44 protein-coding genes and 1 pseudogene are annotated in these 44,723 nt (G+C 64.4%); 16 read left to right on the top strand and 29 right to left on the bottom strand.

Translation table 11 applies throughout. From position 1 onward, the window contains the following. The 9 genes from hspQ to ACRCSW_RS21005 all read left to right on the top strand — a co-directional run. On the top strand, positions 1-159 hold a 159-nt coding region (gene hspQ / locus ACRCSW_RS21045; RefSeq protein ID WP_438707611.1), incomplete at its 5' end, for a heat shock protein HspQ. A gap of 63 nt (positions 160-222) precedes the next feature. Continuing rightward, positions 223-564 (top strand): STAS domain-containing protein, encoded by a 342-nt coding sequence (locus ACRCSW_RS21040; RefSeq protein ID WP_438707610.1) that lies wholly within the window; start codon positions 223-225, stop codon positions 562-564. Further along, complete coding sequence (locus ACRCSW_RS21035; RefSeq protein WP_438707609.1) at positions 548-1,012, top strand: ATP-binding protein; 465 nt, start codon at positions 548-550, stop codon at positions 1,010-1,012. Before ACRCSW_RS21040 ends, ACRCSW_RS21035 begins: the two co-directional genes overlap by 17 nt. 215 nt (positions 1,013-1,227) lie before the next feature. After that, positions 1,228-2,802, top strand: a complete 1,575-nt coding sequence (locus ACRCSW_RS21030) for a gamma-glutamyltransferase family protein (RefSeq protein ID WP_438707608.1) — start codon at positions 1,228-1,230, stop codon at positions 2,800-2,802. Continuing rightward, positions 2,792-3,256: a GAF domain-containing protein gene (locus ACRCSW_RS21025; protein ID WP_438707607.1), complete on the top strand. Its 465-nt coding sequence runs from the start codon at positions 2,792-2,794 to the stop codon at positions 3,254-3,256. Before ACRCSW_RS21030 ends, ACRCSW_RS21025 begins: the two co-directional genes overlap by 11 nt. A 1-nt stretch (position 3,257) precedes the next feature. Beyond that, positions 3,258-4,925, top strand: a complete 1,668-nt coding sequence (locus ACRCSW_RS21020) for a hypothetical protein (protein ID WP_438707606.1) — start codon at positions 3,258-3,260, stop codon at positions 4,923-4,925. 54 nt (positions 4,926-4,979) lie between these two features. Then, positions 4,980-5,873, top strand: coding sequence for a homocysteine S-methyltransferase family protein (locus ACRCSW_RS21015; protein WP_438707605.1), 894 nt, complete (start codon positions 4,980-4,982; stop codon positions 5,871-5,873). Next, the gene (locus ACRCSW_RS21010; protein WP_438707604.1) at positions 5,866-6,531 is read left to right on the top strand and encodes an RluA family pseudouridine synthase; all 666 of its coding nucleotides are present in this window, start codon (positions 5,866-5,868) and stop codon (positions 6,529-6,531) included. Before ACRCSW_RS21015 ends, ACRCSW_RS21010 begins: the two co-directional genes overlap by 8 nt. Before the next feature lie 63 nt (positions 6,532-6,594). Continuing rightward, positions 6,595-8,217 (top strand): FMN-binding glutamate synthase family protein, encoded by a 1,623-nt coding sequence (locus ACRCSW_RS21005; protein ID WP_438707603.1) that lies wholly within the window; start codon positions 6,595-6,597, stop codon positions 8,215-8,217. Positions 8,218-8,343: 126 nt separating this feature from the next. On the opposite strand, the gene ACRCSW_RS21000 is transcribed toward ACRCSW_RS21005, so the two are convergent. The 8 genes from ACRCSW_RS21000 to ACRCSW_RS20965 form a co-directional block, all read right to left on the bottom strand. After that, positions 8,344-9,255, bottom strand: coding sequence for a PhzF family phenazine biosynthesis protein (locus tag ACRCSW_RS21000; RefSeq protein ID WP_438707602.1), 912 nt, complete (start codon positions 9,253-9,255; stop codon positions 8,344-8,346). Between the two features lie 96 nt (positions 9,256-9,351). Next, positions 9,352-10,089, bottom strand: coding sequence for a transcriptional regulator FnrL (fnrL, locus tag ACRCSW_RS20995; protein WP_438707601.1), 738 nt, complete (start codon positions 10,087-10,089; stop codon positions 9,352-9,354). A 103-nt stretch (positions 10,090-10,192) separates the two neighbouring features. Next, positions 10,193-11,416, bottom strand: a complete 1,224-nt coding sequence (locus ACRCSW_RS20990; protein ID WP_438707600.1) for a glycosyltransferase — start codon at positions 11,414-11,416, stop codon at positions 10,193-10,195. Positions 11,417-11,418: 2 nt separating this feature from the next. Further along, entirely contained in the window at positions 11,419-13,107 is a 1,689-nt protein-coding gene (locus ACRCSW_RS20985) for an ABC transporter ATP-binding protein (protein WP_438707599.1), read from the bottom strand. 10 nt (positions 13,108-13,117) lie between these two features. After that, positions 13,118-14,227 (bottom strand): ABC transporter permease, encoded by a 1,110-nt coding sequence (locus ACRCSW_RS20980; protein ID WP_438707598.1) that lies wholly within the window; start codon positions 14,225-14,227, stop codon positions 13,118-13,120. Next, positions 14,227-15,372, bottom strand: a complete 1,146-nt coding sequence (locus tag ACRCSW_RS20975) for a microcin C ABC transporter permease YejB (protein ID WP_438707597.1) — start codon at positions 15,370-15,372, stop codon at positions 14,227-14,229. Before ACRCSW_RS20975 ends, ACRCSW_RS20980 begins: the two co-directional genes overlap by 1 nt. Before the next feature lie 18 nt (positions 15,373-15,390). Continuing rightward, positions 15,391-17,307 (bottom strand): extracellular solute-binding protein, encoded by a 1,917-nt coding sequence (locus ACRCSW_RS20970; protein ID WP_438707596.1) that lies wholly within the window; start codon positions 17,305-17,307, stop codon positions 15,391-15,393. A gap of 154 nt (positions 17,308-17,461) precedes the next feature. Then, positions 17,462-17,998 (bottom strand): c-type cytochrome, encoded by a 537-nt coding sequence (locus ACRCSW_RS20965; protein ID WP_438707595.1) that lies wholly within the window; start codon positions 17,996-17,998, stop codon positions 17,462-17,464. 122 nt (positions 17,999-18,120) lie between these two features. On the opposite strand from ACRCSW_RS20965, the gene ACRCSW_RS20960 reads away from it, so the two are divergent. Beyond that, on the top strand, positions 18,121-18,954 hold the full coding sequence (locus ACRCSW_RS20960) for a prephenate dehydratase (RefSeq protein ID WP_438707594.1): 834 nt from the start codon (positions 18,121-18,123) through the stop codon (positions 18,952-18,954). A 2-nt stretch (positions 18,955-18,956) separates the two neighbouring features. On the opposite strand, the gene ACRCSW_RS20955 is transcribed toward ACRCSW_RS20960, so the two are convergent. Both ACRCSW_RS20955 and nudC read right to left on the bottom strand, forming a co-directional pair. Continuing rightward, positions 18,957-19,427: a hypothetical protein gene (locus ACRCSW_RS20955; RefSeq protein WP_438707593.1), complete on the bottom strand. Its 471-nt coding sequence runs from the start codon at positions 19,425-19,427 to the stop codon at positions 18,957-18,959. Positions 19,428-19,483: 56 nt separating this feature from the next. Then, complete coding sequence (gene nudC, locus ACRCSW_RS20950; protein ID WP_438707592.1) at positions 19,484-20,434, bottom strand: NAD(+) diphosphatase; 951 nt, start codon at positions 20,432-20,434, stop codon at positions 19,484-19,486. Positions 20,435-20,667: 233 nt separating this feature from the next. Here nudC and ACRCSW_RS20945 point away from each other — a divergent pair, with 233 nt between their 5' ends. Together ACRCSW_RS20945 and ACRCSW_RS20940 are read left to right on the top strand one after the other, a co-directional pair. Then, positions 20,668-22,626, top strand: coding sequence for a bifunctional 2',3'-cyclic-nucleotide 2'-phosphodiesterase/3'-nucleotidase (locus tag ACRCSW_RS20945; protein WP_438707591.1), 1,959 nt, complete (start codon positions 20,668-20,670; stop codon positions 22,624-22,626). A gap of 34 nt (positions 22,627-22,660) precedes the next feature. After that, positions 22,661-23,287 (top strand): HAD family hydrolase, encoded by a 627-nt coding sequence (locus ACRCSW_RS20940; RefSeq protein ID WP_438707590.1) that lies wholly within the window; start codon positions 22,661-22,663, stop codon positions 23,285-23,287. Between the two features lie 25 nt (positions 23,288-23,312). On the opposite strand, the gene ACRCSW_RS20935 is transcribed toward ACRCSW_RS20940, so the two are convergent. The 8 genes from ACRCSW_RS20935 to leuD form a co-directional block, all read right to left on the bottom strand. Continuing rightward, positions 23,313-24,038, bottom strand: coding sequence for a class I SAM-dependent methyltransferase (locus ACRCSW_RS20935; protein ID WP_438707589.1), 726 nt, complete (start codon positions 24,036-24,038; stop codon positions 23,313-23,315). A 75-nt stretch (positions 24,039-24,113) separates the two neighbouring features. Then, the gene (locus ACRCSW_RS20930) at positions 24,114-24,479 is read right to left on the bottom strand and encodes a 4a-hydroxytetrahydrobiopterin dehydratase (protein WP_438707588.1); all 366 of its coding nucleotides are present in this window, start codon (positions 24,477-24,479) and stop codon (positions 24,114-24,116) included. Beyond that, positions 24,476-25,087 (bottom strand): glutathione S-transferase family protein, encoded by a 612-nt coding sequence (locus ACRCSW_RS20925; protein ID WP_438707587.1) that lies wholly within the window; start codon positions 25,085-25,087, stop codon positions 24,476-24,478. Before ACRCSW_RS20925 ends, ACRCSW_RS20930 begins: the two co-directional genes overlap by 4 nt. Positions 25,088-25,112: 25 nt before the next feature. After that, positions 25,113-26,270, bottom strand: coding sequence for a GNAT family N-acetyltransferase (locus tag ACRCSW_RS20920; protein ID WP_438707586.1), 1,158 nt, complete (start codon positions 26,268-26,270; stop codon positions 25,113-25,115). A 99-nt stretch (positions 26,271-26,369) separates the two neighbouring features. Beyond that, complete coding sequence (locus tag ACRCSW_RS20915; protein ID WP_438707585.1) at positions 26,370-27,143, bottom strand: glycerophosphodiester phosphodiesterase family protein; 774 nt, start codon at positions 27,141-27,143, stop codon at positions 26,370-26,372. After that, the gene (locus tag ACRCSW_RS20910) at positions 27,140-27,601 is read right to left on the bottom strand and encodes a RidA family protein (protein WP_438707584.1); all 462 of its coding nucleotides are present in this window, start codon (positions 27,599-27,601) and stop codon (positions 27,140-27,142) included. The genes ACRCSW_RS20915 and ACRCSW_RS20910 overlap by 4 nt, the downstream gene beginning before the upstream one ends. A 241-nt stretch (positions 27,602-27,842) precedes the next feature. After that, positions 27,843-28,925 carry a LysM peptidoglycan-binding domain-containing protein gene (locus tag ACRCSW_RS20905; protein ID WP_438707583.1) on the bottom strand — a complete coding sequence of 361 codons (1,083 nt, stop codon included), beginning with the start codon at positions 28,923-28,925 and terminating at the stop codon, positions 27,843-27,845. A gap of 473 nt (positions 28,926-29,398) precedes the next feature. Continuing rightward, positions 29,399-30,004: a 3-isopropylmalate dehydratase small subunit gene (gene leuD / locus ACRCSW_RS20900; RefSeq protein ID WP_438707582.1), complete on the bottom strand. Its 606-nt coding sequence runs from the start codon at positions 30,002-30,004 to the stop codon at positions 29,399-29,401. A gap of 134 nt (positions 30,005-30,138) precedes the next feature. Between leuD and ACRCSW_RS20895 the strand changes: the two genes are divergently transcribed. Then, positions 30,139-31,425 (top strand): glycosyltransferase family 4 protein, encoded by a 1,287-nt coding sequence (locus ACRCSW_RS20895; RefSeq protein WP_438707581.1) that lies wholly within the window; start codon positions 30,139-30,141, stop codon positions 31,423-31,425. A gap of 35 nt (positions 31,426-31,460) precedes the next feature. On the opposite strand, the gene leuC is transcribed toward ACRCSW_RS20895, so the two are convergent. Then, positions 31,461-32,879 carry a 3-isopropylmalate dehydratase large subunit gene (leuC, locus tag ACRCSW_RS20890; RefSeq protein WP_438707580.1) on the bottom strand — a complete coding sequence of 473 codons (1,419 nt, stop codon included), beginning with the start codon at positions 32,877-32,879 and terminating at the stop codon, positions 31,461-31,463. 228 nt (positions 32,880-33,107) lie between these two features. Here leuC and ACRCSW_RS20885 point away from each other — a divergent pair, with 228 nt between their 5' ends. The 3 genes from ACRCSW_RS20885 (at position 33,108) to ACRCSW_RS20875 (ending at position 35,236) form a co-directional block, all read left to right on the top strand. Next, on the top strand, positions 33,108-33,692 hold the full coding sequence (locus ACRCSW_RS20885; protein ID WP_438707579.1) for an SOUL family heme-binding protein: 585 nt from the start codon (positions 33,108-33,110) through the stop codon (positions 33,690-33,692). Between the two features lie 3 nt (positions 33,693-33,695). Further along, on the top strand, positions 33,696-34,073 hold the full coding sequence (locus ACRCSW_RS20880; RefSeq protein ID WP_438707578.1) for a VOC family protein: 378 nt from the start codon (positions 33,696-33,698) through the stop codon (positions 34,071-34,073). 80 nt (positions 34,074-34,153) lie between these two features. Further along, the gene (locus ACRCSW_RS20875; protein WP_438707577.1) at positions 34,154-35,236 is read left to right on the top strand and encodes a Gfo/Idh/MocA family protein; all 1,083 of its coding nucleotides are present in this window, start codon (positions 34,154-34,156) and stop codon (positions 35,234-35,236) included. On the opposite strand, the gene ACRCSW_RS20870 is transcribed toward ACRCSW_RS20875, so the two are convergent. From ACRCSW_RS20870 to ACRCSW_RS20825, 10 genes and pseudogenes are all read right to left on the bottom strand, one after another. Next, positions 35,233-36,210, bottom strand: coding sequence for an ABC transporter permease (locus ACRCSW_RS20870; protein ID WP_438707576.1), 978 nt, complete (start codon positions 36,208-36,210; stop codon positions 35,233-35,235). The genes ACRCSW_RS20875 and ACRCSW_RS20870 overlap by 4 nt on opposite strands. Next, a complete protein-coding gene (locus tag ACRCSW_RS20865) occupies positions 36,203-37,180 on the bottom strand; it encodes an ABC transporter permease (protein WP_438707575.1) in 978 nt (325 codons plus the stop codon). The genes ACRCSW_RS20870 and ACRCSW_RS20865 overlap by 8 nt, the downstream gene beginning before the upstream one ends. Continuing rightward, positions 37,177-38,676, bottom strand: a complete 1,500-nt coding sequence (locus ACRCSW_RS20860) for a sugar ABC transporter ATP-binding protein (protein ID WP_438707574.1) — start codon at positions 38,674-38,676, stop codon at positions 37,177-37,179. Before ACRCSW_RS20860 ends, ACRCSW_RS20865 begins: the two co-directional genes overlap by 4 nt. A gap of 81 nt (positions 38,677-38,757) precedes the next feature. After that, positions 38,758-39,789 carry an ABC transporter substrate-binding protein gene (locus ACRCSW_RS20855; RefSeq protein WP_438707573.1) on the bottom strand — a complete coding sequence of 344 codons (1,032 nt, stop codon included), beginning with the start codon at positions 39,787-39,789 and terminating at the stop codon, positions 38,758-38,760. A gap of 45 nt (positions 39,790-39,834) precedes the next feature. Further along, positions 39,835-40,749, bottom strand: a complete 915-nt coding sequence (locus tag ACRCSW_RS20850) for a sugar phosphate isomerase/epimerase family protein (RefSeq protein ID WP_438707572.1) — start codon at positions 40,747-40,749, stop codon at positions 39,835-39,837. 9 nt (positions 40,750-40,758) lie between these two features. Further along, a complete protein-coding gene (locus ACRCSW_RS20845; RefSeq protein ID WP_438707571.1) occupies positions 40,759-41,910 on the bottom strand; it encodes a Gfo/Idh/MocA family protein in 1,152 nt (383 codons plus the stop codon). Further along, positions 41,903-42,628 (bottom strand): SDR family NAD(P)-dependent oxidoreductase, encoded by a 726-nt coding sequence (locus ACRCSW_RS20840; RefSeq protein ID WP_438707570.1) that lies wholly within the window; start codon positions 42,626-42,628, stop codon positions 41,903-41,905. The genes ACRCSW_RS20845 and ACRCSW_RS20840 overlap by 8 nt, the downstream gene beginning before the upstream one ends. A 69-nt stretch (positions 42,629-42,697) precedes the next feature. Further along, positions 42,698-43,549, bottom strand: a complete 852-nt coding sequence (locus ACRCSW_RS20835; RefSeq protein ID WP_438707569.1) for a MurR/RpiR family transcriptional regulator — start codon at positions 43,547-43,549, stop codon at positions 42,698-42,700. 3 nt (positions 43,550-43,552) lie between these two features. After that, positions 43,553-44,323 carry an oxidoreductase gene (locus ACRCSW_RS20830; protein ID WP_438707568.1) on the bottom strand — a complete coding sequence of 257 codons (771 nt, stop codon included), beginning with the start codon at positions 44,321-44,323 and terminating at the stop codon, positions 43,553-43,555. Positions 44,324-44,412: 89 nt separating this feature from the next. After that, positions 44,413-44,723 (bottom strand): annotated as a pseudogene (locus ACRCSW_RS20825) (LacI family DNA-binding transcriptional regulator); the annotation flags it as partial.

Raw genomic sequence — 44,723 nt, 5'->3', positions numbered from 1 at the left:
CTGCTCGCCGAAAACGGCCAAAGCTACTATGTGGCCTATGTGTCCGAGCAGAACCTGGTTCCCGACGAAACCGGCGAGCCTGTCGATCACCCCGACCTTGGCGATCTTTTCGGCGATTTCGAAGATGGCCGCTATCCGGTGACCTTTCAGCTCAATTGACGCTTACCAGTTGCTAACCCTTTGCCCCTTACCTTGCAGGCAACTCAAGCCAAGGGGTGCCACATGCAATTGCACACACAGACCAGAACCAACCTGATCTCGGTCCAGGTGATCGAAGACCGGATCGACGCCGCCACCGCCATCCAGTTCAAGGAAAAGATGCGCGATGCGACTGAAGGCGGGCCGGGCCGCGTGGTGCTTGACCTTGCGCGGGTACAGTTCCTCGATTCATCGGGCCTCGGCGCTATCGTTGCGGTCAAGAAGCTTCTGGGCCCCGATCGGGTGCTGGAACTTGCAGGCCTGACCCTGACGGTCGAAAAGGTCTTCCGCCTTACCCGGATGGACACCATCTTCATCATCCATCCATCGCTCGACGTGGCCGTTGCACATGCAGCCAGCGCCTGACCCGAAGCTTCTGGCAAACGATCTGCATCTGGTCTTCCCGGCCGATCCGGTTTCGGTCCGGACGGGCCTCGCGCGGCTTCTGTCGCTGCCACCGCTCGCGGACCTTCCGGCCGAAGATCGCGGCACGGCCGAGCTTGTTCTGGCCGAGGTTCTGAACAACGTCGCCGAACATGCCTACGCCCAAAGCACGGGTGCGGTAGAAGTCTCGCTTTCGCCCTGGACAGACGGTCTGGCATGCCTTGTCCTGGACCACGGGGTGGAAATGCCCGGTGGCATGCTACCGCAAGGCGGCCTGCCCGGCGGGCCCGACACAGCGCTTGAGGACTTGCCAGAAGGTGGCTTCGGCTGGCACCTGATCCGGACGCTGACCCGCGAGCTCACCTATGCGCGGGCGGGCGGGTGCAACCGGCTTAGCTTCATCCTGCCCACCGGTAGACAGGATCTCTAAAGTTCTTCGGTCCTGCCGCAAGAGCACCATCTTCACGCACCGCCGCTGCCCGAAAGCCGGGCGATCTTCGCTCCCGCGGCACATTGCTGCACCCTGGCGTCCGGATCCTCAGTCCGACCTCTCCCGGATGTCGGGGTCCCTGCCTCTTGGCTTCGCGCCCCGCGCGGCCTAGCCTGCCCCCAGTGATCCCACCCAGGCGATCGCAAGGGGACAATATGCGCGACCTTCACCTTCCCGGCCGCTCGGCGGTCTATGCCCGGAACGGCATCTGCGCCACATCGCATCCGATTGCCGCGCAAGTGGCGATCGACATCCTGAAATCCGGCGGCAACGCAGCGGATGCCGCCATCGCCGGGGCGCTGGTCCTTGGGATCGCAGAACCGCAGATGACCGGGATCGGCGGGGATTGCTTTGCCCTCGTGAAACCCGCGGGGACGGAGGAGATTCTGGCCCTGAACGGCTCGGGCCGCGCGCCAAAGGGCCTCGACCCCGCAGCGCTTCGCGCCCAAGGCCTGACCGCGATCCCGATCCAGGGGATCGAGGCCGTCACCCTCCCCGGCGCCATCGATGCCTTCTGTCGCCTGAACGAAGACTACGGCCTCAAATCGCTGGCCGACATCCTCGCCCCCGCGATCCGCTACGCCGAGGAAGGCATTCCCGTCGCCCCCCGCGTGGCGTTCGACTGGGCCGAAGACGTCGCCTGCCTGAAAGGCGCCGCCCGGGCGTTCTACAGCATCGGCGGCCAGGCCCCGGCGACAGGCCAGATCTTCCGCGCCCCCGGCCAGGCCGAAGTCTTCCGCCACATCGCGCAAAAGGGGCGCGCGGGGTTCTACGAAGGCGAAGTGGCCGAGGACATGATCGCCTCGCTCCAGGCCCTCGGCGGCAGCCATACGCTCGACGACCTGAACGCCACCCGCAGCGACTGGACCATCCCGGTCGCCGGGACCTACCACGGCATCGACCTCATCGAGCATCCGCCAAACGGCCAGGGTGCCACGGCGATCCTGATGCTCAACATCCTGAAACACTTCGACCTCGCCGCGATGGCCCCCTTCGGCACCCAGCGCGCGCATATCGAGGCCGAAGCGGCAAAGCTCGCCTACGACGCCCGCAACCGCTTCATCGCCGACCCCGCGCACACTACGCGCCTCGACCACATGCTCAAACCCGAAACAGCCGCGAAACTCGCCGCCCTGATCGACCCCAAACGCGCCATCCCCGCAGCGGCCCCTCTGGCCGAAGCCGTCCACAAAGACACGATCTACATCACCGTAGTCGACCGCGACCGCATGGCGGTGTCACTGATCTACTCGGTCTACTGGGGCTTCGGCTCCGGCTTCGCTTCCACCAAATTCGGCATCAACTTCCAGAACCGCGGCGCGGGCTTCACCCTTCAGGAAGGCCACCCGAACGAGGCCGGCCCCGGCAAACGCCCGATGCACACGATCATCCCCGCCATGCTCCGCCGCAACAACCGCGTGATCATGCCCTTCGGCGTCATGGGCGGCGCCTACCAACCCTGCGGCCACGCCCGCTTCGTCACCAACCTCACGGACTACGGCATGGACCCGCAGCAGGCCATCGATGCCCCCCGCTCCTTCTCCGGCCCCGAGGGGATGCAGGTCGAACGCGGCTACCCCGACCAAGTCCGCGCCGAACTGGCCGCGATGGGCCACCAGGTCACCATCCCCGACACACCCCTTGGCGGCGCGCAGGCGATCCTGATCGACGGCGACATCCTGATCGGCGCCTCCGACCCCAGAAAGGACGGCTGCGCCCTTGGCTACTAAGATCGACCGCCCCGCCATAACCGCCACCATCCGCGCCCTGACCCATGGCGAGACGGACACCGTCGCCCTCATGGCCACCGTTGTCTGCGAGATCCACCACGCCCACCCCTTCGCCGACTGGACCGGCTTCTACCGCGTCGTAGCACCCGAGCTCCTGAAGATCGGCCCCTACCAAGGCGGCCATGGCTGCCTCGTGATCCCCTTCAGCCGGGGAGTCTGCGGCGCCGCCGCCCGCACCGGCCAGATCCAGAACGTCCCCGATGTCGAGGCCTTCCCCGGCCACATCGCCTGCTCCTCCAGTACCCGGTCGGAACTCGTCCTCCCGGTCTGGAACGGGCGCGGAGACCTCCTCGGAGTCCTAGACCTTGATAGCGACACCCCCGCCGCCTTTATCAAGGAGGATGAGGACTGGCTCACCCCCCTCCTCGCCGAAGTCTTCAAGGACGCCACCTGACATGCACCGCCTCCTCTGCGCCCTCACCCTCGCCCTGGCTCCCATGGCCGCCCAAGCCGAAACCGGCCCGCCGACGGCTGAGGAGGTCGCAACCGCCAAAGCGGCCTGCGCGGTAGAGGTGAGGCAGGACTGCCTCTTCGCACTGGCGGTCGATGCGGCGCTGGCAGAGACTCGCACCGCCCAGATCCCTTATCACTTGAACCAGGTCGCCATAGTGCAGGCCCGGACCGGCGATGTGGTGGGCGCAGACCGCACATTATCTCTCACTGAGCCCGAAGAAGGCGCACTCCTTTCACTCGGTCGCTGGGATGAGGCTTACGAAGTCGCAAAACTCCAGTTCCCGAACATGATCGTCGAACAAGGAACTCCCGAAGGCTCCACCAAGAACGGAATGGTGCGGGCCATGCTGAAAGCGGGTGAGGAAGAACTGGCACTGTCCACCGCGCTTTCAATTCCCGAAGGTGGGTACCGCGAACGCGACGAGGCCCTTCGTGTGATCTTGGACCACCATCTTTCGGAGCAGGACTTTATTGCCGCGCGGGCGGTTTTCGACCGAATGCAAGAGCGGTTCACTCGCGACCAAGCACTTCTTTCGTTGGTCGAGGCACAGACTGCGGCCGGGCTCACGGCAGAGGCGACCGCAATGCTGAACCAGACAGAAGACCCAAGGACCCAAGCCCAGGCGCGACTGGTGTTGGCGAGGGCGCTGGAAGAAATGGGCTCAACCGAAGCCGCCAAGGCGCAGTTCGACCTGATTTTCGCCAGTGCGAACGGGAAGGACGGGCTACAGGATTGGGGCCTTTCAGTACTGATCGACGCGGCTGATCTTGCCCTTTCGCTTGGCGAGACCGCCGTCGCCCGGCAGCATGCGGAAGCGGCATTTGCAGTTATTGATCAAGATAGGAAAAGTTCTAGACCTGCGCACATCCGCAATGCTTCGAACCCGATCAACCTGATCCGTGTCGCAACCGTGCTTCAGCTTGCCGGTTCCTTTGACAAGGCCGCTACACTCTTTGCCGAAGCGGCCTTGCCACCGCGCCAACCCGAAGATCGTGATCGGAAGGTGGCGAGACTGGCAGAACTTCTGCTCTCACACCTCCGCTTGCAAGACCGAGAAGCTGCCGATGCGACCCTTCAAGAGTTGCTGTTGATTGGCGACGGAGCGGCTGCATGGGCAGCGAACGAGCGCCTCCGCGAAGTCGGCCTTGCCCTTGTTGATTACGGGTTTCCTCTGGATGCGCAACGGATTGCCGAGCAGCTTGAGACACTTCCGTATGCTGGCGGCAAGTCCTACGCGATTTACGCCGCGCTTCTCGCCAAAGACCCGGCACTTGCTCCGTCGCTGCTTCCCGGCATCCGCAGCAGCTATCTGCACATAGAGGTCTCCATTGGCTTCGCGCAATGGCTCCATGCTTCAGGCCAAGACGCGAAGGCGCAACAGATGTTGCAGTCTTTGGTCATCGATCACGCAGGGCGCAGCAAGGACGATTATCCACTTCCCTCTGATCGGACCCGGGCGCTGTCAGAAATAGCCAAAGCGCAGGCCAATCTGGGCTTCGCTGACGATGCCGCAGCCACTCGGCTGCGGGGCCTGGCCTTTGCCGACATGAACATGATCCCCGGCCTCCGCGTCACGGCCCTCCTCTCCCTCGCCGACAGCTTTCCGTGATCCTGTGCCACTCATCATCTTGATCTCTCACCCCGCCGGAGGCAGGTAGACAACATGACCACCATCACCCTCCTCGACGGCGGCATGGGCCAGGAACTCCTCGCCCGCTCGGGCGATGAGCCCACACCCCTCTGGGCCACCCGCGTGATGCTCGACCACCCCGGCCTCGTCCGTGACATCCATGCCGACTACTTTGCGGCCGGGGCCACCATCGCCACCACCAACACCTATGCCATCCACCACGACCGCCTGTCCCGCGTCGGCCTCGACCCCATGTTCCACGCCCTCCACCTCCGCGCCCTGGCCGAGGCGCATGAGGCCCGCGCCGCCCACCCACACACCCGCGTCGCCGGTTCCCTCGGCCCCCTCCAGGCCAGCTACCGCCCCGACCTGACCGAGCCCGTCACTGAGGCCGCCCCGAAATACGCCGAGATCGCCCGCATCCTTGGCCCTCATGTCGACCTGATCCTGATCGAAACCGCCGCCTCCATCGAGGCCGCCGAGGGTGCAGTCATCGGCGCACAAGCCGCCCACAAACCCGTCTGGCTCTCCATCTCCGTCGACGACCGCGACGGCACCAAACTCCGCTCCGGCGAGCCCGTCGCCGACCTCCAACGCCTCCTAAAACACCCCATCGAAGCCCTCCTCGCCAACTGCTCCGTCCCCGAAGCCATGGCCGACGCCCTCTCCGCCCTGAAACCCCTAGGCAAACCCTTCGGCGCATACGCCAACGGCTTCACCCACATCTCCGGCAACTTCCTGAAAGACGCCCCCACGGTCAAAGAACTCACCCACCGCCACGACCTAACCCCCGAGAAATACGCCGACTTCGCCCTCCAATGGGTCGCCCAGGGCGCCACCATCGTCGGTGGCTGCTGCGAGGTTGGCCCCGCCCACATCCGCCACCTCCGCGACCGCCTGACAGCCGAGGGCCACACGATTGTCTAAACCCTCCCTCATCCCCGATTTCGACTACTTCCCCCCGGACACGCCCCTGCAGTTCCTGCACGAAGACCCCCAGGTCCTTGTCCTCGACAAACCCGCGGGCCTCCTCTCCGTCCCCGGCAAACTCGCCAACCGCGAGGATTGCCTGATCACCCGCCTGCAAGCCGCCCGCTGGGACGCGCTCCTCGTCCACCGGCTGGACTGCGACACCTCCGGAGTCATCATCTTCGCCCGCACCAAGCAGGCGCAAGGCTTCCTCGGCCAGGAATTCGAACACCGCCGCGCCAAGAAGACCTACATCGCCCGCCTCCACGGCCAGGTGGCCGAAGACCAAGGCACCATCGACCTCCCCCTCGCCAGCGATTGGGACTACCGCCCCCGCCAGAAGGTCGACCCTACAGGCCGCCCCGCGCAGACCGACTGGCAGGTCATCGACCGCACCGATACCGAGACCCGCGTCCGCCTGACCCCCCACACCGGCCGTAGCCACCAGCTCCGCGTCCACATGCTCGCCCTCGGCCACCCGATCCTCGGCGACCAGATCTACGCGCCCGAAACCACCCGCGCCCATCCCCGCTTGATGCTTCATGCCGAAACACTCGCGCTTCACCATCCTGCGACGAAAAACTGGATCGCGTTCACAGCCCCGATCCCATTCTGAAATCCTTTAACTGACTTTCAAGTTCCGTGCTTAACTCTGGCCCGAACAAACCCGGGGGCCGGAATGCTGTCCACCATCTTCACCCTGCGCTACGCGCTTATCACCTGGCCCGCGATCCTTGTCGTCGCACTCGGCCTCCTCATGGCCATCTTCCCCGGCCAGATCTGGTGGCTCCTCCCCGTAGCGCTCCTCTGTGCAGGCTCTGTCGCGCTTGGCTTTCACGACCTGCACCAGACCCGCCATGCGGTCCTGCGCAACTACCCGGTCATGGCCCACCTGCGCTTCATTCTCGAATCCATCCGCCCCGAGATGCGGCAGTACTTCTTCGAAGGCGACAAGGACGGCGCGCCCTTCCCCCGCGACAAGCGCGCCATCGTCTACCAGCGCGCCAAGCGCGACCTCGACAAGCGGCCCTTCGGCACTCAGTACGATGTGTATGAAGAGCAGTACGAATGGCTCCACCATTCCATCGCCCCGAAACCCGCGCTGGACCACGCAAGCCTGCGCACCGTCGTCGGAGCCACGACCAAACAGCCCTATTCCGCCAGCCTTCTGAACATTTCCGCCATGAGCTACGGCTCGCTTTCCGGCAATGCGATCCGTGCGCTGAACAAGGGGGCGAAGGCAGGCGGCTTCTTCCATGACACGGGTGAGGGCGGCGTCTCCCCCTACCACCGCGAATTCGGCGGCGATCTGGTCTGGGAACTGGGCTCCGGCTACTTCTGTGCCCGCGCTGCGGATGGCAGCTTCGACCCCGGGAAGTTCGCCGAAGTGGCCTCGGACCCGCAGATCAAGATGGTGGAACTGAAGCTCTCCCAAGGCGCGAAACCCGGCCACGGCGGTGTGCTTCCAGCGGCCAAGATCACCGAGGAAATCTCCCGCATCCGCGGTGTTCCGATGGGCGTGGACTGCATCTCTCCGGCCAGCCATTCGGTCTTCTCGACGCCGGTTGGCCTCTTGGAGTTCATCGCGAAAATGCGTGACCTATCCGGCGGCAAACCCGCAGGGTTCAAGCTCTGTATCGGCCATCCGTGGGAGTTCATGGCGATCTGCAAGGCCATGGTGGCGACCGGCATCACCCCCGATTTCATCGTCGTCGACGGGAAAGAAGGCGGCACCGGTGCAGCACCCCTGGAGTTCATGGACCACGTCGGCATGCCTTTGCGTGACGGCCTCAGCTTCGTCCACAACGCGCTTGTCGGCATCGGCGTCCGCGACCGGGTGCGCATCGGCGCCTCCGGCAAGATCACGTCGGCGTTCGACATGGCCCGGGTCCTGGCACTGGGGGCCGACTGGTGCAATGCCGCGCGCGGCTTCATGTTCGCGGTCGGTTGCATCCAGGCCCAATCGTGCCACACCGGCGAATGCCCGACAGGTGTGGCCACGCAAGACCCACTCCGTCAACGCGCCATCGTGGTGCCCGACAAGGCCGAACGGGTGGCGAGCTTCCACCGCAACACGCTCCATGCGCTGGCCGAGCTTGTTGCGGCCGCCGGTCTTTCCCACCCTTCCGAACTGATGCCCCACCACTTCCTGCGCCGGGCCTCGTCGGACAAGGTGATCTCGCTCGCCGAGCAGTACGAACAGTTGGCCCGTGGCCAGCTGACGGCAGATCCCGCCTCCTCGCCCAGGTTCGCCGAGGCCTGGGCGCTGTCCACCGCCGACAGTTTCGCAAGGGCGGGCTAAATGGCCCAGACCCACCCTCCTCGTTCGACTTCGTCTCCTCGTCGGAACGCGTGCGAGGAGTGCACGAAGTGCATCGACGAGCGGTCGCACAAGACCCGCTTGCGCCTTGGCCTCTCATAAAGGTCGTCAGCCGGGCGGGGTGATCCGGCCCTCCGACACCGGCACGGCACTGCCTGCAATGCGGACCTCGGTCAGCCTGCCCCCGACCACCTTTGCGGTCATGCCGATCTGGCTTGCCCGGCCCATTTCCACGCCCTGATGCAGCGACAGGCGCGTCTCGCCTTCGGGCAGAGCACCCGAAGCCAGCAGCTGCGCCGCGAGGATCGCGCTTGCCGATCCGGTCGCGGGGTCTTCCGGGATGCCAGCAGTCGGCGAAAACATCCGGGTGCGGAAGTCGCAGTCCTGACCCTTGGCATAGAGAAAGATGCTGTCCACCCCTGCCGCGCTGATCACTTCAGACCATGCGGGCTCGGTCGGTCTGGCGCGGGCCAGCGCCACCAGCGATCCGACCGGAGCATAAAGGAACCGCGGCCCGCCTTGCCAAACGCCGGGACGATGCGCGCCAAAGCCGATCTCGTCGGGCTTCAGCCCAAGGGCCGCTGCCATCCGGTCTGCTCTGGCGACCTCTGCGCCGGTCACTCCGTGCGGGACGACCGGGGCGATGAACTCAGCCCGCGTCACGTCGCCCCGCCGCCAGACGCGGACGGGGACAAGGCCCGCCTCCTCTTCCAGCAGGACATCCCTGGCGAAGTCACCTGGGCCTTCTGCGGCAGTCGCAAGATATATGGCGCAGCCGATGGTCGGATGGCCCGCAAAGGGGATCTCGGCGGTGGGAAAGAAGATGCGGACCCGGGCGGTATGGGCGGGGTTCGCGGGGCGCTGAACAAAGATCGTCTCGGACAGGTTGAAGTCCCGCGCGATGGTCTGCATCCGGGCGGGTGTCAGGTCGTCGGCGTCAAGGACGATGGCCAGCGGATTGCCCGCATAGGCGCTATCGGTAAAGACATCATAGGTGTAGAAATTCAGCACTCCGGGCATCCCTGGCTTCGTGCGAGATTCTTGCCAATGCGTTAACGGCAACGCATGAAATACATATAGATCAATATCTTGCCTGAAGTGGGCACCGTGCCCATCCTAGACCAGCATCCCCCCGTCGCTGTCATCCCCCGCCTCTTCCAAAAGCCGGTCGAGGTCCGGGATCGAAACATGCCGGTTTCCTTCCAGGCTGATGACCCCATCCTTCTTCAGCGCACTGATCTGCCGGCTGACAGTCTCCAGCGTCAGCCCCAGATAGTCCGCCATCTCCTCCCGCGTCAGCGGAAGGTCGACCGACAGCATCCCCTTCGCCCGCCGCAGATGCAGCGCCGCATCCCGCCGCGCGATGATCGAGATCAGCGAAGCAATCTTCTCCCGCGCCGTCTTCCGGCCCAGAAGCAGCATCCACTCCCGCGCCGCATCCAGTTCGTCCAGGGTCATCTCAAGCAGCCGCTGAGCGATGTGGGGGGTCGAGGCCATCATCTCCTCGAACGGCTTCTTCCGGAAGCAGCACATCACCACATCGGTCGTCGCGGTCACATCGAACGCCGCCGTCGGACGGCCCGGTCGACCCACGAAGTCCGAGGGCAACAGAAGCCCCACCATCTGCCGCCGTCCATCCTCCATCGTCTGGGTCAGCGTGGCGATGCCGGTCACGACCGAGCCGACGAACTCCATCCGGTCCCCCGACCAGATGATGGCCTGCCCGGCCTGGAAGCTGCGGTAGTACTTGATCTGCTCAAGGACCCCAAGCTCGTCTGCATCGCAGCGGGCGCAGACCGCCCGGTGCCGGATCGGGCAGTCACCACATTGAACATGTGCGAAGTGATCGTGCATGCCGCTTCCCGCTGATTGATCTGCGTCCAGACTTCCCTCTAACCGAGGCTAGTATGAACCGCACCTGGATAGGGGTCCAGAACATTGGCCCCGGCGGACCTGCTCAGCTGCGCGCCAGCCGGGTGAGAAGTTCGATCTGCTTCGGCAGGCAGACCGAGCGAAGGTCATACTTCTCGCGTGCCAGGGCCCGGGCGGTTTCTCGCATCTGCAGGTAAGCCTCGGCGCGCGCTAGAGCGTCAGTCAGAGCCGCAGACCAGCCGGGGACATCGAAGAAGTCGATGAGCCGTCCGTTCACACCATCCTGGATCACCTCGGCCACCGGAGCGGTGTTCGAGCCGATGACCAGCGTACCCGCCGCCAGCGTCTCGACCATCGACCACGACAGGACGAAGGGATAGGTCAGATAGGCATGCACGCGGCTGACGTGGATCAGATCGACCAGCCGGTCATAAGGCACCCGGCCGGTGAAGTGAACGCGGGTTAGGTCCAGGCGGTCTTTCACTTCGTCCAGGATGACGTCCTTCCACTTGCCGCCGCCTTTCGGGGCCTGGCCATAGCTGACCTCGTCCCCCCCGACGATTACCACCTGCGCATCCGGGCGGGCGGCCAGCACCTCGGGCAGGGCACGCATGAAGATGTGGTAGCCGCGGTAGGGTTCGAGATTGCGGTTCACGAAGGTCAGGACCTCGTCGCCTCGTTTCAGCTCGCGCCCGTCGGGCAGCACGAACCGGGCATCCGGGTTGGGGGTCAGCCGGTCGCAATCGACCCCGTCAAAGATCACCTCAAGCTGGCGGCGCAGAAGCGGGGGATGCGTGCTTGCCTGCCACTCGGTCGGCGATACGCCCCGGTCCGCATGCACCAGGGACTGCGCCATATAGGCCGCCCTGCCCTGCGCGATCATCACCTGATCGAAACCCTTGGACTGAAACTCGGCGTCGAAGCCCGTATCCGCACCGTGGCCGCGATAGTAGAACTCGGCGAAGACGAGAAGCTTTGCTTCGGGCCAGACCTCCTTGAGAAAGAGCGTCTCGCCCCAGCCGGAATGGCCGTAGATCACGTCCGGAACATAGCCTTCGGCGCGCATCCTTTGGGCAAAGCGGGCGACCGAGACACCCCGGTCGCTCATCATGGTGAAGTTTCGACCGAGCCGGGTGGCCTTTGGATCCACCGTTTGTGCTTTGTGCGTGTATCGGAGAAGCGGTACTGCCGAGGTGTGCTGGTTCGTGGCATCGGTGATGGCGCGCACGTCATGGCCAAGGCGCTGCATCTCGGGCGCAAGATGCAGGAACTGGCCGGGAAAGTTCTGGTGGACGAAGAGAAGCTTCAAGGTCAGGGTCCGAAGGCGGCGGCCATCAAAGCTTTCGTATAGGTGGATTGAGGGTTGGTAAACACGGCCTCGCAATCGCCCGCTTCGACCACATCGCCATTCTGCATGACCATGACCTTGTGCGCCATTGCGCGGATCACCCTGAGGTCATGGCTGATGAAGACGTAAGCGAGGCCCCATTTCCGCTGCAGCTGACGGAGCAGTTCGACGATCTGGACCTGCACAGTCATGTCGAGGGCCGAGGTCGGCTCGTCCAGCACCACGAGTTTCGGGCGCAGGATCATCGCCCGTGCGATGGCGATGCGCTGGCGCTGGCCGCCCGAGAATTCGTGCGGATAACGGCTCATTGTCGTGGGATCGAGGCCGACTTCGCGCATTATGTCGGCCACCATCTCGGTGCGATTGCGGCCCGGATCGACGCCATGAACCCCCAATCCTTCGGCGATGATCTGTTCCACCGTCATCCGGGGCGAGAGGCTGCCGTAGGGATCCTGAAAGACGATCTGCATATGCCGCCGCATCGCGCGCATGGCCTTGCGGCCCTTCGACCGGTAGAAAGCCGCGATCCCCTCTTCCAGTGGTGTTTCTAATCGGTCGGAAAGCGGATTGTCCGCCCGCCGCGCCGCGGCCTCGTCCCAGGTTTCGTCCAGGCGGCTGACGTCGCGACCGAGGAAGACGATCCTCCCGGTCGAGGTGATCAGGCGCAGGATCGCAAGCGCCAGCGTCGTCTTGCCCGAGCCGCTTTCGCCGACAATCCCAAGGGTTTCGCCTGCGCGAACGGTCAGGCTGGCGTCGTTGACCGCTTTGACGTGACCCACGGTCCGGCGCAGAAGGCCCTTCTGGATCGGAAACCATATGCGCAAGTCTTCGACCCGGACAATCTGGTGCGCGTCTGCCGGCACCGGATCGGGGCCACCCTTTTGCTCGGCGGCAAGAAGCTTCTGCGTGTAGGGGTGCTGCGGATTTGCGAATATCTGCGCGGTCGGCCCCTGCTCCACGATCTCGCCGCCCTGCATCACGCAGACCCGGTCGGCAATGCGGCGGACGATGCCGAGGTCATGGGTGATGAAGAGAAGGCTCAGGCCTTCAGACCGCTTCAACTCGGCCAGAAGGTCAAGGATCTGGGCCTGGATCGTCACGTCCAGCGCCGTGGTGGGCTCGTCGGCGACCAGAAGCTCGGGCCCGTTCGCCAAGGCCATGGCAATCATAACGCGCTGGCGCTGACCGCCTGAAAGCTGGTGCGGATAGGCGCCCAGACGGCTTTCGGCGTCCCGAATGCCGACTTTGCCGAGCAGTTCAATGATCCGATTGCGCGCCGCATCGCCCGAAACGCCCTGGTGAAGCGCCAGGCTTTCGGCGAGCTGCTTTTCGATGGTGTGCAGCGGATTGAGGCTGGTCATCGGCTCCTGGAAGATAAAGCTGATGTCGTTGCCCCGGATACGACGAAGGTCACGCTCGCTGGCGCCGACCATCTGGCTGCCTTCATAGGTGATCGAGCCTGCAATCTCGGCATTGTCAGAGAGAAGCCCCACGGTCGACAGCGCAGTCACCGATTTGCCCGAGCCGCTTTCGCCGACCAGCGCCACGGTTTCACCCTTGGCCACACTGAAGGACACACCCTTCACGGCCTCGATCAGCCGCCCATCCTGCCGGAAGGTGACCCTCAGGCCCTTGACGTCCAGAACGCTCATCGACTGCGCCTCATCTGAACGTCTTCCGTGGGTCGAAGGCATCGCGCACGCCTTCAAAGATGAAGACCAGAAGGCTGAGCATGATGGCGAAGGTGAAGAAGGCCGTGAAGGCCAGATGCGGCGCCTGCAGGTTCTGCTGCGCCTGGCGGGTCAGCTGGCCAAGCGAGGGAAGGTTCGCGGGCAGGCCGAAGCCAAGGTAGTCAAGACTTGCAAGCGTGCCGATGGCCCCGGTGATGGCAAAGGGCAGAATGGTAAGCGTGGCCACCATGGCATTGGGCAGAAGATGGCGGAACATGATCTGCCAGTCGGACACTCCAAGCGCCTTTGCGGCCCGGACGTATTCGAAGTTCCGGGCCCGCAGAAACTCGGCCCGGACGACGCCGACGAGGCCGGTCCAGCCAAAGAGCACCATCAACCCGACCAGAAGCCAGAAGCTTTTTGCCCAGACCGCGGTCACGATGATGATGACGTAAAGCGTGGGGACCGAATTCCAAAGCTCGATGATCCGCTGGAAGATCAGATCGGTCAGCCCACCGAAGTAGCCCTGCACTGCCCCGGCAGCAATGCCGATGATCGTGGTGCAAAGCGTGACCAGCAGCGCGAAAGTGACGGAAAGCCGGAAGCCATAGATCACCCGCGCCAGCACATCGCGCGAGGTGTCGTCCGTGCCCAGCCAGTTCTGCGCCGATGGCGGGCCGGGCGCCACACCACCCGTGTCGACAATCGTCTTGAAGCTGTAGGGAATGACCGGCCAGAGGATCCATCCGGCGTCAACCGGCTGGCCAGCGGCAGTACCCTTGGTTTCGGCTTCCGCCTTGATGCCGTCAGGATCGTCCCAGCAGTCCAGAGACCCCGCCGCCACGATCAGGCATTGCACTTCGGGAGTGGTGTAGTTCGCCTCGGTCCTAAGATCGCCGCCGAACGCCACCTCGGGGTAGAACTTGAAGACCGGCATGTAGTAGCCGCCATCGTATTTCACCAGGACTGGCCGGTCATTGGCGATGAGCTCGGCGCAGAGCGAAATCCCGTACAGCACCAGAAGAAGCCAAAGCGACCAGAAGGCCCGCCGGTTGGCCTTGAAGTTCCGCCAGCGGCGCTGGTTCAGAGGCGAAAGGGCCATCACCCGCGCCTTTCAAAGTCGATCCGTGGATCGACGAAGACGTACATCAGGTCCGAAAGGATGCCGACGATCAGCCCGATCAGTCCAAAGGCGAAGAGCGTGCCGAAGATGACCGGATAGTCGCGTTCGACTGCCGAGCGGAAACCAAGCTGGCCTAGGCCGTCCAGCGAGAAGATGACCTCGATCAGCAGGCTTGAGCCGAAGAAGACCGCCAGGAACAGGCCCGGAAATCCCGCGATGACGATAAGCATGGCATTACGGAAGACGTGGCCGTAAAGCACGCGGCCCTCGGACAGGCCCTTGGCGCGGGCGGTCATCACGTACTGCTTCTTGACCTCGTCAAGGAAGCTGTTCTTCGTAAGCAGCGTGAGTACCGCGAAGGACGAAATCAGCTGCGCCGTCACCGGCAGCACGATGTGCCAAAGATAGTCGGTGATCTTTCCGAAGAACGACAGCTCTTCCCAGTTGTCGCTGAAAAGGCCGCGCAACGGGAACCACTGGAAATAGCTCCCGCCCGCGAAGACCACCATCAGAAGGATCGCGAACAGAAAGCCGGGGATCGCATAGGCGGCGATGATGACGCCACTGGTCCAGGTGTCGAAACTGGAGCCGTCCCGCACAGCCTTCCGGATGCCCAGCGGGATCGAAATGAGATAGGCTATAAGCGTCGACCAAAGGCCAAGGGTGATTGAAACCGGCATCTTCTCGATGACGAGGTCGACGACCGAGATCGACCGGAAGTAGCTCTCGCCGAAGTTCAGGGTCAGGTAGTTCCCCATCATGATGAAGAACCGCTCGACCGCCGGGATCTTTTCCTTGCGGCATTCCGGGGCGGTGATAGAGGGTTCGCCGGTGAAACCTTTAGCGCAGACGATGCGGGCGAAACCGAACTGCACCTCAAGCCTGGCCAGAAACTCGGGCGGGAGGCCGCGGGCGCCGACATAGCCCTGGTCGCCCTCCTCCTGAACCCCGCCCCCTTCTGTCCCGGCAAGATTCTGGATCGAGTCGCCCTCGCCTTCCAGCTGGGCCTGGATCTGTTCGATCGGCCCACCGGGGACAAACTGGGTGAGTGCGAAGTTGATGACCATCACGCCAAACAGCGTGGGGATCACCAACAGCAAGCGGCGAAGGATGTAGGCGCCCAAGTCCCTGCCCGTTCTTTGTTATTTCAGCACGCCCTTGGCCTTCAGGGCATCGGCTTTTTCGGGGTTGTACCACCAGATCGACAGTTCGCCAACAGCATATGGCGGTAAGGTCTCAGGGCGTTCGTACATGTTGTAGTAGGCGACCCAGTTATCCTTCTTGTAGTACCGCGGCACGATGATCCTTTGTGAGCGCAGGATACGATCCATCGCGCGGATGATGGTATCAAGCTCCTCACGGCTGCTCGCCAGATCGACTAGAGCCAAAAGCTTGTCTATCGCCGGATTTCCATAGCCCATCCGGTTACGACTGGCATTGTCCTTCGTCGTGGAAGACCAAGCTTGTTCCAGTCCGGCAAGTCCTTCCGGCCCGCCATTCACCACCGTAGTCGGCAGCGCGTCGAAGTCAAAACTCGGCGGACCGGCACGTTCTTGCACCTGGGGATCGTCAAGGATGTCAAAACTCGCGTCTACACCAAGGGCGCGCAGGTTTTCGACATAGGCGCTCATGACCGGCAGAAGGTCGGCACGAGAATGGAACATTTCCATCCGCAAGGTCTGGCCCTTGGCATCGCGGCGCATGCCATCGTCGCCCGCGATCCACCCTGCCTCGTCCAGCAACGCCGAGGCCGCGCGCAGATTCCTGCGGTCCAGCGCAGTATCCGCTAACGAAACCGGGGCCATCACCGCTTCATCGGTCAGGATGCTGGCGGGCAAGAGGCCCTCGTCAACCATGGGCTGCAACAGCGCCACTTCTTCCGGTGTCGGCACCCCTGTCGCGGCCATTTCCGAGTTTTCCCAGATCGAGTTGATCCGCGTGAAAAGCCCGTAGAACAACGCCTTGTTCGACCATTCGAAGTTGAACGCCAGACCAAGCGCCTCACGCACACGTGGGTCCTGGAATTGCTCGCGCCGCAGGTTGAAGATGATTGACTGCCCACCGGCAATGTTGCCCGACGGAAGCACGGCCTTCACCACATCCCCCGCAGTCACTGCCGGGAAGTCATAGTCGCTGTCCCAGCGCTTCGGCAGGGTCTCGGTGCGGAAGGTGTAGACGCCCGCCTTGAACGCCTCCATCGCTGCGTTGTCGTCACCGAAGTATTCGATGCGGATCCTGTCGAAATTGTTCTGGCCGATGTTCAGCGGGTGCTTTTCGCCCCAGTAGTCCTCATCCCGCTTATAGATAATCTGCTGACCCGGCTTGAAGCTTTCCAGGATATAGGGTCCGGTGCCAAGGAACGGCTCAAGGCTCGACTTCTCAAGGTCGCGATTGTTGGCCTCGTAGTGCGCTTTCGAGAAAATCGTCGTGCCGCCGGCTTGGGCAGGCATATCACGGAAGGGCGTCCCCGGAGTGAACGTGAACTTGACGCGGTACGGGTCAAGAACCTCGACCGACTGGAATTTGGCGTTGGCGACACTGCGAAACTCCGGGATACCTTTGTCGCGGAACAGTTCATAGCTGAAGAGCACGTCTTCTGCGGTGAACGGACTGCCATCCGAGAACTTGACGTCCTTCCGGAGATTGAAGATCACCCAGGATCGGTCCTCGGGATACTCCATCGTCTCGCACAAAAGGCAGTAGGCCGCACTGACGTCGTCCAGCGTGCCCCCCAGGATGGATTCGTAGAAGATCGAGGACAGCGCCGCTGGATTGCCCGCGATGGCATAGGGGTTGAACGAGTCAAAGCTGCCGGGCGCCCACTGGCTCATCTCGCCACCCTTCGGCGCATCTGGGTTCACGTAAGGCAGGTGCGTGAAATCCGCGGGAAGCGCCAAGTCGCCGAAGGTGGAGATCCCGTGCGACTTGATCACCGTCTCGGCGCGCGCCGGAAGAACCGTTGCTGCCAGTGCCAGGATCAGGGCCCCCATAGCCCAAATCGGGCCAAGGCCCGTCCGCGCCACCTTTGTCCGTGCGACCGCCCGCTTCTCTACGCGCATACGCCAACCTCCCGTAGTTCCGACTGCATCATTCATTTATGCTAATTCAGGCTTTGTCGAGCCAACAAGCCGCGATTGCCATGCGCGATTCCGTGAATTGCCCAAAAACAAAGCCGCCCCGAAGGGCGGCTTGGCAACATGGCTGGTTGTCAGATCAGGGTTTGGTGGCCAGGAAGGCGATCACGTTGGCACGATCCTCAGGCTTCGGCAGACCGGCAAAGGCCATTTTGGTGCCCGGCATGTACTGCTTGGGGTTTTCCAGGAACCCGTTCAGGTTCTCGGGCGTCCAGCTTTCGGAGGTTAGTGCCAGGATCGCTTCGGAATAGGCAAAGCCCGCTGAGGCTGCTTTTGCCTTGCCAACAATGCCGTTCAGATGCGGGCCGACGCCGTCGGCGCCGTCAAGCTTGTGGCAAGAGCCACATTTCTTGAAAACCGCCTCACCTGCTACCGGATCGGCCGCCGCCATCAGCGTCGCAAAATCCGGGCCTTCCTCGGCGCCCTCGGCTGGAGCTTCCTCGGCGCCGGTGTCGATCGTGTAGGCCTGGGTCAGCTCGCCTTCGCCATGTTCGCCGCCGTGCCCTGTCGCACCGACATGGTACAACGACTCCCCCGCCCAGCCCACCAGCATCAGCACGAGAAGCGACCCGCAAACCGCGCCCACTGTCTTGGTCATCGTCATCGTGTCGAACATGGTGCACCTATCTGGGGTCTCGTTCCGGGCCGTATCTATCCGCTTCCACCGACCGGTTTCAAGGTGTAGACGCGCGACCAATCGCCCCGCGGGGCAGGTTTTCGACACGGAGACAGACCGAGATGACCGGCCGCATCGCATTTCAGGGGGAACTCGGCGCCTATTCCCACCAGGCCTGCAAGCAATCCCGTCCGGAGATGGAGGCCGTCCCCAGCACCACATTCGAGGAGGTCGTCGAAAAGGTCGCCCGCGGCGAGGTCGATCTCGGCATGCTTGCGGTCGAGAATTCGACCTATGGCCGGGTGGCGGATGTCCATTCGCTGTTGCCGAAGTCGGGCCTGCACATCGTCGACGAAGCCTTCGTGCGGGTGCATGTGAACCTTCTGGGCGTTCCGGGCGCCAAGCTCGGCGACGTGACCGAAGCGCATGGCCACGTGGTCATCCTGCCGCAATGCGCGGGCTTCCTGAAAAAGCATGGCATCTGCGGCAAGGTCAGCTCGGACAATGCCCGCGCCGCCCGCGAGGTGGCAGCGGCGGGGGACAAGACCAAGGCCGCGCTTGCCAGCGAACTTGCCGCCTCGATCTACGGTCTTGACGTTCTTGCCCGGCATATCGAGGACCAGGCCAACAACACCACGCGTTTTCTGGTGATGTCGCGCACGCCCGACCACTCCCGTCGCGGCGCGGCAGGGATGATCACCACCTTCACGTTCCGGGTCCGCAACATTCCGGCGGCGCTTTACAAGGCCATGGGCGGGTTCGCGACCAATGGCGTGAACATGACCAAGCTGGAAAGCTACATGGTCGGTGGCACCTTCACGGCGACCGAGTTCTATGCCGACATCGAAGGCCACCCGGAAGACGCAAACGTCGCGCTTGCGCTGGAGGAGCTGAGGTATTTCACCTCGGAAGTCCGGATACTTGGTGTTTACCCGGCCGATCGCGAGCGGGGCTAAGCTCAGGCCTGGCTGCGGTCGTAACGTTCCTTGATCCGCGCACCAAGCTTGCCAAGCCGCGATTCAAAGCGCGAGACGACCCGGCCTTTGGCCAGCCGCATCGTATTGATGAACAGCCGCGCCGCCAGCGTCTTAGGCTTGATCTCGACGTCTGACCGCAACCGGCTGCGCCGTGGCGACAGGACCATGACCTCAAGACTGATGGTGCCTTCCGCCGAAGGGCTGTCGACCGCAAACCCCAACCGCTGATCAGGTTGCAGGTCCTCGATCTTGATCAGTATTTTGCGTGACCTGCCGCGAAAATGCGCCCGGATGCGCCATGCGGCGCCCACTCCCGTCTGCGGCGAACCCTCAGGACGCTCGACTTCCACCCCGTTGCGGACCGCCTCACGCTCCCAGCTCACATGATCGATCAAGGATGCAAAGACGAAGGCTGCAGGCACTTCAAGGTCAGTCTTCGCCGTCAGTTTCATCGGTACTCCAAAGCTTGAGCGTCAGATCGCGCCAACGGGATAGCAGGAAGGGCGGCTCAATCAAGCCGATCCGCAAGCCAGTGGCGCAGAATGAAATGTGCAATTGCGCCTTTCCGGGCCGGCCGGATCAGCGGATGCCGCCCCGCGAAGACCGTGACCAGTTCTTCCCGCGTCACCCAGAGAGCCTGCTCCAGCTCTTCAGGATCGACCTTGATCTCGGCAGTGGTCGCCTCTGTCCGCGCGCCGATCATCAGGGAGGCCGGGAAAGGCCAGGGCTGGCTGGCAAGATAGGAGACCGCGCCGCAGGTCACTCCGGTTTCCTCAAGCACCTCGCGGCGTACGGCGGCCTCGATCGTCTCGCCCGGTTCGACGAAGCCCGCCAGAAGCGAGAACATACCCTCAGGCCAGCCCGGACTGCGACCAAGCAGCACCGAGTTGCCGCGGGTGACCAGCATGATCACGACCGGGTCTGTGCGCGGGAAGTGCTGGGTGGCACAGGCCGGGCAAACCCTCTGCCAGCCACCCTGCGCAACTTCGGACGGCGCTCCGCATGCGGAACAGAACCCGTGGCTCCGGTGCCATTGGACCAGGGCCTTGGCGGTTGCCACAAGTTCGGCGTCCCTGGCGGTAAGCTGGGCAAAGACACCACGCAGCTCGACAAAACCCGCCTCGCCCGCCATCGCCGGGTGTCTTTGCACGGTGGCGTCAAAGAACCCGGCTTCCGGCGCGTCGGCCCCCGCCTCGGGCGACCAATCCGACAGATCGGCCGCAAAGCGCGGGACACCATCGTCAACCCCAAGGAAGACAGGCGGCGCGGCAATCGCCAGGACCGGATGGTCATGCTCGACCCAAACCGGCTGATGATCTGTCATCATCGGTTTGCCGCGCCAGATCGGCAAAACACTCCCGTGCTCCAGCGCCTTCGCGAGCCCGACAGCATCGTGCCGCAACGCTGCATGCCGATCCAGGCCCGAGCCTCCGAAGGTTACCGTTTCTGCAATTTGCATGGCGTTCTGGCTCTCGATAGGTGACGTGTGCTGCCGGGCAGAGTCAGCCACCCATTCGGCGAGTTCAATTCCGCAGATGCCAAGCTCTGCAACCTCCGCGCGAATAACGTCAATTCGCCACAACATTGACACAAGCCGTCCGGAAAAACACACGCATAACGAGTATCAATGCGCGGTCTGCCCGCAAGGCGTGTTAACAGTTCCCAGTTCTCGGTCAGACCAGTGGACGTCGAATGTACCCAGTTCCCGTTGTGTCAGTAGCAAAGCGGCGCAAGACCCGCAACGCCCCGGCCGAGCATTGCGTGACGCAAAAGAATCCGTCGCACGGGACGCCATCTTCCCAACCGCAGGCGTCGCTTCGACTGATCGCCACAAGTGACCTGCATGCAAGCCTCATGCCGTACGACTACTGCGCGAACCGGCCGAACTCCAGCCTGGGTCTTGGCGCCATTTCGCAGCAGATCGCCGATGCGCGCGGCGAAGCAAGAAACTGCCTCCTTTTTGACAACGGCGACTTTCTGCAGGGAAGTCCGCTTGCCGACTATGCGGCAAATGTCCGACGGCGGCGATCACATCCGGTGATTACCGCGTTCAACGCGCTGAGTTACGATGCCATCACGCTTGGCAACCATGAATTCGACTATGGCTTGCGGTTCCTTTCGCAAAGCCTGGCTGACGCAAGGTTCCCGGTGGTCTCGGCCAATATCGTCACACGCCGCGGCAGAAGCCCGGCCAGGGACGAAACCCTTGTCCCGCCCTTCACGATTCTGCGCCGACGGATCTTCGATCACGACGGGCGGGTACATCTCCTTCGCGTGGGGGTGATCGGCTTTGCACCGCCACAGATCGAAGATTGGGATCGCGATGGCCTCAACGGCCGGATCTGGAGCCGCGATATCCTGGCGGCTGCAAAGGCCTGGCTGCCCCGCCTGCGCGCGAGGGGGGCCGACATCATTGTGGCGCTTGCACATACTGGCATTGGCGCCGCCAATCCGAATGACGGCACCGAGAATGCGGCCACCGCCCTTGCCGCACTGCCCGAGGTTGATGCCGTTGTGGCCGGGCACAGCCATCTTACCTTCCCCGGGCCCGGCTTTCCGGCATCGCCCGAGATCGACCCCGTGCTTGGCCGCCTTGCCGGCAAGCCTGCGGTCATGCCCGGCCATTCCGGCAGCCACGTCGGAATCATCGATCTGACCCTCGAGCATCGATCATCAGGTGGCCGCCGCTGGCAGGTCATCGAGTCTTCCGCCCGGCTGGGGCATCGTAGCAGCAACCCGGCCGTTGCAACGCCCTCGCTTCACCAGGCGCTTGCCCCCGATCATCGCGCCGCGCTGGCGTGGTCGCGCCGCCAGCTGAGCAAGACTTCGGTACCGCTCCACAGTCATTTCGCCACGATTGCCCCTTCCGCCGCCATCGATCTTGTGACTGCTGCGGCGGCCGACCACGTCCGTGCCGCGCTGGCCGACACGAGTTGGGCGGCTCTGCCGCTGCTCTCGTCCGCCACGATGTTCCGCGCGGGGGGGCGTGGCGGCCCGGCGAACTACACCGACATTCCACCAGGCCCTTTGCGGATGCGGAACCTCTCGGACCTCTACCCATTCCCGAATTCCCTGGTCACCCTGCTCCTTACCGGCGCCGAGATTGCCGAGTGGCTGGAAGGATCGGCTGCGGTCTTCCGGCAGGTGATGCCCGGTTCGACAGACACGCCGCTGCGGAACGAGATGGTCCCCTCCTTCGTATTCGAAGTGATCCCTGATCTGTCCTATGCCATCGATCTAAGCCAGCCCGCGCGGTATGACGGTCACGGCATGATCGTGAACCCAGGCGCCCGGCGGATCACCGGACTGACCTACAAGGGCCGCCCGGTCGATCCTGCGCGGAATTTCCTGCTCGTCACCAACAACCATCGTGCTGCGCGCCTTCGCCTGAATGAGCCCGTTGCCGACAACCGGGCAGTCTTCACGGACGGATCTCGTGTTCAGTCGATCCTTTCAACCTATGTCCAGCGGATGGGTAGCGTCGGCGCGCCACCACGCCGGAACTGGCACTTTCTGCCGATGCCAGGCACGACCGTGTCCTTCGCCGCGGGGGACGGGGCAGCCGCACACCTTGCCGAAATCGCGGCCTTCCGTCCCCAGCAGCTTCACCGGGACAGCGACGGCTTTACCCACTACCGGCTGCATCTCTGATCGGCTATGGCTCCGCCCAGGCGCGGAGGCCCGGATGTACGACGCAGTTCTTTTCGACCTCGACGGCACGCTGATCGACACGGAAAGCGTCGCCCTCGCGACCGGCCTTGCCGCTTTTGCCGCGCATGGACATGCGGTCGACATCGCCTTCATGCACGGCCTCGTTGGCAAGGACGAACCGACCGCCGCCCGCATCATCCGCGCGGCCCTGCCAGATGTAGATCTTCACGCAGTGAACCGGCACTGGAGCGCAGGGTTCAGGGACAGCGTCGACAACCGGCTGGAACTGAAACACGGCACGCGCGAGCTCTTGCCGCTGATGGCTCGTCCCCTCGCGGTCGTTACATCGTCCGGCCGCGAAAGCGCACATCGCAAGCTTGGCATCGCCGGGATTGCCGCGGCTTTCAGCCATATCGTCACGCTGGACGACGTCCGGGCCCCAAAGCCCGACCCCGAGCCCTATCTGCTGGCCGCGTCGCTGCTGGGCGTCCCGCCGTCACGTTGCCTGGTGTTCGAAGACAGCGAGCCTGGCGCCGAGGCCGCCTACCGCGCTGGATGCGTGGTTGTGCAGGTGCCCGATGTCGTACCCAGCAAGGGCCAATGGGCTCATCACCTGGCGCCCGACCTTCTGACCGGCGCGAGGATGGCCGGCCTTATCTAAGGGGGTCGCCTGTTCCGTCAGCGGTTCAGGCCGCAGTCTTGCGCAGCTGCCGTTCCAGCTTCTCTGTCCAAAACGCCACCCCGCCCTGGAAATCGTCGGTGGTGGCCAGCGCGAGTTCGGCCATATCGTCTTCCAGAAATTGCCGCGAGCCGATGTAGCGCCGCTTCGGGTTTGCATCGTGCCAGGCGATCGCGCCACCTGGCGCCAGGATTGCATGGGCAAGCTCGGTATCCTGGCGCACCCCTTCCCGCGAATGGTCTCCGTCGATGAAGACCAGATCCATCCGGCCGTGCTCTTGCACAAAAGCTTCAGGGTCGATCTTGTGGGAATCGCCGATCAGCTGTGTGAACCGGCCGCGATGCTCCGGGCCAACCAGTGCTCCGACCTCTGAAATCCTGAGCTGGTCATTGTTGTATTGCCGCTTCGTCGGGTTTTCGCTGGCGAAGGCAATCGATGTCACATGCGCGTCCGGCAGCAGACGCAACAGCATGTCCGAGGACGCCCCTTTGAAAGTCCCAATCTCGAAAACGCGCTTGGGCTGGCAATGCAGGGCGGCAGCGACCAGGGATTCGACGTCAATGCGGTGCATCATGCCCTGCGAGTTCGCGTATGCGTGCTCGATCACATCCCGGGCATCAGCTTGCTTCTTCTTGCCGACTTTGAGCAGACCGAACCAATCACCATGACGCTGCAGCACCGCTTCCTCCGATCTTAGTTCTGGTTGATCCGGATTGCCCGGTACTTCCACCATGTTTCCGACTGTGGGGTCTACCGAGCCAAGCCCAGCGAGACAATAGGTCCGGATAACAAAGTCAGATGCGGCCAGTTATGCCTTGCGCGCGTGCAGCTCGCAAAGGCAGGTCACCGGCTCGCCATGGTCGCGCTGGATTTCAGCCTCCGGGGCCAACCGGTCCATCGCCCGGGCCAGGTCGATGTCAAGCTGCGTCAGCCCCTTGGCAGAATGGGTGGTCAGCGTGACGTCGACGACGTTGTAGCGGTTGGTCCAGTCGGGGTGGTGGTTCAGCTTCTCGGCCACCAATCCCGCACGGGTCATGAAGCCCCAGGCCTCCGAGAAGCTGCGGAACTTCCAGATCTTTCGGATCGCATCTTCACCGGGCACTGCCGCCCAGCCAGTCTCGGCCAGGGGCGGCAACAGGGCCTTGCGGTCCGCTTCGGGCAATAGCTCGTTCATGGTGTCCTCGCGGGAATAAGGGCGTTGTCCTTGGCCTCGGCGGCAAGCCGGGCGGGTCGATCCTTTATCCGCGCCCAATAGGTTGCCAGCACATCGTTGGTCGGGATCGTGCCGAACTGCATACCCCACCCGATCTGACTGCCCAGCGATACGTCGGCAGCAGTGAAGTGCCCGTCGGCGATATAGTCATGCTTGGCCAGATGCCCGGTCAGGGTTGCGACCACGTCAGCAAGGTCCCCATAGCCGACGCGCCGCTTCTCCTGCGGGCCCGAGGTCAGCCAGCCGAAGGACGAGTTTACCACCGCCTGCTCAAGCGGTCCGGCCCCGAAAAAGAGCCAGCGAAAGAATGCCGCCTTGTCGTCTGCCATCAGCCCGGCTTTGGGGAAGGTCATCGCGAGATAGGTGCAGATCGCCGCCACCTCGGTCACCACGGCCCCGTCATGGACCACAGTCGGCACCTTTCCCATGGGGTTGATCGCGAGATAGTCGGGCGCTTTCATTGTCGTGCCAAAGTCGAGGATGACCGTTTCGTAGGGCTCACCCACCTCTTCCAGCATCCAGCGGGCGATCCGGCCACGCGACATCGGGTTTGTGTAGAAGGTCAGCATCTGCGACTCCCCGCTTCGCTGCAGACTACTCCCGCGCCGCGGCCCTGCGGAAGGGGCCATAGGCCGTCAGCACCTCGATCTCCTCGCCCACGGCGCGGCGCTCGGCTTCCAGATAGCGCGCCACGGCATCGCGGAAACTGCGGTCGGCGATCCAGTGGAGCGAGTGGGTCTCGACCGGCAGATAGCCGCGGGCAAGCTTGTGCTCGCCCTGCGCACCGGCTTCAACACGTTGCAGGCCGTTCACAATGGCCCAGTCGATTGCCTGATAGTAGCAAAGCTCGAAGTGCAGACAGGGATAATCCTCGATGCAACCCCAGTAGCGGCCATAAAGCGTGGTCCGACCGATGAAGTTCAACGCCCCGGCGACGGGCCGGTCGCCGTTGAAGGCCAGGACCAAAAGCATGTCGTCGCGCATGGTCGCGTGGAACAGCTCGAACGCCTTGCGCGTCAGGTAAGGCGTGCCCCATTTCCGCCCGCCGGTGTCCTGGTAGAACGTCCAGAACGCGTCCCAATGCCGGGGTTCGATCTGATCGCCGGTCAGTGCCCGGATCGTCAACCCATGACCGTGCGCCGTCTCGCGCTCCTTGCGGATCATCTTGCGCTTGCGGCTGGAAAGATCGGCGAGGAAGTCGTCGAACGTCGCATAGCCCCGGTTCTCCCAGTGGAACTGCTGGGTCACGCGGTGCAGCGTCCCTTCGACACCCGCCAGCGCCTCGGCCTCTTCCGCCGTGCAGAAAGTCGCGTGAAGTGACGAGAGCCGGTTCTGCCCCGCAATCCCGATCGCGGCACGAAGCAGGGCCTCTTGGTGTTCGGGCGCGCCCAGGAACCGGCGGCCGGTAGCCGGGGTGAAGGGCACCGCGATCTGCAGCTTCGGGTAGTAGCGGCCCCCTGCCCGTTCAAGCGCGTCCGCCCAGCCGTGGTCAAAGATGTACTCGCCCTGGCTGTGGGTCTTCACGTAGATCGGCGTCGCGGCAACCGGCGCCCCACCGTCCCGCAGAACCAACGGCCGCGCCTGCCAGCCCGTAACCTTGCCAGTCGAGCCGGAGGCCTCGAGCGCGGCAAGGAAGCGGTGGGTCATGAAGGGATCAACGGCCCGCCCCGTCGCCTGCTCGGGCGCCGCGACCGCATCCCAGTCGGCGGCGGGGATGTCGGCAAGGTTGTCGTGAAGCGTAAGGTCGGCCATCGGTACTTTCGCGGCTGATGCGGCCGGGGTTCTTCCCCAGCCAATTGGCTACCCGCAGGAGTTGCGTCAAAGGAAAAGGTGGAGGGCCTTTCGCGCCCGTCAACCCGGAAGCTTTGCGGGGTAGCCTTCAAATGTCACGTTCTCGGCAATCCTTCTGGCTTCCGCCTCGGCTTTAGGCGACCGGATCGTCCAGCACAGGACTCTCGCGCCTTGCGCTTTCAGTTGGGCGACGCGGGGGCGGGCGAGGTCTGCGGCCTCATGGCTGATGAAGCTGGCGCCGGTGGCGTCGTAGTCGGGGATGTCGCGCAGTCGGTCACAGGTTGCGGCGGGAAGCGGCGCCCAGTCATCGGGATCGTAGGCGCAGGTGGTCAGGCCGCGCGGGATGGCGGGGGCGAGGCGGGCCATGTGCGCGACGCTGTGCGGGTTGAAGGACATGACGGCGACGGGGCCTTTGTAGTCGTTGAGGTGGGCGGCGGTAGCGGCCTCCAGCTGGCCATCGGTGTCGGACATGCTCAGCGACTGGTCCTTGATCTCGATCAGGAGGGGGACTTGCCCTGCGACGAGGGCGAGGACCTGATAAAGCGTCGGGATCGGGTCATCGGCGTCCTTCAGCGTGATCCGGTTGAGCTCGGCTGCCGGGCGGGCGTTGAGGGGGCCTTGTTCGGCGGTGAGGCGGTCGAGGTCTTCGTCGTGGAAGACCATGGGGACACCGTCCTGCGAGAGTTGGAGGTCGATCTCGATCCCGTAGCCTGCCTTGACCGCAGCCTGGATCGCGGCGGCGGAGTTCTCGATCCGACCCTGCGCCCGGTCATGCAGGGCACGGTGGGCGATGGGGGTGCGCAGGAAGGCCTCGGGCAGCGGGACGCGGGTCATTTGAGCTCGAAGATCGCCTCGATCTCGACGGCCACCCCCAGGGGCAGGGAGGCGGCGGAAACGGCCGAGCGGGCGTGGCGGCCGGGGTCGCCCATGACGGCGACCAGGAAGTCGGAGGCGCCGTTGATTACTTTGGGCTGGTCGGTGAAATCGGGGGTCGAGTTGACGAAGCCTGTCAGCTTCACTGCCCGGCTGACCCGGTTCCAGTCCCCGTCGCAGGCTTTCTTCAGCTGGGCCAGAAGCGAGATCGCGCATCTTTTGGCGGCCTCGGCGCCCTGTTCGAACGAGAGGTCCTCACCCAGGCGACCCTTGATCAGGCCGCCTTCGTTCTGGCTGATCTGGCCGGAGATATGGACCAGGGTTCCGGCCTGGACGAAGGGCACATAATTCGCCGCCGGGGCCGGGGCATCGGGGAGGGTGACGCCAAGCTCGGCCAGGCGCTTGTCGATGGGGTGCATGGGGCTCTCCGGTTGGGCTTCAGGGGGAAGGTAGCCCGGGGGCCGCAAGGGGGCAAGGGCGGGTGGGCACGGTGCCCAGGTTTTTCAGACCAATGTTATCAATGGCTTGCTTGAGGGGTGTTTACGAATTGGAAAGGTTTGCGTGTGGTGCAGTACGTAGGAAGAGCGCAAGAGCTTGCTCAGCTTCTTACCGGACAGAGCGGGCAATACATGAGTATCGCCCGCCATTTTTCCGTGCTTTTCAGTTCGAAACGGCGTTCGCCTCGACCAGAGTGCTGGCCACGATGTCGTACCATTCGCCGGTCTCGCGCATTTCGGCCAGGCCGCGATTCAGCATCTGGATGTATTCCTTGCCGCGCTCGTTCGTCACATGCGTCGCGAAATGCAGCGAGGCGATCTTGATGAGATATGGATTCTGCTGGATCTTTTCCGTGGCTCCGGCTCGTTCCATCGAATCTACTGCACTTTCGATCTCGATCGACATGACATCTGCTTCGCCGTTCAGAAGCGCCTCGACGCAACCATCAGCGTTGCGAGGCTGAACATAGGTCACAACGGGAGGCGACAGTCCTTCTACCTCCAGATCGGCGGTGGCCCAGCCGTCCGGACGACAGATACGCGCACCGTTCAGTTCTGCAAAGCCACGGATCTCGCCGAAGGCGTTGTCGGGAAGGGAGTAGAGGCCGTACACAACTTCATAGACCGGATCCGACAGCTCGACCTCGTTGCAGCGCCGGACCATATCGGCGGACAGCAGGTCCATCTTCGAGCAGTCGATGCCGTCCCAGCCGATCGACAGATCGAAGGAGTGTGTGGGCAGAAGCACATCAAGATGCGAGTCCCAATCATCGACCCAGTCGAGCCTGGTCTCGCGGTCGTTGCCGCCGCGCGTAAAGGCGACGAGACCCAGCCTTGTCAGCACTCCGCCGTCCTTGAGGCGCGTGTCGGTGAAGGGGAACCAGCCGTCGCCAGCCACCAACCTGATCGCCGGGGTATACTCGGTGGTCTTGACGCGGGTCTTTTCGAACAGTTTGGTTTCCCGTTCGGTGATGCTGCTCAGCTCTGTGTCCGGCCGCAAACGGCCATCAAGGCAGGGCAAGGCCAGCTGGGTTCCCGCGGCCAGCGCGTTCGGCGACGCGGCGATGAGATCACGGTTGGCGTTGAATATCTGCTGGTAGTCGTAGGTTCCATAGGCGATGTTCGAGATCGCGCCCAGCGTGTCGCCTTCCTTGACGGTATAAGTGGTACACGCCTCTTGTGCCGATGCCGGGGCCGCCAAGAAGCCTTGCGATAGGGATGCCAGCACGAAGACGGCCCCCGCCAAGATCGCGTAGCCCCGCATTCTCCGTCCCTCTCCGTCGGTTTGCCCCGAAAGTGCCCAGCAAGCTGGTGTGGCGATCTTTGCGCATCTCGAAACAGTCAACTGACCCACCGTCCGCTCGGGCCCAACGAAGCTTTCAAAACGACCAATCATGTGCCTTCCGCGACCTCCACAATGCAGACCTGAAACGCTAAGGCGACAAAATCGCCATGTGAAACGTCATTTTGGCAATTGATCTTGCGTCTTACGGGCAAAATGCCGGATCGATCGGGCATATAGCCAAACCGGGATCGAAGAGCTTTGGCGGGAGACGGGGGACGGACAGAACCCTTTGGGCAAGTGCGACGTCGAAGAGATCGTTCACCCAAGTGCCTGTGCGGGATTGGGACCGAGCAAAGCACTGATCGCAGAAACAATCCGGAGCTCTGAGCGGCCCCCGGACCGCAAGCGGGCGGCTTGCGGTCAGGGGCGGGCGCTTAGGCCCAGGGACGAAGCGTGGCGTTCTTCGCCTCGTAAGCGTCGATGGACGCGGCCTTTTCCAAGGTCAGGCCGATGTCGTCGAGGCCGTTCAGAAGGCAGTGTTTCTTGAAGGCGTCGACCTCGAACGCGAAGACCTTGCCATCAGAGGCCGTTACCGTCTGGGCCTCAAGATCGACGCTGATCCGGGCGTTTTCGCCTTTGCGGGCGTCGTCCATCAGGTGGTCGACGGCCTCCTGCGGCAGGACGACGGGGAGGATGCCGTTCTTGAAGCAGTTGTTGTAGAAGATGTCGGCGAAGCTGGTCGAGATCACGCAGCGGATGCCGAAGTCGAGCAGCGCCCAGGGGGCGTGTTCGCGCGAAGAGCCGCAGCCGAAGTTGTCGCCGGCGACGATGATCTGGGACTTGCGGTAGGCGGGCTGGTTCAGCACGAAATCGGCGATCTCGGCGCCGTCCTGCGTGTAGCGCATCTCGTCGAAGAGGTTCTTGCCGAGGCCCGACCGCTGGATCGTCTTCAGGAACTGCTTGGGGATGATCATGTCGGTGTCGATGTTCACAAGCGGCATGGGGGCGGCGATGCCGGTGAGGGTCGTGAATTTGTCCATCGGGCGATCTCGAAACGGTTGCGTTGCCGGGACGGCATACCCGCATCAGCGCGAAACGACAACAGGGCCGAACTGGACAAACCGCTGCTTCACTGCATAGTGCGCGATGTCTTTCACAGTACAGGCACATTTCGATGACCAAGCCGCGCGTCCTGATCCTGGCGGAACAGTGCAATCCGCTATGGCCGTCGCTTCCGATCGTTGGCTACAAGTACGCGCTTGCGCTTGCCCAGCATTGCGACGTCCGAATCGCGACCCAGGTCCGCAACAAGCCCGCGATCACCGACGATGGCCGTGCACTGGACCGCTTTGACTTCATCGACACCGAGTACATCGCCGCACCGATGGAACGGTTCTCGACCTTCCTGCGCGGCGGCAATCAGGTGGCCTGGTCGACCGGCATGATGATGGCTTATGCGCCTTACATCGCCTTCGAGCGCGATGTCTGGAAGCGCTACCGCCGGGCGATCGAGGCGGGGGAATATGACCTGATCCACCGGATCACTCCGATGTCGCCGACCCTGCCAAGCTATATTGCCGGGCGGGGCGGCCTGCCTTTCATGATCGGGCCGCTGAACGGCAACCTCGACTGGCCCCGGGCCTTCTTGAGCGAGCAGAAACGCGAGAAGGAGCGGCTGCGGGGTCTGCGCGATCTGTACAAGTACCTCCCCTATGCCAAGCGGACATATACGAAGGCTGCGGCCGTGCTGGCGGCCTTTCGGCATACGGTTGCAGATATCTCCTGGACGCCGAGCGAGCGGATCGTGTCGTTCCCCGAGATCGGCTTTGACCCGGAGGTCTTTCCAGCCGGGCGCCCGCGGGCGCCCTTCGCGGGCGACGGGCCGCGGACCTTTCTTGATGCCGGGCGGCTCGTCCCCTACAAGGTGCCGGAAGTGGTGGTGCGGGCCTTCGTTGGTGACGACCGGTTCAAGCCGCACCGCTTGCGGATCATCGGTGACGGGCCGGAGCGCCCCCGGATCGAGGCGATGGTCCGTGAGGCGGGCGCGGGGGATCGGGTGATCTTTGAAGGCACCCGGAGCCAGGCAGACGTCGCCGCCGCGATGCGCGACTGTGACGCCTTCGTTTTCCCCTCGATCCGCGAGCTTGGGGCCGGGGTGGTGATCGAGGCCATGGCCTCGGGCATCCTGTGCATCGTGACCGATTACGGCGCGCCTGGGGATCTGGTGGCGAACGGGCGGGGCGTGGCGATCCCGCTTCGGCCGCTGGACGATCTGGTGACGTCCTGCCGCGCCGCGATGCTGGCCGCGATGGATCGGCCCGATGAGCATGCAGCCATGGCCAAGGCCGGTCAGGACCACGCGCTGGAGCACTACACCTGGGACGCGAAGGCCCGGCGAACGGTGGAGATCTACCAGGCTGTGCTGTCCGGAAAGGCGCTGACGGGGCTCAGCCCTTATTGACGGGGTGGCGGAGGGTTGCCCCCGCCACCTGAGTTTCAGACCATTTCGCCCATCATCTGACGGACGTCGGTCAGGTGCCCGGTGATTGCCGCCGCCGCCGCCATTGCGGGGGACATGAGGTGCGTGCGCCCGCCGCGACCCTGGCGGCCCTCGAAGTTGCGGTTGGAGGTTGCCGCACAGCGTTCACCGGGGGAGAGCTGGTCGGGGTTCATGGCGAGGCACATGGAGCAGCCCGCAAGGCGCCACTCGAAGCCCGCGTCGATGAAGATTTGGGCCAGGCCCTCTTCCTCGGCCTGGGCGCGGACGAGGCCGGAGCCGGGGACGACCATGGCGCGCTTTACCGCGATCTTCTTGCCCTTCAGGATGGCGGCGGCGGCGCGCAGGTCCTCGATCCTTCCATTGGTGCAGGAGCCTATGAAGACCGTGTCGATCTTGATGTCGGTCAGCTTCTGGCCCGCGGTCAGGCCCATGTAGTCAAGGCTGCGCTTCGCGGCGTCGACCTTGCCTCCGGTGAAGCTTTCCGGGGCGGGGACGGTGCCGGTGATCGGAAGGACGTCCTCGGGGCTGGTGCCCCAGGTGACGACGGGGGCGATGTCCTCGCCCTTGATCGTGACGACCTTGTCGAAGTGGGCGCCTTCGTCGGTGTAGAGGGTTTTCCAGTAGGCCAGCGCTGCCTCCCACTTGGCACCTTTCGGGGCGTGGGGGCGGCCCATTACATAGGTGAAGGTCTTCTCGTCGGGTGCTATCAGGCCCGCGCGGGCGCCGCCTTCGATCGCCATGTTGCAGACGGTCATGCGGCCTTCCATGGAAAGCTCGCGGATCGCCTGGCCGCAATATTCGATGACATAGCCGGTGCCGCCTGCCGTGCCGGTATGGCCGATTACGGACAGGGTGATGTCCTTGGCAGTCACGCCGGGACGCAAAGACCCGGTGATCTCGACCTTCATGTTCTTGCCCTTGCGCTGGATCAGCGTCTGGGTGGCGAGAACATGCTCTACCTCCGAAGTGCCGATCCCGTGGGCCAGCGCGCCGAAAGCGCCGTGGGTCGCAGTGTGCGAGTCACCGCAAACCACGGTCATGCCGGGGAGGGTCCACCCCTGCTCCGGCCCGACGATATGGACGATGCCCTGCCGAATGTCGGTCACCGGGTAGTAATGGATCCCGAAGTCCTTGGCGTTCTTGTCAAGCGCCGCGACCTGGATACGGCTGTCCTCGGTCATGGTCGCCGCATTGGCGCGGTCTAGCGTCGTCGGCACGTTATGGTCGGGCACCGCGATGGTCTTCTCCGGCGCGCGGACCTTGCGGCCGGTCATCCGGAGACCCTCGAACGCCTGGGGGCTGGTCACTTCGTGGACGAGGTGGCGGTCGATATAGAGGAGGCAGGTGCCGTCCTCGGCCTGGTGGACGACGTGATCGTCCCAGATCTTGTCATAGAGGGTACGCGGAGCGGTCATGGCTCTCACCTATCGTTCGGGATGGCTTTAGAGGGGCAGGCGGGCGCGCCAAAGCGCAGGCACGCGTCAGGCGCGGGCGAGGATCGAGCGGGTCATACCGAAGAAGCGGGCCGGAAGCCGCGCGTGATCGGTGATGTTGAAATAGATGAACCCGGACATGCGGCGCATATACGCTCGAAATCCCTTTGAGGCAAGCTATCTGGCCTTTGGAAACGACAGGAGGCAGCAATGCGGAAGGTGGTGCTGGCAGCTGGTCTGGGGGTGGCGATGGTGGTTGGGGTTGCGAAGGCGGAAAGCTACAAGGGCTATGAGATGCCGCCCTATACGGTCGAAGCGACCGAGGGCGCTTATGAGCTGCGCAGCTACGGGTCCCATCTGGTGGCCGAGGTCCGCGTCAGCGGCTCACGCGATGGGGCGATCAGCGCCGGGTTCCGGGTGCTTGCCGGTTACATCTTCGGCGGCAACGACCGTGGCGAGAAGATCGCGATGACTGTGCCGGTCGCACAGACCCCGGTGTCGGATGGCGAATGGACCGTTCGTTTCATGATGCCCTCGGCCTTCCGTCCGGCTGATCTGCCAAGCCCGGAGGCCGCGTCGATCCGCTTCGTTACGGTCGATCCCGAACGGCAGGTGGCGCTGTCGTTCTCTGGCGCGCGGGGGGACCGGGTTCTTGCTGCGAAGGCCGCCGAACTCCGCGCCTGGGCCAAGGAGCGGGGGCTGACGATCACTGCAGGCCCGCACTACTACTTCTACGACGGACCGATGACCCTGCCCTGGAACCGCCGCAACGAAGTTGCCTTTACGGTGGATTGACCGATGAATCGCTTTGTCCCCAACATTCTCTGTGCCGATGTCGACGGAACCGCCCGGTTCTACGAGCGTCTTATGGGAATGCACCGGCACTATGATTCGGATTGGTTCGTGATCCTGTCGCACACTGGGATGGAGGGCCTTGAGTTCGGCCTGCTGCAGCGTGACCATGACATCGTACCGGCGGAGGTTCGATCCAGACCGGCAGGCATGATGATCACGTTCGTAGTGGCCGATTGCGACGCCGTCCATGCGATCGCGAGCGAACTGGGTACCAGTGTCATCGAACCACCGACCGACATGCCCTATGGTCAGCGGCGGATGCTGCTGCGCGATCCGGAGGGGACGGTTTTGGACGTGAGCTCGCTGATAGCGCGCCGCTAGTTTTGGCAAACCGCGCAAACTCGACGCGCATCGGGGGGCCATGCTACATGCGGTTTCTGGCCTAGGCAGTGCGGAGACAGATGATGCAACCGGTGACCGTCCTTGTCGTCGGCCTTGGCAACATGGGCGCAAGTCATGCCAGCGCCTATCACCGCAATCCGGGCTTTCGCATCGTCGGTCTTTGCTCGCGCACCATCCGGTCAAAGCCGATCCCGGAGGAGCTGCGGGGCTATCCGCTGTTCGAGGACTATCAGGACGCGCTTCAGACGCTTACGCCTGCCGCGGTGTCGATCAATACCTGGCCCGATACGCATGCCGACTTTGCGATCCGCGCGATGCGGGCGGGGGCGCATGTCTTCATGGAAAAGCCCATCGGCACGTCTAATGCCGAAGCCGAGGCGGTTGTTGCCACCGCAGTCGCCACCGGGCGGAAGTTGGTGCTGGGCTACATCCTGCGGGTTCATCCGTCCTGGGTGAAGTTCATCGAGATCGGGCGCACGCTTGGCAAGCCGCTGGTCATGCGGCTGAACCTGAACCAGCAATCCTCAGGGCCTGCCTGGATCGGGCACAAGAACCTGATCGACAGCCTGACCCCGATCGTCGATTGCGGGGTCCACTATGTCGATGTGATGTGCCAGCTGACCGGCGCGAAGCCTGTCCGCGTGCATGGCATTGGTGCGGCCCTATGGGGTGAGGTGGCGCGGCAGAACTATGGGCATCTGCATGTCACCTTCGATGACGGATCGGTTGGCTGGTATGAGGCCGGCTGGGGCCCGATGATGAGCGAGACGGCCTACTTCGTGAAGGATGTCATCGGTCCCAAGGGCTCGGTCAGTCTGGTGCCGGATGACCGGCCTCGTGGTACTGGGACGGGGCTTTCGGGCAGTGCCGACATCGAGAAGCACACGAAGACCGACGCGATCCGGCTGCACCATGCGGATGTCGGGCCGGACAAGCATTTCACCCGGGCGGATGAGCTGATCTCGATGGAGGACGAGCCGGGGCACCAGGAGCTTTGCGACCGGGAGCAGGCGTTATTCCTGAAGGCGATCCGGGAGGACCTTGACCTGACCGAGGCGATGGCGGCTGGTGTGAACTCGCTGCGGATCGTGCTGGCGGCCGAGCAGTCGATTGCCGAGGAGCGGGTGATCCGGCTGGACTAGCCGCGGTCGGTCAGCCGGATGTAAAGTGCTGTGACGGCGAGGATGATCGCGCCGTAAAGGATGCGGCGCCCGCCTTCGGGCATCTGGAGAAGCGTCAGCATCGTGGCGAGCACCGTCAGGATCAGCGCGCCGATGATCGTGCCGCCATAGCCGCCACGTCCGCCGAAGATCGAGGTGCCGCCAACCACTGCCGCCGCGACCGAGGGCAGGTCGAGCGGCAAGGCGAGGGAGAGCGAGGCGGTCTTGTTCTGGCCAAGGTAGAGAAGGCCGGTCAGCCCGGCGATCACGCCGGAGAGGGAGTAGAGCGCCAGGTGGACCTGCCAGACGCGGACGCCCGACAGCCGCGCCGCTGCTTCGTTCGATCCGATGGCGTAGATGAGCCGCCCGAAGCCGGTCCGGCGCTGCATCCAGAGAAGGAAGACGGCGAAGGGGAGGAAGAGGAAAAGCCCGTTCGGCAGCCCCCAGGTGCGGCCGGTGCCGAGCCAGACGAGGAAGGCCGGGTACTGCGCTCCGGTCGAGATGACGAAGCGCTGGTAGACCAGGAGGCAGCCGGTGACGATGAGGCCGGTGCCAAGCGTCATGATCAGCGGGTGAACGCGGGCGAAGGCGATGCCGATGCCGTTCATGAGGCCGACGAGAAGGGCGCAAAGCATGGCGATGCTCATGGCGGCAGGCGCGCCGATGATGGGGGTCAGCGTGGCGGTGAGGTAGGCGGCGACCGTCGCCACGGTGCCGACGGACAGGTCGATACCGCCGGTCAGCATGGTGAGCGTCTGGCAGGCGGCAAGCATGGCGAGCGGAATGGCGAAGCGGATGGTGTTGCCGATCCAGCGTTCGTTGACGATGCCGGGCTGCATGATCTCCAGCACGACGACAAGGCCGATCAGCAGGCCGACCAGCGGGATGAGCGGCCAGTCGACCATCAGGCGCCCTAGCCGTGCGAGCGGGGTGGTTTGCGTGGTTGCCTCAGTCATGCCGCGCCCCCCGCATTGCCAGAACCCCGCCGAACATGACGACGGCCACCATGATCGTGCCTTCGATGATCGCCGCGACGTTCGGGTCAACCGATAGGAGCGTCAGGTCCATCCGGACCAGCCGCAGGACGAAGATCGCGAGGATCGGCCCGACGATACCGCCGCGACCGCCGCCGAGGACCACGCCGCCCAGCACGACCGCCGCGACCGAGGTGAGGAGGTAGGGTCCCGGGATCGGCTCGCCGATGCCGGTGCCCATGGTCACGGCGAGCCCGCCGAGGGCTGCGAACAGCCCGCAGATGGCGTAGGCGACGATCCGGGTTGGTCCGACCGGCACTCCGGAGCGGAAGGCCGCAAGGGGATCGGAGCCGATGGCGTAGATGCGGAGGCCGAGCTTGGAGCGGCGGATCGGAAGCCAGATCGCGGTTACGGCTATGGCCAGGACGACGACACCGCGCGGCAGCCATTCGGTGAAGGCCGGGGGGATGCCCGGCAGGGTCACGCCGCCCACGACCAGCGCCCGGAGCCAGGGGGCCGCAGCGCCTCCGGGCGCGTTCAGGATCAGAAGGGCGACGCCCTGCCAGACGAAGAGCATCGCGAGCGTCACCACGATGTCGGGGACGCGGGTGATCACGATCAGCGCTCCGTTCAGCGCGCCCATCGCGAGGCCGAGGGCGAGGACGCCGATCACGACCAGCACCGCCTGGCCGTCGCTTGCCCCCTGCATCAGGACGGCGGCAGTGACGCTCGCCACCGCCATCATCGCCGCGATGGAGAGGTCGATGCCGCCCGCGATGACCACGACCGCCATGCCAGCGGTCGCGAGCGCAAAGGGCAGGGCCGAGCGTGCGAGATTGTCGAGGCCCGAGACGCCGAAGCCCGGCTGGATCAGCTTGGTCGCGACCAGAAGCAGCGCCAGAAGCACCGCAAGTCCCAGGGTCCAGCCGTTCGCTTCGACCAGCCGCTTCATGCCTGGCCTTCCGTCTGTTCGGTCAGGCCATAGGCCGCGCGCATCAGCGTTGGCTCGTCGGCATCGGCTGCGTCGATGACGTCGACAACTTGCCCGCCGAAGATGACCACGGCGCGGTCGCAGGCCAGCCGCACCTCGGCCAGTTCTGACGTGTAGTAGAGGACCGCCGCGCCCTGATCGGCCAGTTCGCGCACGAGGGCATAGATCTGCCGCTTGGTCCGGATGTCGATGCCCCGTGTCGGGTCGAAGAGGAGAAGCGTTTCGACCCCCTTCGCGATCCAGCGGGCGATGGTGACCTTCTGCTGGTTGCCGCCGGAGAGGCGCCGCACCTCACCTTGGGCGCGGGTGTCGATCTGCAGCCGTTCGACGGCCGCGCCGACCCGTGCCGCTTCCTTTCGCTTGGAGGACGCCCCCCAGTTCCGTAGTCGCGCGAGAAGCGGCACTGCGATGTTCTCACGGACCGACCGCTGCATGAACAGCGCGTGGGCGCGGTCGCCGGGCACCAGCGTCAGCCCGGCAGCGATGGCATCGGCGGGGTGGTTGAAGCTGACGGCGCGGCCGTTCACCTCCACCCGGCCCTGGCGTGCCTTGCGGTTCCCGGCGAGGATGTCGAAGAGCTCATCCTGGCCCTGGCCTTCCAGCGCCACGACGCCCAGCACTTCACCCGCGCGAAGATCGAAGGACACGTCGCGGAGCCTTGTGCCGGTGGCCAGCCCTTGCACGGCCAGGCGCGGAGGGCCCTCGGCCGCCGTCTTCACGGCCCTCGCCTCGCGCGTCTGGGCCGCGACGGGGCTGCCAAGCATCATCTCGACGATCCGCTCTTCGATCCCCGGTTCGATCTTGAGGTCACCCACCGTCAGCCCATCGCGCAGGACCGTGGCCCGGTCACAGAGGGCCGCGATTTCGTTGAAGCGGTGGGAAATGTAGATGACCGACCGCCCGGCATCCGCCTGCGCCCGCACGACCGAAAGGACCCGGTCAACGAGGTTGGTCGGCAGGGCCGCAGTCATCTCGTCGAGAAGAAGAACGTCCGGCTCGACCGCAAGCGCGCGCGCCAGGTCAAGGATGCGGAGGCTGGCGAGCGGGAGCTGCTTGATCGTGGCGTCCATCTGAAGATCGGCAAGCCCAAGCTCTCCGACCCAATGACGGAACCGGTCAACCGGCGTATCGCCCAGGCGCAGGTTGTCGGTGACGCTAAGGTCTGGGATCAGCGAGGGTTCCTGGTAAACCGGCACAAGACCCGACCGCCGCGCTCCCGCAGGAGAGGAGATGGTGCTGTCCTCGCCCCTGATCCGGACGTGACCAGCGTCGGGCTTCAGCGCGCCTGTCAGGATCTTCACGAAGGTCGATTTGCCCGCCCCGTTCGCCCCCATGAGTGCGACGATCTGGCCGCGGGCCACCTGAAGCGAGGCGTCGCGCAGCGCCACCACAGCGCCAAAGCGCTTGGCAACCCCCTTGGCGTCGAGAACTATCGCTTGCGCGGGGCTGTCGGTCATTTGCTCGTTGGGGTTGGGCAAGGGCTTGGGTGCCCCCGAGCGCTGGTCGGCTCGGGGGCGGTTCTTCAGCGGCGGATCAGCTTACTCACCCGGGCCCTTGCAGGCGATGATCTGGTCCATCGAGTAGTTCGTCCAGCCGGGGATCGATACGCTGACCGGCCATTCCGGCGACAAGTTCGGGTTCGCGGCGGCGGCGAGCTTGGCCTTGCCCTCGTCGGTCACGTTCTCCCAAAGCTCGGGGTTCACGAGAACCGTCTTCTCGGCGGGCATCTGCCCGTCAAGGATCTGGACCGCCAGCGCAACACCCGCGCCGCCGACCGAACCGGGGTTGGTCACTGCGGCGCCCATCAGGCCCTCGACGCTGGACAGCTGGCCCACGAAGCCCGCGTTGTCGGCGCCGACGATCGGCACCAGCGGCGCACCGCTTTCGACGAAGGCATCAACGATCACGTTGTCGATGCCCGAGGTCCAGACGCCCTGGAACGGAATGCCCGAGGCGATGATGTCGTTGATCTGCTGCTTGCCCTGGTCCTGCTGCCAGCCGGTGAAGACCTCCTGCGCGACGGTGATTTCGGGGAACTCGGCCATCGCCCGCTTGAAGCCCTTGTCACGGTCGTTGTCGGCCCCGGCACCAGCCGCGCCGCGCATGTAGACGACAGCACCCTTGCCACCCATCTGCTCGAAGAGCCACTTGGCGCCGAGGTAAGCGTATTCTTCCTGGTTGTTCGACAGGATGTAGGCCGAAGGCTCGGTCACCGCCTGGTCAACCGCGACCACCACGATCCCGGCGTCCGTTGCTTCCTTGATCGCGGCGTTGATCCCTTCGGCGTTCGACGGGTTCACGACGATGGCCTGCACGCCCGCCTGGATCAGGTTGCGGATGTCTTCCAGCTGGCCCGCGGCGTCGGTGTTGCGGTGCGCGATGTTCAGGCTTTCGACCTTGCCCGAGGCCAGCGCTTCGGCCTTCATCGCGCAGATCATCTGCTCGCGCCAGCCATTGCCCTGAACGGTGTTCGAGATACCGATCTTGTATCCCTCGGCCATCGCCGCACCAGCAAGGCCCAGGGCCATGGCCATGGCCAGAGTAGCACTTCCAAGCAGCAGTCTTTTCATGATGATCCTCCCAGATTGTTGTAGTCGTTTCCTCTTTTTTCCGTCCTATACCACGAAGGGGCGAAGGACGTCTCTTGCCAGCACGAAGCCGCGCTTCACCCGGTCGTCAGGGCTTTCGAAATTGCGGTCCTCGTGTTCGATGATGATCGGCCCGTCATAGCCCGCCCGGTAAAGGCCCGCGAAGAAGCCGGGCCAGTCCACTTCGCCAAGGCCGGGCAACCGGGGTATCTGCCAGCCCATTCCTGCCGACAGGATGCCGTGATCGTAAAGCCCATCACGGTCGATCATCATGTCCTTGGCGTGGACATGCACCATCCGCGCTCCGAATTCCCGCACGAAGCGGGCTGTGTCGATCATCTGCCAGACTAGATGGCTTGGGTCATAGTTCATGCCGACAGCATCGCCCCAGGTCTCAAAGATTCGCCGCCAGATGCGGGGAGCATAAGCGATGTTGTGCCCGCCGGGCCATTCGTCGTTGGAAAAGATCATCGGGCAGTTTTCGAAGGCCAGGGTCACGCCCTGGTCACGCGCGTGGGCGACGATGGGGGTGATTATGTCGACGGCACGGGTCCAGTTCTGGTCCACCGTCAGGGTGCGATCACCGCCGACGAAGGTGTTCACAACGCCCACGCCCAGCATGCCCGCCGCGTCGATGACTTTGAGGAGGTGACCGATCACTTGCGCCCGGTGGTCGGCATCGGCGTTGAGCGGATTGGGGTAGTAGCCAAGGCCCGACACCGACAGGCCCTTCGCCGCGAGCATCCCCATGATCTCGGACCCGCGGGCCTTGGTCATCGTCTCGACCGGCAGGTGGGCGGTGCCTGCGTAGCGCCGCTTTTCTCCTCCTGCGGAAGGCCAGCAGGCGATCTCCAGCGCCTGAAAGCCTTCGGCCGCGGCCCAGTCGGCCACTGCCTCCAACGGCGTCTCGGCAAACGGTGCGGTCAGAATTCCCAGCTTCATCCGGTCCCCCTACCCTTCAGCCACGTCGACCCAGGCCCCGCGCGCGGCACTGGCCAGCACTGCGTCGCAGAAGAGCATTTCGTAGTGCCCGTCGTCAAACGTCGCCCAGGTCGAAGCCGGTCCGCGCCCGCCGTTGGCCACGTCAGTGTAGACCTGCCGGAAGAGGGCGTGGAAGGTATCGGCGAAGCCTTCGACATGCCCGCCCGGCAGGGCTGCGGCCGCTGCTCCGGTGGCGTTCATCAGGCCCGGATCGCGCTGCAGGATCTGGTTCGGGGCGTCGCGGTGGCCGATCCAGAGGTGGTCGGGGTGCTCCGCGTGCCAGGCTGCCGAGGCGCCGGTGCCTGCGATTTCCCAGGACATCGCGTTCTTGCGGCCCCGGCTTATCTGGCTGGTCGACATCACTCCCCTGGCCCCGCCGGGATAGCGCAGAAGGATCGTCGCCGCATCGTCGGTGGTGATCGCCCGTGCCTTGGTCGCGCCCTTCGCGGCGGAGAAGGTCTCGACCGGGCCCAGCGGTTGCTGCCGGACGGGCACGAAAGTTGCGAGGTCGGCCATGACTGAGGTAGCCTTCAGGCCGGTGATGAACGAGGTCAGGTCGACCCAATGCGTGCCGATGTCGCCGACCGAGCGCAGGACGCCGCCTTCGTCAGCCTCCAGCCGCCAGTTCCAGTCGGTGTCCTTGGCCAGCCAGTCCTGATGATAGTGCCCGCTGATAAGTCGGATGTCGCCGATGCTGCCGTCCGCCACCATGCCCCGGGCCTGCTGGTTCAGGGGATAGAAGCGCGTGTTGTAGCAAACGGCGGCGACCTTACCGCTCGCCCGCGCCATCGCGACCATCTCGGCGGATTGGGCCGAGGTCATGGCCAGCGGCTTTTCGCAGACGACGTGCCGCCCCGCCGCAAGGATGCGCTTCACCTGATCGAAATGGGCGACGTTGGGCGAGGTCACATGCACCACCTGAACGGCGGGATCGGCCAGCAGTTCGTCAAGCGAACCGTAGGACTTGAGCCCCAAAGCGGCCGCGCGGGCTGCACCCCGCTCCGCGCTGGAGCCTAGCACCCCCGTGACCCGAACCCCCAGCCGCCGCAGCGCACCCAGGTGAACCGTTCCGATGAACCCGGTAGCGACGACCGCCGCGCCGATCTGGTGGAGGTCAGGCAATCGAATACCCCCCGTCGATCGCAAGGCAGGTGCCGGTCATGAACCCAGACGCGGCAGATGCGAGGAACAGGACCGGTCCGGCAATGTCATCCGGCTGGCCCCAGCGGCCCATGGGTGTGCGCAAGTTCACTGCCGCCACATGCGCCGGATCGGTCCGGCTGCGCGCCGACTGTTCAGTCACGATGAAGCCCGGCGCAACCGCGTTGACCCGAATTCCGTCCGCCGCCCAGGCGATGGACAGCGACTTGGTCAGTTGCACCACCGCCGCCTTGCTCGCGCCATAAGCCGGGTTCCGGGGGCTGCCGAACATCGCGTACATCGAGGCAATGTTGATCAGCACGCCCTGCGCGGCCTTGAGATGGGCATGAAACGCTTCGGCCATCCGGAACGTGCCGTGCAGATTCACGTCCACCACGCGCTGAAAGAACGCAGGCGCCATCTCTTCGCCCCGCGCAGTGATGGCGGCGCAGTTCACCAGCACGTCCAGCTTGGGGGTGGCCTTTGCCAGTGCCTGGACCGCCGCGCCGTCCGTCACGTCAAGCTGCACGTAGGCGAACCGCCCCTGATCCTCGGGCGCAGGCTCGGCCTCTGCCCCGGTGATTGCGACCTTGGCCCCGGCATCCTGGAACGACCGGGCAATCGCTGCGCCAATCCCGGCCCGGCTGGCGCCGACGACCAGCACTTCGGCCCCCGCGAAGTCGAAACGGCTGTACCCCATCGCATCCTCCCCACGCGATCCTTGATCAGCGTGCGATTCGATGCAATGGAATTTTCATTTCTTGAGATTTCAATTATTCTCGACCGCGCTCAGCCGTCGCCCCAGCCCGACGATCAGGGCCTGGCACACGACCATCGCGGGCACCTGGCTGCGGAAATGGCCAAGCCGGGCCTCGTTCACGTACAGCACATGTGTGGCCAGTCCCGCCACCGGGCTGAGGGCATTGTCGGTGATCGCCAGCACCTTGAGGCCCCGCTGCGCAGCCAACTTTGCCACCTCCACCGTCTCGGGCGTGTAGTCGTCGAAGGTCATTGCCAGAAGCGTGTCGCCCGGCCCCATGGCCTGCACCTGCATGACCCGCATCGCGCCCAGATTGTCGACCAGATGCGCCCGCCGCCCGATGCTGCCGAACCCGTAGACCGCATAGGCCCCGAGCCCAAAGGCCCCCCGTGCTGCTGCCACATGCACTACGTCGCTGGCTGCCAGCACCTCGACAAAGGCTGCCAGCGCCTCACGGTCCAGGGCTTCCTCAATCCGGAGGAGGGATTGCACCGCCGCCTGAACGAAACTGCCGAAAACCTGTCCAGGCTGGTCGAGATCGGCATCCCGGATACCCGGCTGCGCCAGGCGTTCGGCATAGGGCAGACGTGGGCCGAGCAAGCGTTCGCGGAAGACCAGCTGCAGGTCGGCAAAGCCCGCGAAGCCCAGTTCCTTGGCGAAACGGGTGATCGTTGCGGGGGGGACATTGGCCTGCTCGGCCAACCGGACCAGCGTGGTTACCGCCACCTCTTCAGGGTGGTTCAGGAAGAACTTTGCGACCTGCGAAAGCCTGCGGCTAAGCGTGCCGGCCCGCGCGGCCAGATCGGCGCGGAGGCCGTCGAAATCGCGGGCGGGTGCGGGTCTGTCTGGCTTGCGCTCCATCGTTCAGATCGCCCCTGCCACTTTCTGCTCCAGGTCGATGACCGCCCCGCTCATCGGGATCGAGGCCTCGCCCAGCAGAAACACCGCCAGCCGCGCGCATTCCTCGGCCTTGACCAGCCGACCCAGCGGCAGCGCTGCCGCTGCGGCCGCCTCCCACTCCGGACCCCGGCCCATCACCTCGGCCTGCATCCGCCGCTCCGCCTCGGTCGCGACCCAGCCGAGGTTGATGCCGTTCACCCTTATGCGGTCGGCCATGTGGGCGTGGGCGGCGTTCTTCGTCAGCGTCTGCATGGCGCCTTTGGTGGCCGCATAGATCGCCAGCTCGGGGATCCCGCAATGCGCGTTCATCGACAGGATGTTGACGATTGCACCCGGCGCTTGGCGGGCGCACATGTCCGCGATGGCCGCCTGCATCAAGAGAAACCCGGCGCGGGCGTTTATGGCGAAGAGGCTGTCCCAGACCTCCGCGGTGCCGGTGACGAAAGACCCCCGAGTCGTAAGGCCCGCCGCGTTCACCAGACCATCAATCCGGCCAAGCTTTGCCGTGGCCTCGGCAGCCACGACAGAAGCGGCCTCGGGCTTGGAGAGATCAACTTCGACAACCGCCACCTCGCCTGCCAGCGTGGATCGCACCTGCCGCGCTCCGGCCCCATCACGGTCGACCAGCACCAGGCCGCCCACGCCTTCGTCGGCCAGCGCCTTGGCAATCGCCGCCCCGATGCCCTGGGCGGCGCCGGTCACGATTACGGCCTTGTCTGCCAGCCCCATCTGCATGCGTTTGTCCCACCCGGCTCCCCGCCTTCCATGCTGACGGGATTGCGCGTTTCCGGCAAGCCCGGCCTGAACCGAAGCCTAACCGTTTGTCATGGCGGGATATTCTCACGGAAAATCAGCCGGGGCTCGATGAAATGCTCGGGCAGGAAACCGGTGGTCGAGGCTATGGCGGACAGAAGCCGGATCACCGTCTGCTCGGCAATCAAGCGTGCGTTCTGGTCGACGACAAGGTCGATCACATCCTCGGCCAGCGCACGGCGGGTGACATCGGAGAGGTCATGCATGATGACGAAGGGGCGCCTGTCGCGGGGCAAGCCGGACAGGGCGCGGGCAATTCCGGATCGCCCGCCGCCCATGCAGTAGATGCCCACCAGATCGGGATGTTCGGCCAGAAGCGCCC

Origin of the sequence: Tabrizicola sp., assembly GCF_051645465.1 — a bacterium.
GTDB lineage: Bacteria > Pseudomonadota > Alphaproteobacteria > Rhodobacterales > Rhodobacteraceae > Tabrizicola.
The sequence above is the reverse complement of the archived record's forward strand: the minus strand, read 5'-3'. Positions and strand labels throughout refer to the sequence as shown.

What these genes read in the sequence shown, in the direction of transcription:
- ACRCSW_RS20865 (WP_438707575.1), bottom strand. Translation starts at nt 37,180, where the DNA reads ATGAAGCGGCTGGTCGAAGCGAACGGCTGGACCCTGGGACTTGCGGTG.
- ACRCSW_RS20850 (WP_438707572.1), bottom strand. Translation starts at nt 40,749, where the DNA reads ATGAAGCTGGGAATTCTGACCGCACCGTTTGCCGAGACGCCGTTGGAG.
- ACRCSW_RS20885 (WP_438707579.1), top strand. Translation starts at nt 33,108, where the DNA reads ATGCGGAAGGTGGTGCTGGCAGCTGGTCTGGGGGTGGCGATGGTGGTT.
- ACRCSW_RS20965 (WP_438707595.1), bottom strand. Translation starts at nt 17,998, where the DNA reads ATGTTCGACACGATGACGATGACCAAGACAGTGGGCGCGGTTTGCGGG.
- ACRCSW_RS20875 (WP_438707577.1), top strand. Translation starts at nt 34,154, where the DNA reads ATGATGCAACCGGTGACCGTCCTTGTCGTCGGCCTTGGCAACATGGGC.
- ACRCSW_RS20955 (WP_438707593.1), bottom strand. Translation starts at nt 19,427, where the DNA reads ATGAAACTGACGGCGAAGACTGACCTTGAAGTGCCTGCAGCCTTCGTC.
- ACRCSW_RS20860 (WP_438707574.1), bottom strand. Translation starts at nt 38,676, where the DNA reads ATGACCGACAGCCCCGCGCAAGCGATAGTTCTCGACGCCAAGGGGGTT.
- ACRCSW_RS21005 (WP_438707603.1), top strand. Translation starts at nt 6,595, where the DNA reads ATGCTGTCCACCATCTTCACCCTGCGCTACGCGCTTATCACCTGGCCC.
- ACRCSW_RS20935 (WP_438707589.1), bottom strand. Translation starts at nt 24,038, where the DNA reads ATGGTGGAAGTACCGGGCAATCCGGATCAACCAGAACTAAGATCGGAG.
- ACRCSW_RS20855 (WP_438707573.1), bottom strand. Translation starts at nt 39,789, where the DNA reads ATGAAAAGACTGCTGCTTGGAAGTGCTACTCTGGCCATGGCCATGGCC.
- leuC (WP_438707580.1), bottom strand. Translation starts at nt 32,879, where the DNA reads ATGACCGCTCCGCGTACCCTCTATGACAAGATCTGGGACGATCACGTC.
- nudC (WP_438707592.1), bottom strand. Translation starts at nt 20,434, where the DNA reads ATGCAAATTGCAGAAACGGTAACCTTCGGAGGCTCGGGCCTGGATCGG.
- ACRCSW_RS20880 (WP_438707578.1), top strand. Translation starts at nt 33,696, where the DNA reads ATGAATCGCTTTGTCCCCAACATTCTCTGTGCCGATGTCGACGGAACC.
- fnrL (WP_438707601.1), bottom strand. Translation starts at nt 10,089, where the DNA reads ATGCACGATCACTTCGCACATGTTCAATGTGGTGACTGCCCGATCCGG.
- leuD (WP_438707582.1), bottom strand. Translation starts at nt 30,004, where the DNA reads ATGGACAAATTCACGACCCTCACCGGCATCGCCGCCCCCATGCCGCTT.
- ACRCSW_RS20915 (WP_438707585.1), bottom strand. Translation starts at nt 27,143, where the DNA reads ATGACCCGCGTCCCGCTGCCCGAGGCCTTCCTGCGCACCCCCATCGCC.
- ACRCSW_RS20945 (WP_438707591.1), top strand. Translation starts at nt 20,668, where the DNA reads ATGTACCCAGTTCCCGTTGTGTCAGTAGCAAAGCGGCGCAAGACCCGC.
- ACRCSW_RS20970 (WP_438707596.1), bottom strand. Translation starts at nt 17,307, where the DNA reads ATGCGCGTAGAGAAGCGGGCGGTCGCACGGACAAAGGTGGCGCGGACG.
- ACRCSW_RS20895 (WP_438707581.1), top strand. Translation starts at nt 30,139, where the DNA reads ATGACCAAGCCGCGCGTCCTGATCCTGGCGGAACAGTGCAATCCGCTA.
- ACRCSW_RS21040 (WP_438707610.1), top strand. Translation starts at nt 223, where the DNA reads ATGCAATTGCACACACAGACCAGAACCAACCTGATCTCGGTCCAGGTG.
- ACRCSW_RS21035 (WP_438707609.1), top strand. Translation starts at nt 548, where the DNA reads ATGCAGCCAGCGCCTGACCCGAAGCTTCTGGCAAACGATCTGCATCTG.
- ACRCSW_RS21000 (WP_438707602.1), bottom strand. Translation starts at nt 9,255, where the DNA reads ATGCCCGGAGTGCTGAATTTCTACACCTATGATGTCTTTACCGATAGC.
- ACRCSW_RS21030 (WP_438707608.1), top strand. Translation starts at nt 1,228, where the DNA reads ATGCGCGACCTTCACCTTCCCGGCCGCTCGGCGGTCTATGCCCGGAAC.
- ACRCSW_RS20870 (WP_438707576.1), bottom strand. Translation starts at nt 36,210, where the DNA reads ATGACTGAGGCAACCACGCAAACCACCCCGCTCGCACGGCTAGGGCGC.
- ACRCSW_RS21020 (WP_438707606.1), top strand. Translation starts at nt 3,258, where the DNA reads ATGCACCGCCTCCTCTGCGCCCTCACCCTCGCCCTGGCTCCCATGGCC.
- ACRCSW_RS20830 (WP_438707568.1), bottom strand. Translation starts at nt 44,323, where the DNA reads ATGCAGATGGGGCTGGCAGACAAGGCCGTAATCGTGACCGGCGCCGCC.
- ACRCSW_RS20985 (WP_438707599.1), bottom strand. Translation starts at nt 13,107, where the DNA reads ATGAGCGTTCTGGACGTCAAGGGCCTGAGGGTCACCTTCCGGCAGGAT.
- ACRCSW_RS20930 (WP_438707588.1), bottom strand. Translation starts at nt 24,479, where the DNA reads ATGAACGAGCTATTGCCCGAAGCGGACCGCAAGGCCCTGTTGCCGCCC.
- ACRCSW_RS21015 (WP_438707605.1), top strand. Translation starts at nt 4,980, where the DNA reads ATGACCACCATCACCCTCCTCGACGGCGGCATGGGCCAGGAACTCCTC.
- ACRCSW_RS20910 (WP_438707584.1), bottom strand. Translation starts at nt 27,601, where the DNA reads ATGCACCCCATCGACAAGCGCCTGGCCGAGCTTGGCGTCACCCTCCCC.
- ACRCSW_RS20940 (WP_438707590.1), top strand. Translation starts at nt 22,661, where the DNA reads ATGTACGACGCAGTTCTTTTCGACCTCGACGGCACGCTGATCGACACG.
- ACRCSW_RS20960 (WP_438707594.1), top strand. Translation starts at nt 18,121, where the DNA reads ATGACCGGCCGCATCGCATTTCAGGGGGAACTCGGCGCCTATTCCCAC.
- ACRCSW_RS20925 (WP_438707587.1), bottom strand. Translation starts at nt 25,087, where the DNA reads ATGCTGACCTTCTACACAAACCCGATGTCGCGTGGCCGGATCGCCCGC.
- ACRCSW_RS20980 (WP_438707598.1), bottom strand. Translation starts at nt 14,227, where the DNA reads ATGGCCCTTTCGCCTCTGAACCAGCGCCGCTGGCGGAACTTCAAGGCC.
- ACRCSW_RS20835 (WP_438707569.1), bottom strand. Translation starts at nt 43,549, where the DNA reads ATGGAGCGCAAGCCAGACAGACCCGCACCCGCCCGCGATTTCGACGGC.
- ACRCSW_RS20920 (WP_438707586.1), bottom strand. Translation starts at nt 26,270, where the DNA reads ATGGCCGACCTTACGCTTCACGACAACCTTGCCGACATCCCCGCCGCC.
- ACRCSW_RS20840 (WP_438707570.1), bottom strand. Translation starts at nt 42,628, where the DNA reads ATGGGGTACAGCCGTTTCGACTTCGCGGGGGCCGAAGTGCTGGTCGTC.